This window comes from Imhoffiella purpurea (assembly GCF_000585215.1).
Lineage (GTDB): Bacteria > Pseudomonadota > Gammaproteobacteria > Chromatiales > Chromatiaceae > Imhoffiella > Imhoffiella purpurea.
In genome coordinates, this window is the sequence record NZ_AONC01000013.1 from 1 (window position 1) to 55,776 (window position 55,776).

Below are 55,776 nucleotides of genomic sequence, written 5' to 3' on the forward strand. Positions count from 1 at the left end.
GCTCGGCCGGCTCCAGCCGGTGGCGAAGCCCCAGGCTGGCGGCCATGAGCCCGAGCCTGGCGAGGTGGTAGCGGTTCGAGACGATGACCAGGGGTGTCTGGACAGCGCCGTCCCGGACGGCCAGTGCACGCAGGTTGCATAGGTTGGTGAGCGTGTTTCGGGACTGATCCTCGAGGATCAGGGGCAGTTTCCGGCTCAGCCGCCCCGCCTCCAGATACTCGGCCCCGGCCCTGGCCTCGCTGACCGCGGCATTCGCCGTGCGGCCGCCGAGGATGACCAGTCTCGCGGCGCATGGCGAGCGGGCGAGGGCGGCGGCGCGATCCAGACGCTCGCGGAATTCGGGGTCGGGACCCTCCCTTCCCAGACGCTTCCCCGGCACCACCAGCCAGCTGTGCTCCTCCAGCCGGGAATCGTTCGGCGCCCGGGCGCTTCCGATCACCCGCCTCAGCCAGTGGAGATAGGCGAGCCCGAGGGTGGCGAAGAGGACGACCAGGGCGAGCGCGATGGTGAGGAGTCCGTCCCAGTCGGGGGGGCGGGAACGGTGGATCACGGCCGCAGGCCCTCGCGTCCCTCGTCGAGCGGCTGGAGGTCGGCGTTGCCCTGTTCGGGCGGCGGCCGTCGCATGAGCGAGCGCCACAGGCCCAGCGGATAGAAATGGCGCTGCGCCAGCTTGGCGGCGACCATGCGCACGATGCTGGCCGTGTCCTCGTAGGCGCGATAGTGGCTGGGCCGGGCGTGCGGATGGTAGAGGGTCTCGATGGGGATGGCGAGCGTGAAATGGCCTTGCCAGGCCGCATCGATCAGGATCTCGCTCTCGAAGGCGAATCCGGCATCGGGCTTGGGGCGGGTATCGATCCGCTCGAAGAGCCTGCTCGGATAGATCCTGAATCCGGACTGGGTGTCGCGGATGGCCTGTCCGCAGGCCCAGGAGATCCAGAAGTCGGCGAAGGCGTTGGCGAAGCGGCGCAGCGGCGGGGCCTGCTCCCGGTTCAGCAGCCGGGCCGCGATCAGGATGCGGTCCGGGTGCTGCTGGATGCGCGCGGCGAGGCGCGGGATGTCCTCCGGCCGGTGCTGTCCGTCGGCGTCGAGGCTGACGATGTGGGTGGCCCCGGCCGCCAGGGCGTGCCGCATGCCGCGCAGCAGGCTCGCCCCCTTGCCCCGGTTGACGGGGTTGGTCAGGCAGGTGAGCGGGAGGTCGGCGATGGCGGCGGCGGTGCCGTCGGCCGAGCCGTCGTCGACCACGACCAGTCGTTCGATCGGCTGTTCGAGGACCCGGAGACAGATGTCGCGGATGCTCACGGCCTCGTTGTAGGCCGGTATCACCACCCAGAGTCGGTTCATGTCATGCCCCCGTCGAGACGGATGACCTGTCCGGAGAGATAGCCCGAGTCGCCGCAGACCAGATAGGCGACCAGGTCGGCGACCTCCTCGGGACGGCCGGCGCGGCGCATGGGCACCAGCCGCTCGATCGCGGCCTTGTCGAAGAGGGCGCGGGTCGATTCGCTGTCGATGATGCCGGGCGCGATGGCGTTGACCGTGACGCCGCGCTTGGCCAGCTCGCGGGCGAGCGACTTGGTGGCACCGTGCAGTCCGGCCTTGGCCGCGGCATAGTTGGTCTGGCCCTGGTTGCCGAGCACGCCCGAGATGGATGAGATGTTGACGATGCGTCCCCAGCGGGTGCCCATCATGGGCAGCAGCAGTGGCTGGGTGACGTTGAAGAAGCCGGTCAGCGAGACGTCGACGACCTCTTGCCATTGATTGAAATCCATCCCGGCCATGGGGGCGTCGCGATGGATGCCTGCGTTGTTGACCAGGACCTGGATGGGGCCCTCGCTCAGCAGGGCGTCGAGCGCCGTCTTGCAGTCGTCCGGGTCCCTGACGTCGAAACGCACGGCGGATGCCCGGCCCCCGGCGGCCGCGATCTCCTCGACCAGCGTCTCGGCCCGCTCCATCTGCCGATGGGTATGAACATGGACCCTGAGTCCCTCCGCGGCCAGCCGGCGCGCGATGCAGGATCCGATATCGCCGGTCGCCCCCGTGACCAGTGCCCGTTTCATTCCGTCTCCTGGCGTCGCGCCATGACGGTGAGCCGTCCGCCGGACAGTCGACGCCCGCCTTCGTGGATCTCGAAGAGATAGATGCCGTCCCGATCCGAACCATGAAGCCGGGTCACCCGGATCTCTAGTGCACCGCTCAGATCCGACAGGGGGGCGGACGGGATCTCGACCTGGGACGCGGCGACCAGCAGCGCGGGGATCGCTTCCGCCCCCCGCTCGCGAGCGAGCAGTCCGCCATGCAGCGCGCAGGTCTGGCCGGCGTATTCGAGGACATGGGTCGCGGCCAGCATGCCATGGGTCCGTAGCGGATTCGTCGGACGGGTATGGGAGCGGGTTCGGCCGATCAGGCCGTCGGCATCCCAGGACAAAACCTCGTCGATGAGACACATGTCTCCCGCGTGCGGGATGAGTGCGCGCAGGTCCTCGCTCAGCATGGTCCGTCACTCGGCATGGGGTTCGAATCCGAGATCGACGTTTAGCGTGCCGCCATCGAGATAGGGCAGTTCGACCGTGCCGGCATGCCCGCGCGCCATCGCTAGCAGCAGCGGCAGGACGCGCGCGGCCGGGTTTCCCGAGCGCATGGCCTCCAGTTCTGGGGGCAAGGCGTCCGCCGTCTTCTCTCCCGAGCCGGATGGCGCCGGATCTGTCGGCGGCGAGGCATTCAGCGCGATGCGTGCCAGTGCGTGCTGGCTTTGGTCTCGCGCAAGCAGAAGTGCGCAGGCGAATGGATGCGCGAAATGGCGATGCGCATCCAATGACGGCGGTCCGGGGAGGTCGTAGGCGACCAGCAGGATCCGCTCGCAGTCGGTCGCGAGCTGGGTGGCGCACTCGAGCAGACCGGCGGCGAAGGTGGCGTCGCCCGCAGCCAGGCTGGTCGAGGGTTCCATGCAGCCGCTGCCGATCGACCAGTAGCCGGCCACCGCATTGTGCACCGAGTTGTGGAAGAGCGTCGGCGAGAGCGCGACCGGATGCTGCGCGATCCCCAGACAGAGGCGGTCGATCAGGTCCAGGTCGCCGTCCGAGGAGGCGAAGACGCTGGGCAGCGTGCGGGGATCCGCGCCGGCCGCCTCGGTCGCCTGGCGCGCCGCCTCCATCGCCAGACGGGTCGGCGGGGTCGCGCGGCGGCGCTCGTTGGGTGGCAGCAACATGGGGGCGAGCCGCGGCAGACGTTCGGGCCGATAGCGGACCTCGCCGCGCAGGATGGCCGCGGTCGAGGGCCAGTCGGTCAGGCCGGGCGCGACGATGCCGACCGAGCGGACGAGGATGTCGAGCATCATCCTGGGTACCCCAGGACGAGCGAGGCGTTGGTGCCGCCGAAGCCGAAGGAGTTGGTCATGACGATCCTGGGCTCGAGATCGATTCCGGCTTCGAGGACGTCCAGCTTTAGATCGGGATCCCGCTCGCCGCGGTTGAGGTTTTCTGGCAGGAAGCCATGCTCGAGCGTCAGCAGACAGATGACTACCTCGGTCACCCCCGCCGCTCCCAGCGTGTGGCCGGTCCAGCCCTTGGTGCCGCTGGCGCGGGGAGGGCGGTCGAAGCAGTGGGCGATCCCCAGGTCCTCGGCGCGGTCGTTGGCCGGGGTGCCGGTCGCGTGCAGGTTGAGATAGTCGATCGATCCCGGGGCGAGCCCGGCGCGCTCCAGCGCCGCGCGCATGGCCAGGGCGGGGCCCAGACCCTCCGGATGGGGCGAGGAGATATGGTGCGCGTCGCTGCTCTCGCCGTAGCCGAGCAGGGCGGGCCGGTCCGGGTCGGGCGCGATGCGCTCGAGCAGCACGAATCCGGCCCCCTCGCCGAGCGCGATACCGCGCCGGTCGCGTCCCCAGGGCCGGCAGGGCTCGGGTGCGAGCAGCTCCAGGGAGGCGAATCCATGGAGCGTGGTGGCGCAGAGCGTATCGGCACCGCCGACGATGGCGGCATCGCAGAGACCCGAGGCCAGATGACGGCTGGCGGTCGCGAACACCTTGGCGCTCGACGAGCAGGCGGTCGAGACGACCTGGGTCGGTCCCCCGATCCCGAGCCTGGAGCGGCAGAAGGCGCCGAGCGAGAAATTGCTGTGGGTGTGGTCGAAGCGCAGGTCGTCGCCCAGATCCCGGGTGCCGGACCGGGCGCGACGGCGATAGGCGGCCTCCGTATGCTCCAGGCCCGAGGTGCTGGTACCGAGGAAGAGTCCGATGCGTTCGGGCCCGTATCGGGCGCGGACCCGTTCGACCTCGCGATCGAAACCGTCCTGCTGCAGCGTCAGGTTGGCGAGCCGGTTGTTGCGGCAGTCGAAGATCTCGAGTCCGGCGGGCAGGGGCGCCGACTCGAGGTCGGGGACGCGGCCGATCCAGGTGTCGAGCGCGATCTCGGGCAGATCGCAGTGCGTCAGGCCGGATCGTCCGTCGCGCAGGGCCTCGAGCGTGGCCGTGCATCCGAGTCCCAGTGCGTTGACGAGAGTGAAGGCGGTGACGCTGAGGGGCTCGATAGACATCTGACTCGGCACGAAAAGACAAACACGTTCGGCCCGGCATCATAGCAGTTTGTGGCCATGCCTCAACCGCCCGGACTCAGGTGTCGGGTCTCGCGATCAGGAGGGCGGCGGGCAGGGCCAGGGCGATTCCGAGCGCGGTCGTGAGTCCGATGGCATGCAGCACCGGGATGTTCGAGAGCGCGAGCAGCCCGAACATCAGCAGGCTGGAGAGTGCCGAGAGGGCGACGGCGAAGGCGGCCCGGGCCGATTCGGCCGGATTCGTGCATCGGCGGCTGATGAAGAGGCCGTAGTCGATGCTGAGTCCGAGCACCAGCAGCAGCGACACCAGATGGAAGAGATTGATCGCGCCCTCGATCGCCAGCAGGAGTCCGTAGTCGAGGACGATGGCGAGCGCGATGGGCAGCATGACCCGCAGCGTGCGTCCCTGGCGGCGGACGCCGAGCCAGATGAGTGCGCCGATGAGCGCCGCGGTGAGCGTCAGGCTGTCCAGGGCCTCCTGGATGAAGCGCGCGATCAGTCCGGCGCTGGTATCGCGCAGGTCGAGATACCGGAGCCCGCTGGCGGGGTCGAGTGCCTGGAGCTCGGCGATGGCCGCCGGATGATCGGCCCCGATCAGCGGGACGAGTCCCACCCAGGCGTCGCCGAAGGGCTGGAGCAGCGTACCGAGCCGCTCGCCGATCGGCGAGGCGCCCAGCCGGTCCGGGGTCAGGGGCGATTCTTTGCGGGCGAGATCCAGGTCGTGGAGGAAGGGGGCGAAGGCTCCGGTGCGAAATGGCAGTCCGGCGCTCGCGCGCGCGAGTGTCCGCTCCAGCCGCTCATGACTCGGCAGCTGGGATTGGCGTTCGTGCTGGGCCGCTCGGCTGGGCAGGATCCGGTTCGGGGTCTCGAATCCGGCGACGAGGCCGGATGCGACCAGGGCGTCGAGGGCCGGCGTCGCCGTCTCGAGCCGGCGCAGCACCTGTTCCGGATCCGCCCCGACGACGAAGAGGATCTGGGCCACCTCGGGGGCGCCCATTTCGTTCCTCAGATGCTGGTCCAGTGCGATCTCGGATGCGGGCACGGTGCTGAGCCGCGACAGGTCGCTGCTCCAGGGATCCGGATGGCTGGCGAGGAGTCCGGCGACGGCCAGGACCAGGCCGAGTGCCAGGATTCGGGCGCGATCCTTCAGGGTGGGGATGCGCGCCAGCAGCCGGGGCAGGGCGGCGGGTGTCCTCCAGGCGTAGTCCCGCGGCAGCAGGGGCGGCAGCAGGAAGCGCGAACAGAGGGCCGCGCTCGCCAGTCCGGCCCCGGCCAGAACGCCCAGCTGGGCCAGGCCCTCGAATTCGGCCAATGCCAGTGCGGCGTATCCGCAGACCGTGGTCGCGACCGCGAGCAGCAGGTTGGGGCCGATGCCTTCCAGCCCGGAGAGCCGGCCGGCCCGGCGCTCGGCATGGACGAAGATGTGCACCGGATAGTCCATGGCCACACCCATGAGGGTGACGCCGAGCGCCAGGGTGATGCCGTGGATCGCGCCGAACGCCAGCACGACGCAGCTGGTGCCGACCAGGATTCCCGTCGCCAGCGGCAGGGCGCCGATCAGGACCAGACGCGGCGAACGGAAGACCGCGAACAGCAGTGCCGCCACAGCCAGGGAGGCGGCCGCGCTGAGCCAGATCGTCTGGGTTCGGATGGTCTCCTGCGAGCCGACCGCGAAATAGCCGGGCCCGGTGATCGCGAGATGCAGTCGCGAGGCGTCGGCGAGCCGGGCGAATCCGGTGCGGACGGCGGCGACGGCCTCGGCCTGCGCATCCAGGTCCGATGCCTGGGCGCGCGTCTCGGCCAGCAGCAATGCCTCGCGTCCGTCCCTGGAGAACCAGACGCCTTCTTGCCGCTCCGGCGCGCCGGACGGCTCGAGTCCGAGCAACAGGGATCTGAAGCAGCCGGTCGGGTCGCGGGCGATGAGCGAGGTGTCGAGCGGCGGCATGGGGCCCGACAGCTCCTCGAGACGGCGTTCGAGCGCCTGGCGCAGGTCCTCCTCGTCGAGATCCCGCAGGCAGGCGTCCGCCGGGCCGATCAGATAGCGGTGATCGAGCACCGGGCCGAGCTCGCGCATGTCGGGCATGCCGGAGCCGTTGACGACATGGCGAAAGCGTCCGCTGGATTCGAGCGTTTCGGTCAGGGCGCGGCTGGCGTCCGCAATGCGCTCGGCCTCCAGGTCGCCACGAAGCGAGATCAGCAGGGTTCGCGCGGCGATCCCCTCGCGCAGCTGGTCAAGCAGAAGACGTTCCTCGAGGGTCGAGGTGCGCGGCAGGAACATGGAGAGATCGCGATGCAGGGTCGCATGGTCCAGGTTCCAGAGGGCCAGGCCCAGCAATAGCAGCAGCCAGGTGACGAGCAGGGTGCGGGCTCGGTCGAGACGCATGAGAGGGGGCTGGGGTGTCGTCAAGCCGATAGGGATGTCTTCACGGCGTCCCCCGGCAGCCGTTGCCCGGCCCGGGGCACACCAGCAGACGCTGATTCGTCAGACGCATGCGCCGCCTGTCGCCGTTTCCCTCCAGGATGTCCAGGCGGTCGATACGGTTGTCGACCCCTTCGATCCGAACGCTCTGGAAGAGATTGGCGATTCCGCGCTCCAACGGGACCAGTTCGAGCGTCCAGCCGTCCGGTCGAGACTGGTAGTCGAGCCGATAGAGGCGCCGCAGCCGGTCGAGATCGCCGGCGAAGGTCGCCCTCAGGGCCAGTACGATGCCTTCGAGCGCGGCGTGATCCGAGATCCTCAGCCGGGTCTTGCCGTCCCCTCGGATCAGTTCGATACGATCCCCATCGATCAGTACGGCATCGCCCTTGTCGCTGGTCTTGCTCAATCGATCCGGTGCCTGGTAGCTGAGGTGGCCGCTCGATTCCAGCGGCTGGTCGAGCAGCGACAGTTCGACCCTTTCGCGGTATTCGGCCTCGACCTGGGTGACCTGGGCGAGCGAGCGCATCCGCGTCTCCAGGTCGGGCGGCGCGGCGTAGAGGTCTGCCGCGCAACACAGCAAGGCGATGACCGCTGGATAGAGCGCGCTCGATAGGGATCGAGGGTGGCTGCCGGGTCGTCGCTCCCTTGTCCGGGCGGACGGGTCAGGTCGGGCCGATTCCGGTTTCATCCCAGAAGTCATAGAAGTTGAACCAGTTGTAGGGCGCATGGCGCGCATGGTGTTCGAGACGCTCGGCGTAGCGTCGGGTCCAATGTTCTACGGCCTGGGCGCGCTGTCTGCGCTCCGGCGCGATCCCCTCGGTGAGCGGCTCGAAGACGACGTCGTAACGGTTGCCCCCGCGGTAGAGCCCGAAGAAGAGGACGACGGGTGCCCGGGTCGCGGCGGCGAGCGTCATGGGGCCGGTCGGGAAGGGTGCCGGTTCGCCCATGAAGCGGCAGGCCAGTGTGTCCTCCTCGGGTCTGGAGCGATCCCCCAGGAGGCCCACCATGCAGCCCTGGTCCAGGCTTTCCTTGACGCGCAGCAGGCTTTCGGGGGTGCCGAGCGGGATCACCGTCTCGGCGGCCTGGGGGTTGAGGGCGTGCAGAATCTCGGTGATGACCTGGTTGTGTTCCGGGACCATGAGCACCTTGAGCGGCAGGCTGCGGCGTCCGATGGCCAGGGCGCGCACCGCCTCGAAGCTGCCGAGGTGCGAGCCGAGCAGCAGGAACCCCCGGCCCGAGTCGATGCGCTCCAGGACGCATTCCGGATTGTGCAGCCGGATGTCGAGCAGCCGATCGCGACCCGAGAGCAGGAAGACGCGGTCGAGGATGGTCGCCGCGAAGCAGTGGATGTGACGGGCGATGTCGAACAGGGTCGCCGGGCGGCCGAGCGCGCGGGTCAGATAGAGCCGCGAGGCGAGGCGCTGAGGTTTGGCCTTGATCAGGAAATAGAGTGTGATCGGGTAGAGGAAGGCGCGGGCCGCCGGGCGCCCGAGACGCAGCCCGATCCAGCGGATCAGCCTCAGGGACCCGCGCGATCCGCGCTCGCGCTGGGCGGTCCATTGCAGGCTCATGGCGCGAGGCTCAGGCGTCCGGCGCAGATGGGGCGCTCGTCCTGGAGACAGCGGAAGCTCAGGGCGCTTCCGTCTCCGGTCGGCTCGAACTCGACCTCGGCCTCGCGTCCCGGAATCAGCGGCCGCTGGAACTTGATGTGATCCAGACGGGCGCAGCCGGCCGGGCAGAGGGCGAGGATCTGCTCGAGGATCACCGAGCCGGGAACCATGGGGTTGCCCGGGAAATGACCGGCGAGCGCCGGATGCTCGGCCGGGACGCTGAATCTGGCCCTGGTCTTCATGGTCTCCGGATCTCCTCGGATCTCAGGAGTTCGAGCAGCCATTGGCGTGGCGTCTTGCCGACCTCGTTGCGCGGCAGGGCGTCGACGAAGAGGATGCGGCGCGGGATGAAGACCGGGTCGATGCGCTCGCGCAGCCGGGCGACCAGCTCGGCCCGATCGAGCCCGGGGGCGACCAGGATGGCCGCGAGCCGGCCGGGCGAGTCGTCCCGCTCGTCGGGGATGAGGACGATGCCCTCCCTGACGCCCGGGATGGCGTTCAGCGTGAGGTTGAGGTCCGCCAGGGATGCGCGCTTGCCGCCGATGTTGACCATGTCCCCGCCTCGGCCGAGGAGGCGGAAGTGGGTCTCGTCGATCAGGTCGATCCGGTCGTTGAGCGGGATGGTGCCGGGCAGGAAGTCGGCCTCGATCTGGGCGCGCTCCGGCTCCGGATCCGTGGCGCGCACGCCGTCGTACCACTGCCAGACGGGGCACTCGATGGTGCGGCGGCTGGCGATGGATCCGGCCTCGGTGCAGCCGTAGATCTCGTGGACCCGTGTCGCGAGGGCCGATTCGATCGCGCGTGCCAGGTCCTCGCCGAGCGGGGCGGTCGCCGAGATCGTCCGGTCGATCTCGGGCCATGCGAGACCGGCCTTGAGACAGGCATCGAGATGGACGGGCGTGGTGACCAGGATGCGTGGTGCGTCGGACTCGGCGAGCGCGCGGCGGATGTCCTCGGGAAAGAAGGGCCGCTCGGCATGGGTGGCGGCCCCGGTCGCGAGCGGGATGAAGACCGAGAGCTCCAGCCCGTACATATGCTGGGGCGGCACCGTGGCGACGATGCTGGTGTCCGGGCCGATGCCGAAGCGCTTGGCCGCGCGCAACGAACAGAGCATCTGGTCGGTCCAGCGCTTGGGGTGCGGCTGGGACCTGCCCGTGCTGCCCGAGGTGAAGGCGATGATGGCGTCGGGGCGGTCGGCGAGCACCGGGACCTGGAGCGCCGATCCTGGGGCTGGTGTCATGCGGCCTGGCTCCTCGATCCGGTGATGCGGCAGGCCGGCGACACGCTCGGCCTGGTCCGTGACTACCAGGCTGCCCGGATAGCGCCCGGCGATGTCCCGGACCGTGCTGGCCAGCCGGTTCGGGGGCAGCAGGGTCGGGATGTCTCTCACCAGCGCGGCGCAGAGCGAGAGCATGAACCGATAGCGGTCCTCGCACAGATTGATCAGATAGCCGGCCTCCGGGATCCCTTCGGCGACCTGAGCGACTTGATGGAGAAATGCGTCGTGCGACACGCAGCCGCCCGGTCGCCGAGCGATGGAGGCCCCCTGCCGATAACCGGGCATCAGCGTGTTCAAGGCGGCGTCCTTAGCGCGAGCGGTTGGCGGCGATGTGGGCGCTGAGATCGCGCAGCGAGGCGAAGATGGAGCGGATGTTCGGGTCCTGTGAGCTGATGGTGATGCCGTATTTCTGGGTGACGGCCAGAGACAGTTCCAGCGCGTCGATCGAGTCCAGTCCCAGTCCCTCGCCGAACAGCGGGGCGGTGGGGTCGATCTCCGAGACCTGCATGTCATCGAGATGCAGTGTCTCGATGATCAGCTGAGCGACTTCTTGTTCGAGAGGGGCGAGCGTTTCCAAATCGACTTCCTTAAAAGACAGGGTCCGAGTCAGAGCTCCGGCTTGACCGCTGTGTATTCGTTCATGATGGCATGGAGGACCCCGCGCTCGACCGAGGCGAATCCCGCGCCTTGCAAGGCGGATTCGATGATCCCGGGCGGGACGCACTGGTCCACCGTGTCCCAATAATATTGCATCAGACGCCGCGCATCCCGACGGCCTGTCACCAGGGCCGCCAGCGAGGGCACCAGGTGCTTGAGATAGAACCGCGTCAGGCGGTATCCGAGCGGGGAGCTCGGGGGCACCATCTCGAGCAGCAGGAGCCGGCCGCCGGGCTTGAGCACCCGGAAATATTCGCCGAAGGCGACCCGAAGGTCGCTGACGTGGCGCAGGGCATAGCCCATGGAGACGAAGTCCACCGTGGCGTCGCCCAGCGGCAGGGATTCGGCGACGCCGCAGGCGCGGTGCTCGACGCCCCGCTTGCCGGCTTCGTGGAGCATGGGCAGGCTGGGGTCGATGGCGAGGACCTGGCCTCGGGTGCCGACCAGCTCGATGGCATGGCGCGCCAGCACGCCGGTGCCGGCGGCGATGTCGAGGGCGCGGTCGCCGCTGCGGATGCCGGCGCGGCGCAGGGCCTCCAGACGGTAGCGCTCGCCGGTACCCAGGCTCATCCAGGTGTTGATGCGGTCGTAGCTCGGCGCGGTTTGGTCGAACAGCTGGCGGATATAGGGGACGCGCTGCTCGCGGTCGGCATAGTGCCCGTCCAGAACCGGGTGCGGCGGGATCGAGCCGGATGGCGGCTTGGTTGGAGTCATTGGAATGGCTCTCGGATTGGGCGGCGCGCGCCGAGTGTCGGATGGAGTTTCAGCTCGGCGCGGCGCATGGCTGGAGCACGCCTTCGATCTCGACCTCCAGGCCGCGTCTGCAGATGTCGCCGCGCAGATACTGGATCCGCGGCTCGGGACCGCACCAGTCGCGCAGCCGGGATTCGATCCCTTCGATCCCGTGCGGTGCGCGGACATAGACCCGAAGCAGGTCGGGGCGGCGCGTTCGGGTCTCGCCCGAGGTCTCGATCAGCGTCTCCAGATTGAGCAGGGTTTCGGTCAGCTGGGGCTCGAGACGCTCGGGGTGGCACGAGGCATGTCCGACGACGCTGGCCGTGCCCGAGATGAAGAGCGTTCCCGCAAGACCTCCGGTACCGCGCATGGCGCGCGCGAAATAGGGCGGTCTGACCCCGTAGCGCGGCGGATAGCGATAGGCCGGGATCTGTCTCGGATTCTCGACGGCCTCCCCGGGCGTGCGGGAGGCGAGGGCGTAGACGAGGAGCCCGCCAGCGCTGGTGCCGATCGCGCTCGCGGCCGGGATGCGTTTCCGCTCGAATCCGGCCCGATCGAAAGCCTCGACCCTGCCCGCGCTGAAGGCCCGATAGCGCTCCTGTCCGTCCGCCGGGTCGTGGATCCGCTCGATGAAGTTCCACATCCGCAGCGGGTGCGGATAGCCCCGTTGCGCGATCAGGGCGAGCAGTTCGCCGTAGAGCCGTTCCGTCGTCCGGGCGAGCCGGTCCGGCTCCTCCTCCTGGATCAGGCGGTGGACCAGCATCAGGCCGTCGCCTTCGACGAAGCCGGTGTCGCCGTCCCAGCCGAGATCCTCCAGACGCTCGGCGTGCCATTCTTCGACGGCGGCGCCCCGGCTCAGCGGAGGCAGGCCGATGACGAGGTCGCGCGGGTCCGAGGAACGGGCGTGCCGTTCGGCGAAGCGAATGCGCGCGAATGTGCTGGGGGCGATCGGGTCATCGCCGACGCTGTCCGAGAGCCGATATGTCAGTATCATCTGTTAGGGGGCGGGGGCCTTTCGGCTGGATCTGGTGTCGGCATGATCGCAGCTGGTCTGGAGAGACATGGGTCGTGCGTCCATGCGCCGAGCCGCTCGACAAGGTCGGCGAGAGTCTACGCATCTCGCTGATTTGCTTCAAGGCAGTCGGCGGCTGCCCGTCTGTTGCACACTCGTCTTCGGGGGGATGGATGGCGTGAGTCAGGATTCTGGGAATGCTTGCGGGAATGGGCGGCCGATCGCTGTCTCCGGGCTGGGCCGGCTCGATTGGATGCGATGGAGATGGCTGGCCGCCTGTCTCCTCGCGACCATGGCTGTTACGGCGCATGCCGATCGCGAGCCTCTGTGGGAGATCGCGCTGGGCGGCGGCGCGCTCACCCTGCCGGACTATCGGGGGTCGGGCCGCTCCAATACCTATGCCTATCCCTTCGTCCTGCCCTATTACCGAGGCGAGGTGCTCAAGTCGGACGAGAACGGGATCCGCGGACTCTTCTTCGAGTCGGACCGGATCAAGCTGGACGTGAGTCTGGACGGGACCGTGCCCGCCGCGAGCAGCGACGACCCGGCGCGGCACGGGATGGACGATCTGGACCCCACCTTCCAGATCGGTCCCATGTTCCGCTATCTGGTGTGGGGCCGGGGGAATCGGAACCGCTCGCTGAGCCTCGACCTGCCGGTCCGCGCCGCCTTCGCCGTCGGATCCTCGTTCAAGCACATCGGCTATACCGCCTATCCCCATCTCACCTATCGGCAGGATCTGGACCTGCTCGGGCGAGACTGGCGGATACGGCTTTCGGGCGGCCCCATGTTCGGGTCCGAGAGCCATCACGACTATTTCTACCGCGTCTCCGGACGCGACGCGAGGCCCGATCGCCCGGTCTACGATCCGGACGCCGGCTACGGTGGGGTGCGCCTGATCGGCACCCTCTACCATCGGCGCGGGGATTTCCTGGTCAACCTCTACGCCATGTACGACTCGGTCGAGGGCGCCGTCTTCCATGACAGCCCCCTGGTCCGGCGCGACAGCGGCGCAACCTTCGGTTTCCTGGTGAGCTGGTTCCTGTTCAAGTCGGACCGGACGGTCGAGACCCAGGGCCTGGACTGGTGAGCCCCGGCTGTACCGACGTCGCCCCGTCCGTGATCGTCCGTGCCAGTCCCTGACCGTCCCTTGTCGACCAGCCCCAATCAGAACCCGTCGGTCGAGGTGAACAGCCCCACACGCAAATCCTTGGTGGTATAGATGGTCCGTCCATCCACCATGACGACCCCGTCGGCAATACCGAGCACCAGCTTGCGGCTGATGACCCGCTTCATGTCGACATGATAGGTGACCTTGCTGGCGCTCGGCAGCACCTGCCCGGTGAACTTGACCTCGCCGACGCCGAGCGCTCGGCCGTGTCCCGGATTGCCGATCCAGCCGAGAAAGAAGCCGACCATCTGCCAGAGGGCGTCGAGCCCCAGGCAGCCCGGCATCACGGGGTCGCCGGGGAAGTGGCAGCCGAAGAACCAGAGGTCGGGGGTGACGTCGAGCTCGGCGAGGATCTCGCCCTTGCCGTTGGCGCCGCCGAAATTGGCGATGCGCACGATGCGGTCCATCATCAGCATGTTCGGGACCGGCAACTGGGCGTTGCCCGGACCGAACATCTCGCCGTGGCCGCAGGCCAGGAGCGCGTCGCGATCGAAGGAGGCTTCTTTGTTCATGTGATCCTTATCATCGATATTCCGCTGGATTCAGCGTGAGTGATGGGCGCCCGCCGCGTCCAGCCGTTCCCGCAGGAAGCCGACGATCTCGGCGATGGGGATCAGCTGCATCTCGGCGTCGGTGCGGCCCTTGTATTCGACCATGCCGTCGTCCAGGCCCTTGTCGCCGACGACGATCCGGTGTGGGATGCCGATGAGTTCCATGTCGGCGAACATGAAGCCGGGGCGGGCGTCGCGGTCGTCGAGCAGGACCTCTATTCCGGCCGCCTGCAGGTCGGCGTAGAGCTGCTCGGTCGCCTCGCGCACCCGGAAGGACTTGCCGAGCTTCATCGGCAGCAGGGCGACCTCGAAGGGGGCGATCGGCTCGGGCCAGCAGATGCCGCGGTCGTCGTGGTGCTGCTCGATGGCGGCGGCGACCACGCGCGAGACGCCGATGCCGTAGCAGCCCATGGTCAGGGTGACGGCCTTGCCGTCCTCGCCCAGCACCGTGGTCTTCATCGCCTCGCTGTATTTGCGCCCGAGCTGGAAGATGTGCCCCACCTCGATGCCGCGGGCGATGGTCAGGGTGCCCTTGCCGTCGGGGCTGGGATCGCCCTCGACGACATTGCGCAGGTCGGCGACGGCTGGCAATGGCAGATCGCGTCCCCAATTGAGGCCGAACCAGTGCTTGCCGTCCTGGTTGGCGCCGGCGCTGAAGTCGGCGGTGACGGCCACGGTGCGGTCGACGATGCAGGGGATGGGCAGGTCCTTGGGGCCGAGCGAGCCCGGGCCGGCGCCGATCGCGGCGCGGATCTCATCCTCGGTGGCCATGCGCAGCGGCACGGCGACCTGGGGCAGCTTCTCGGCCTTGACGGCGTTGAGCTCGTGGTCGCCGCGCACCAGGAGCGCGACCAGATCGGCCTCGGCCTCCTCGGAGGCCGCGACGACCAGGGTCTTGACCGTGCGCTCGATCGGCTGGCCGAACTGCTCGACCAGATCGGCGATGGTACGGGCGTTGGGGGTGTCGACCAGTCGCGCCTCCTCGGTCGCCGGGGGCAGGGTGTCGGCCAGCGCGACGGCCTCGGCCAGCTCGACGTTGGCGGCATAGTCGCTCCCGGTCGAGAAGGCGATGGCGTCCTCGCCGGATGCCGCGAGCACGTGGAACTCGTGCGAGGCGTTGCCGCCGATGCTGCCGGTGTCGGCCTGGACCGGGCGGAAATCGAGCCCGCAGCGGCCGAAGATGCGGCAGTAGGTTTCGTGCATCCGGTGGTAGGTCTCGGCCAGCGATGCCTCGTCGACGTGGAAGGAGTAGGCGTCCTTCATGAGGAATTCGCGCGCGCGCATGACGCCGAAGCGCGGACGGATCTCGTCGCGGAATTTGGTCTGGATCTGGTAGAAATTGACCGGAAGTTGCTTATAGCTTCTCAGTTCGCTGCGGGCAAGATCGGTGATGATCTCTTCGTGGGTCGGGCCGAAGCAGAAATCGCGCTGATGGCGGTCGCGCAGACGCAGCAGTTCGGGGCCATACTGATCCCAGCGGCCGGATTCCTGCCACAGCTCGGCGGGCTGCACCGCTGGCATCGCGACCTCGAGCGCGCCGGCGCGGTCCATCTCCTCGCGCACGATACGTTCCACCTTGCGCAGGACGCGCAGTCCGAGCGGGAGCCAGGTGTAGAGTCCGGCGGCGAGCTTGCGGATCATCCCGGCACGCAGCATCAATCTGTGGCTGGCGATCTCGGCGTCCGCCGGGGTTTCTTTGACGGTCTGTAGGGGGAACTGAGAGGTGCGCATGGAGACGAGTGTCGATCGGGTAAAGCGACGAAGTCTATTGTCCAATGCCTGAGCGCACAACTTTCGTTCGGTCGGTGCCGCGTTTTTCGCTCGGATTCCGGGCGGGTCGGGCGATGGATGCCAGTGACGTTCAGTGCCTGAATGTCGGTGCGTGGCGTCATCAGGGATTGCAGGCCGTGTCGTCTGATCGGACAACCCTTGCAGACTAGGGGTATCGCACCAATAGTCCGCCACCTGGAATGTTCCTGATACGGATGCCTGGACAAGTACAAGTATGAGATTCAATCCGATAGGCGTGTCGGCCCCGCCTCTGGCAAGGGTACGAGGAAGCAATGCCAGCGTATGGCCTCGCTATCGGGCAACAGGGTATTCGCACTATGAACCGCTCAGACTCTCAGTCGGAATCGGCCTCCTATGAGCCGGACCGCCGAACGCAGGCCCGTATCGATCTGCAGATTCCGGTCAAGGTCACGCTGCCAGGCGAGCATGATCCCGTCACCGCGCTGAATCAGGACATCTCCTGGGGGGGCGCGCTACTGAGCATTCCTGGCCCCTTGCCCAAGGCCAGCGGGACCATCCAGCTGGTCTACCCCTGGAGGTCGGGTGAGCGCATCATCATCGACGCGCGAATGCTGCGCGCCAAACCGATCGATAACGACCGCTATCAGGTGGCGGTCCGCTTCGTCAGCCTGTCTCCGCGCAGCCAGTCGAGACTGGTCAAGCTCCTCAGGATGCTGCGCGACGGTCATCGGTCGACCCAGCAAGCCAGCGGTACGAGCGACCTCGTGAGAGAGCTCGAGGTGGTCGTCAACGAACCCGATGAGCTGCGAGGTATGCTCGAACAGATCGCCACGGGTCATCATACCCTGACCGTGTTCGATGCCTACGAGCCGAATCAGAGCATCAGTCTCTCGATCGTCGGGGCTCGGGACCTTCCCGGTATCCGGCTTCGGGCGCGTGTCGTGCATGCGCAGAAATCGAACGCCAAGGGATTCGAGTGGGCCAACCTCTATACCCTGCTGCTGGATTTCGAACATCCCAAAAAATCGCTCAGGGCCTGTGCGAGACTTCTGCTCGACCAGATGCCGGACTCTCAGGAGAGCCTATTGTCCTCCGAGGATGCCCCGGACTGGCTGACGATCATGCCTTTTGCCCGGCCGACGGAGGCCGACCGGGTGCGTTTCCCGGTGCAGAGCAAGGAACTCAGCGTGCTCGAAACCCGATATCCCGAGGCGCTGAATCGGCTCATCGCCGGTTGGGGGGATGTCGAGGGTTTCGAGGCGATGTTTCGGGATCTGGTCATCGGCGATTACGGACAGCCGGGGGGCTGGCCGGCCGACGCCTGGGCCGAGCTGGAGATGCTCCAGGACGTGCATGACCTCAGCTACGGCAAGTCTTCCAGTCGCAGGAGCCTGTTGACGACCGGTCGGAGCGTTTGACCCGCTCCGGCATCCCCAGGCGTTCGCTCCGTTTCGCCGCTCGCCTCTCCGCCCTGTTTCGGCCGCTTGACCCGGGATCGTTATCCCGGTAACGTCAACCTCTTTTTCAACGTTTTTCCAAGCTCCTCCTCGACCGGGAAAGCGGACCCCTGATCGGTCGCCGCGAGCCCTTCGCAGATCTCCGTTGCAGATCTCCGGCAGGGCCGTGCGGCCAGGATGCTTCGCGAGGTTCGGACGATTCACGGAGAGTGGGCTGATCGGAGGTCGCGAAAGGTGGCACTGACTGGAGCTGAATCAGATGGGGCGAATGTGACGGCGGCTGGTGTCGAGTTGAGCGGAGCAGAGATCGTCGTCCAGGCGCTTCTGGACGAAGGTGTCGAGTACGCCTTCGGCTATCCGGGCGGTGCCGTCCTGCATATCTACGACGCGCTCTTCAAGAAGGGCGGCGTCAAGCATATCCTCGTCCGGCACGAACAGGCGGCGGCCCATGCGGCCGACGGCTACGCGCGCTCGACCGGCAAGTGCGGCGTCTGTCTCGTGACATCCGGTCCCGGCGCGACCAACGCCGTGACCGGGATCGCGACCGCCTACATGGATTCCATCCCCATGGTGGTGCTCACCGGCCAGGTGCCCACGCCCTTCATCGGCAGCGATGCCTTCCAGGAGGTGGACACGGTCGGCATCACGCGCCCCTGCGTGAAGCACAACTTCCTGGTCAAGGATGTGAAGGATCTCGCGGTCACCATCCGCAAGGCCTTCTACATCGCGACCACGGGCCGACCCGGCCCGGTGGTGGTCGACATCCCCAAGGACGTGACCGACCCCAACGTCAAGGTGCCCTACGTCTATCCCAGGGATATCCGGATGCGCTCCTACAATCCGGTGGAGCGCGGTCATCTCGGACAGATCCGCAGGGCCGTGGACCTGATGCTGGAGGCCAAGCGTCCGGTCTTCTATACCGGCGGCGGCGTGGTCCTCGGCGAGGGCTCGGCGCCCTTGACCGATCTGGTGCGGGCGACCGGCTTTCCCATCACCAGCACACTCATGGGGCTTGGCGCCTTCCCGGGGACCGACGATCAGTTTCTCGGCATGTTGGGGATGCACGGCACCTACGAGGCCAATATGGCGATGCACGAAACCGACGTGCTGATCGCCGTGGGTGCGCGCTTCGACGACCGGGTGACGGGTAAGATCGAGCATTTCTGCCCGCACGCCAAGATCGTCCATATCGACGTGGACCCCTCCTCGATCGCCAAGAACGTCAAGGTGGACGTGCCCATCGTGGGGCAGGTGGCGAGCGTGCTGTCGGACATGCTGCGGCTCTATCAGGAGCGCGCATCCGGCGCTCAGAAGACCCTGCTGGCCGACTGGTGGGCCAAGATCGCCGAGTGGCGGCGTGTCGACTGTCTGCGCTACGATCAGGGCGCGGAGGCGGCGATCAAGCCGCAGTTCGCGGTCGAAACGCTCTACAAGGCGACCCAGGGCGAGCTCTATCTGGCCTCGGACGTGGGGCAGCACCAGATGTTCGCGGCCCAGTTCCATCCCTTCGACAAGCCGCGCCGCTGGATCAACTCGGGCGGTCTCGGCACCATGGGCTACGGTCTGCCGGCGGCGATCGGTGCCCAGCTGGCTCATCCGGAGGCTCAGGTCGCCTGTATCTCGGGCGACGCCAGTATCCTCATGTGTATCCAGGAGCTGGCGACCTGCTCCCAGTACGCGCTGCCGATCAAGGTGATGCTGCTCAACAACGGCTACATGGGCATGGTGCGGCAGTGGCAGGAGCTCTTCTACGAGAGCCGTTACTCGCACTCCTACGTGGATGCGCTGCCCGACTTCGTCAAGCTCGCCGAGAGCTTTGGTCACGTCGGCATGCGGATCGAGCGCCCGGGCGATCTCGAGGACGCCGTGCGCGATGCCTTCGCCATGAAGGATCGCTTCGTCTTCATGGATGTCCTGGTCGATCCGACGGAGAACGTCTATCCCATGATCGCCGCGGGCAAGGGGCACCACGAGATGCAGCTGTCGCCGAGTCTGTCGGAGCGCGAGCTGGCCTGAGCGAGCGCTCTCGTCCATCGACCGAGATGCGATCCGAGCCAATACGAGATCTGAATCTAGCGAGATCTGAATCCATGAGACACATCATCGCCGTGTTGCTGGAGAACGAAGCCGGTGCGCTCTCGCGTGTCGCCGGTCTCTTCTCGGCCCGTGGCTACAACATCGAATCCCTGACCGTCGCGCCCACCGACGATCCCACCCTGTCGCGCATGACGCTGGTGACGCGGGGCAACGACGAGATCGTCGAGCAGATCAAGAAGCAGTTGAACAAGCTCATCGATACGGTGAAACTGCTGGATCTGTCCGAGGGACCTCACATCGAGCGCGAGATGATGATGGTCAAGGTGCGTGCCGAGCGCGAGGCGCGCGAGGAGCTCAAGCGGCTCGCCGACATCTTCCGCGCCCATATCATCGATGTGACGGATACCAGCTATGTCATCGAGCTGACCGGCGCCACCAATAAGCTCGATGCCTTCATCGACGCCTTGCCCGATGGCTCGATCATCGAGGTCGTACGCTCCGGTCCCACCGGCATCGCGCGCGGCGAGAAAGGTCTGAACCTTTAGTCACTATTTCGAACCAGCCTAATTGACACTAGGATCCAACGCATGACCATCAACGTGTATTACGACAAAGACGCCGATCTCTCTCTGATCCAAGGGAAGAAGGTGACCATCATCGGTTACGGTTCGCAGGGGCACGCCCACGCGAACAACCTCAAGGACTCCGGCGTCTCCGTTACGGTCGGCCTGCGTCCCGGTTCCGCGTCCGCGGTCAAGGCGAGCAACGCCGGTCTGACCGTCAAGTCGATCGAGGAAGCGGTCGCCGAGGCCGACGTGGTCATGATCCTGGCCCCCGACGAGCATCAGGCGGCCCTGTATCGCGACCAGGTGGCCCCGCACATCAAGCAGGGTGCCGCCCTGGCGTTCGCGCACGGCTTCAACATCCATTACGGTCAGATCGCTCCGCGCGAGGATCTGGACGTCATCATGATCGCCCCCAAGGGTCCCGGTCATCTGGTGCGCTCCACCTATACCCAGGGCGGCGGCGTGCCCAGCCTGATCGCCGTCTATCAGGACGCCAGCGGTCAGGCGCGCGACATCGCCATGGCCTATGCCTCCGCCAATGGCGGCGGCCGTGCCGGCATCATCGAGACCAGCTTCCGCGAGGAGTGCGAGACCGACCTCTTCGGCGAGCAGGTGGTGCTCTGCGGCGGTCTGACCTCCCTGATCCAGGCCGGTTTCGAGACCTTGGTCGAGGCCGGCTACGCGCCCGAGATGGCCTATTTCGAGTGCCTGCACGAGGTGAAGCTGATCGTCGACCTCATCTACGAGGGCGGCATCGCCAACATGCGCTACTCCATCTCCAATACCGCCGAGTACGGCGACCTGACCCGCGGTCCGCGCGTCATCACCGACGAGACCAAGGCCGAGATGAAGCGCATCCTGGGCGAGATCCAGAACGGTCAGTTCGCCAAGGAGTTCATCCTCGAGAACCAGGCCGGCGCCTCCTCCATGAAGGCCATGCGCCGTCTCGGCGCCGAGCATCAGATCGAGGAGGTGGGCGAGCGCCTGCGCGAGATGATGCCCTGGATCCGGGAGAAGAAGCTGGTCGACAAGACCCGCAACTGATTCGGTTCCCACCCGGAGGCCGGAGCGAGCCGGCTTCCGGGTCGAACGAGCGAAGGCCGCGCCTCGGGCGCGGCCTTCGCGTATATGGCGTCCCCCCAGTGGCTTGCCTGTCTCCTGAAAATCTCTTCGAGGGACTGTCGTCGGCGATTTCAGCCGACGCTCGAGAGCCGTCCCCTGCCCGGGGCCGCCGGGGTTTTGCGGATACGGGCCTCCATGGCGGTATCCAGCGAATGCTCCGCGCGATCGAGGATCTCGCTCGATTCGATGCCGTCTTCGGGATAGAGGGCGAAACCGATGTCGCTCGAGGCCTGGATGAGCGCGCCCTTGGTCATGATCGGCTTGCTCAGGCGCTGCCGGATGCGCTGCGCGACGCGGACCACGTTGGATTCGTCCAGGATGCCGTCGAGAATGACGGCGAACCGATCGTCGCCGATGCGTGCCACCGTGTCGGTGCTGCGTACCCCGGTGTGGAGCAGTTCGGCATATTTGGCGACGAGATGCTCCGCCGCAGCCTTGCCGTAGAGCGCGAGTGTGCCGTCCAGGTCGTCCAATCGCAGCATCAGCAGCGCGAACGACTCGCGGTGGCTGCGGTGGTATTTGACGGTTTCGTCCAGCCGGTCGAGAAATGCCCTGCGGTTGATCAGTCCGGTCGGGAGATCGTAATCGGCGGGCGTCAGTGGACGGCGCGAGCCTCCGCCGCCGGCTCGGCGCTCGCGCGCCGCCATGCCGGCGCGCTTGGAGGGCGTGCCATCGAGATCGAATGAATCGCGTGCGACCATCTTAGCCTCATTGTCGTAAGACGGCTTCTTGTCGTCGGTTCGTTGCCAGCCATGGTTCATCGGATATCGTGCGTCGGCGAGTATCCTCAAGTATATGAAAAAGCGGCTCCGATGTTGATGTCTTCTTTTCCCTACAGCACGCCCTTGACCGGTTCCCGATGGATCAGTTCTTGATGAACGACATGAACTCGGCCCGGGTGCGGGGATCCTCGTCGAAGGTGCCCCGCATGGCGCTCGACACCGTGGTGCTGCGTTGTTTCTGCACGCCCCGCATCATCATGCAGGTATGGCTGGCCTCCAGCACCACGGCGACGCCGTGCGCGCCCAGGTGCTCCATGAGCGCGTCCGCGATCTGATTGGTCAATCGCTCCTGTACCTGCAGCCGCCTGGCGAAGACATCGACCACGCGGGCCACCTTGCTCAGACCCACCACCTTGCCGTTGGGCAGGTAGCCGACATGGGCGTGCCCGAAGAAGGGCAGCATGTGGTGCTCGCACATGGAATAGAACTCGATGTCGCGCACCACCACCATCTCCTTGACGTCTTCGGCGAAGACGGCCCCCTTGATGATCTCCTCGGCCGAGAGGTCGTATCCGCTGGTCAGGAAGTCCAGTGCCTTGGCCACGCGCAGAGGCGTTCTGCGCAAGCCTTCGCGGTCGGGATCCTCTCCGATCTCCATAAGCATGCGTCGAACCAGATCCTCTTTGGCGGGGTCGTAGACCTCCTCGTCGGGCTCGGGCTCGAAACTGGTCGCATAATGGCTATGGGCCAGCATCTGAGATAACTTGGCTTTTTCAGACATGGAATGCCCCATTTTCCTTCGCGCCCGTCGGACTCCTTGGACGGTCATTCCGAGGGCGACGTCAGTCGTTCGGTTCTGACGTCAATGGTGGGGGCAATCGTGCGAAAAGGAATCCGGCGCGGCATCGCGAATCCGCATGGCTGGAGGAGCGCGGCTCGGCGAGGTCGTCGGCCGGTCTCTCGGGGGCGTTCAACCGCCGGAGACATTCATGTGGCGCGAGATGGGCGCATGGCCAGGGCGTCCGAAATCGTGGCCTCGGGGCTTGATCTCCATGGCCGCGATGATGGCCTGCTTGACCGGGGCGTCGTCGCAGGGGTTGGCCCTGAGCGCGCGTCTGAGATCGGCCGAGTCTTCATGCCCCAGGCACAGCAGCAGGCGTCCCTCGGCCGTGACCCGGACGCGGTTGCAGTGCTCGCAGAAGCTGTGGCTGTGCGGCGAGATGAATCCGACGCGGGTCTCGGTACCGGCGATGCGGTAATACTTGGACGGTCCGCCGGTCGTGACGGTCGAGGGCAGCAGATCGAATTCCCGCTGCAGGTCGTGTCGTATGGCATCGCTCGAATAGTAGGCCTCGGCGCGGTCGTGGTCGCCGATGAATCCGAGGGGCATTTCCTCGATGAAGCTCAGATCGATACCGCGATCGATGGCGAAGCGGGTCAGGTCGAGCACCTCGTCGTGGTTGCGGTGCTTGAGGATGACGCTGTTGAGCTTGATCCGCTCGAAGCCGCAGCGGACGGCCGCCTCGATGCCGGCCAGGGTCTTGCGGATGTCGCCGAGCCGGGTGATGCGCTTGAATCGCCCGGGATCGAGCGAGTCGAGGCTGATGTTGATGCGCGTGACGCCCGCGTCCTTGAGGGCCCTGGCATGCCGGCTCAGCTGGGTGCCGTTCGTGGTCAGGGCCAGATCCGAGATGGACGGGAGACCTCCGAGCTGCTCGAACAGCCAGATGGCGTTGCGTCTGACCAGGGGCTCGCCGCCGGTGATCCGGATTCGGCTGACGCCCAGTTCGCCGAAGCAGCGTCCGAGCCGAGCCATCTCCTCGAGCGTGAGCAGCTGATTGCGCGGCAGGAAGCTCATGTCGTCGGACATGCAGTAGAGGCAGCGCAGATCGCAGCGGTCGGTGATCGACAGCCGAACGTAATCGATCCTCCGCCCGAACCTGTCTATGAGGACGCTCTTGCCCTCGGTCGAATGGCGGGCAGCCTGGGTCATGTGCCTCTGGATCTCCTCGTCCCGTCGGCTGGAGCGGCCGATCGTTCTTATGTCTTCACCCCGATGATCGGGTACTCTGGCAGGACTTGATGCGGGCGGCAACCCGAGGAAAGAATGGTTTTCCCGGTTCTTCGTTCGCTTGGCGGTCACCGGACCTTCGTCTTGCTCATCTGGATATGTCCCCATGAAAGATACCTGGAAGGCCGTTGTGCGGGAAGCGGTTCGCCTGACGCGGGCCGGGCGGATCGGCGAGGCGACCGGTCTCGTCGCCGACACCCTGGCCGCGTCTTCGCCCGAGCCTCGTTCCGGGTCCGACAGCGGGCGTGCCGGTGTTCGGGGCGATGCGATCGAGGGGGAGTTCGAGGTGGTTCGGGATCCTGGGCATCCGGATCCATCGGCCTCGGACGAGGCCGGAGCGGCCGAATGGAGTTGGCAATCCTTCGAAAACGATTCGGGCGCGCGCGACTATCGGCTCTTCGTTCCGCCGTCGCGCTCCGGGGCGTCGTCGGGTCGTCCGCTGGTCACCATGCTTCATGGTTGCGGCCAGGATCCGGACGACTTCGCGACCTCGACCCGGATGAACGCCCTGGCCGCGCAGCTGGGGTGCTGCGTGCTCTACCCGGCCCAGTCGATCTCCGCCAACGCCAGTCGTTGCTGGGTCTGGTACGAGGAGTCGAACCAGCACGCCGGTCTCGGCGAGCCAAACATCATCGTCGGAATGGTGCGTCATGTCATCCGCGCCCATGCCATCGATCCGCGCCGCGTCTACGTCGCCGGGCTTTCGGCCGGCGGGGCGATGGCGGCGATCCTGGCCGCGCTCTACCCCGGGCTGTTTGCCGCTGTGGGGATTCATTCCGGCTTACCCCATGGTGCCGCGCACGACCTCATGTCGGCGCTGATCGCGATGCGTCAGGGCGCCTTGGCCGGTGATGCGAGCGGGGTCGGATCGGGCATCTCGATCCCGATGATCGTCTTTCATGGCGATGCGGATACCACGGTGAATCCGGTCAATGCGGCCCGCTTGATCGCGCAGGCCGGTTTCGATGTCGGTGGAGTCGGCGCGTCCGGGGTCGAATACGGTCGCGCGCCCGGTGGTTGCGGCTATCGCCGTTCCACGTTCGTCGATGGCGATGGCGTCTGTCGCGCCGAGCTCTGGTCCGTCGAGGACGTCGGGCATGGATGGTCGGGCGGGAGCGGTTCGACTCTTTTCAGCGAGCCCTGCGGTCCGGATGCGTCGCGCGAGATGCTGAGGTTCTTTCTCGAACATCCGAGGGTCTAGTCGCGGCTCGAAATAGTCTTTTGCGCATTGCCATGTAAGAATCGCGGTTTGCCAAGTATGACTTTTCCACGATTCGAAACGAGGTGATAGAGAGTGAATCAAGAGATGAAGGTCGAGCGTTACGGTCTGATCGCGCAGGGCTTCCACTGGCTGGTGGCGCTGCTCCTGCTCGGGTTGTTCGTCACCAACAGTCTGCGCGAGATGGCTCCGGAGGAATCCCAGCTGGGCTGGCTGCAGCTGCACATGTCGTTGGGTATCCTGGTGTTCCTGGTGACGATCGCGCGGATCGGCTGGCGCAAGATCGTGCCGCCGCCGGCCCTCGTGGACGCGCCCAAATGGAGCCAGTTCGCCGCCAATGCGGTTCACGTCCTGCTCAATCTCGCGACCCTGCTGGTTCCCGTCTTCGGCTACCTGCGCGTCGCCTCCAAGGGATTCGCCGCCGACTTCTTCGGCATGCAGATCCCCTCGATCACGGGCGAGATGCACGGCCTGCACGAGATCATGGAGGATTTCTTCCACGGCGAGCCCATGGAGATCGCCCTCTACGTGCTGATCGGCGTGCATGTCGTGGCCGCGCTCTGGCACCAGTACGTGCTCAAGGACAATGCGTTGCGGCGCATGCTGCCCTGGTGATGATCTGACTTCGGCGATGCCTTCGGGTCTCGCCGGCGTCTCGAATGTCTTATGAGCGCGGCGAGTCGGGACTGGGCTCTTCGGGGGCGCGATCCGATTCCTTGAGGGAATCGGATCGTCGTCTCCCCGATCGGGCTGGGCGGGGACTCCTTGGGCGCTGCGGAACGCGTCCTGGCGGACGGGTCACTCCGGCGCGGATCAGCTCGAGCCCTTGGTGCTGCGTCTGTAGATGCGCAGCGTATCGCCGGGGGCGATGCGTGCATCGGTGATCCGGTTCCAGCGCTGGATATCCGCCGTCGTCACGCCGTAGCGGCGGGCGATGGCCGAGATGGAGTCGCCCTTGCGCACGCGGTGGGTGACCACCTGGGGCGAGTGTCTCTTGGTCGGGATGCTCAGCGTCTGTCCGGGCAGCAATGGATCCCTGACCGACATGCCGTTCCATTCGGCCAGGGTCTCGAGGTCGAGGCCATGGCGCAATGCGACCGAGGCGAGCGTCTCGCCGTTGCGCACCAGATGATCCTGGCTGTCGAGCGATGCGTCCTCGAGGAGGCCGGGCTGGCGCTGATGCAGGCGAACGGCGACCCGCGAGGACGTGGAGGCGGATGCCGCGGGTATGACGTCGATCTTGGACGAGTTGGCGCTGATTCTGCGCGATTCGGCGACCAGCCTGGCCGCGGCGAGGATCTGGGGCACGTACTGCCGGGTCTCCGAGGGGAGGTCGAGCGACCAGAAATCCGTGGCTCTGCCGCTGCGCCGATTGGAGGCGATGGCCGATTCGACGCGGCCAGGCCCGCAATTGTAGGCGGCCATCGCCAGCTCCCAGTCGCCGTCGAAGCGGCGGTTGAGCTGCTGGAGATAGTCGAGCGCGGCGCGCGTCGATGCGATCGGATCGCGACGCTCGTCGCGTCCGCCGTCGAGCCTCAGTCCCATCTCCCGCGCCGTGTAGGGCATGAACTGCCACATGCCGGCGGCGGCCTTGGGCGAGGTGGCCGAGGGGTTGTAGCGGCTTTCCACATGGGGCAGAAAGGCCAGCTCCATGGGGAAGCCGCGGCGCTCGATCTCCCTGGCGATGTAGGGCAGATAGGGCGAGGCGCGCTGGGACAGCTTCTCCAGATAGCGGGGGTCGCGTCTGAAGCGTTCCAGCGTGCTGTCGATGCGGGTGTTGGCGTGGAGATCGAGCTGCATCCCGGCCCGGACCCGCGACCAGAGGTCGCCGCTGGAGCCGTTCTGGGCCAGTCTCCGGGCGCCGTTCACGGAGACGTCGCGGGCGGGCTTGACGAAGCCGTATTCCCGGGCCGAGATGGATCCGGCGTAACTTCCGTACGGCTCTGCGAAGGCCGTGACGTCGGCGCGCTGAGCGCAACCCGACATCAGCGGCAATGCTAGGACAGCCAGCGCACAGGCTGTTCGTCCAAGAAGGCTGGCTTCAGGCATGGGAACCCCGGCTTGAAATCATGTAACTGCCTGTTTGAGCGAAATATTATGATTTTACCCGCGCCATCATACGCAAAGGGGCGGTCTAATTCCAGGTCTCTCTCGGGGTCTCGGCGGGTCGGCTCGCGGGACAGCGCGGGCGATCCTGGGTACCATGTGCGTCCCCAAGAGGCTCGCGCATGATCGTTTCCATCCATCAGGAATCCCCGCTGGCACGTCTGCAGGACTGGTATCGCACCCCACTCGGTCAGGGGGTGGCGAGGCTGGAGTGCGCCTCGGTCCAGCGTCTGCTCAATACCACCTTCGGGTATTATCTGGTTCAGATCGGCGCGACCGAGGCCTTCCGCGACGTCCTGGCCGCCAGCCGGATCCGCCATCGCATCCTCATGCCGATCGAGCCGCCCGGCACGGCTGGCGCCCAGGTGCTGGGCGCGGCCGACCAGCTGCCCTTCGCGTCCGACAGCATCGATGCCGTGCTGCTGCCTCACACGCTGGATTTCGCCGCCGATCCGCGAGCCGTCGTGGCGGAGGTCGAACGGGTTCTGATTCCCGAGGGACGGGTCCTGGTGGTGGGGTTCAACGCGCTCAGTCCCTGGGGGCTGCGTCGTCTGCTGTGGCGCTCGAAGGGACGGATGCCCTGGTGCGGCCGTTTCCATCTGTCCACTCAGGTTCGCGATCTGCTGGCCGAGCACGGCTGCGATCTCGAATGCTGCGAGTACAGTCTCTTCTGTCCGCCGCTGGCCCGATTCCAGGGAGGGCGCTGCTCCGCGTTCGATGCCATCGGGCGACGCTTCTGGCCGGCGCTGGGCGCGGTCTACGTGATCCGTGCGGTCAAGCGGGTCGCGACCGTGACGCCCCTGCGGCCGCGTCTGACGAATCCATCCGCCTTGCTGTCCGGGCGCGCGGTACGCCCGACCACCCGAGGAACAGGTCATGTCTGATTGCGTTCGGGCCTTCACAGACGGTGCCTGCAAGGGCAATCCCGGCCCCGGTGGCTGGGGCGTGCTGCTGCGTTGGGGCGAGGTCGAGAAGGAACTCTTCGGCGGCGAGCGCGAGACGACCAACAACCGCATGGAGCTGATGGCCGTGATCGTCGCCCTGGAGTCGCTCACGCGACCGACCTGTATCGAGATCACCACCGACTCGCAATACGTCAAGCGTGGCGTCGGCGAATGGATGCCGCGCTGGAAGCGCAACGGCTGGATGACCGCCGAGCGCAAACCGGTCAAGAACCGCGACCTCTGGGAGCGGCTCGACCGTGCCCTGGGCGGGCATCGCGTGGGCTGGCATTGGGTGAAGGGCCATGCGGGTCACGAGGACAACGAACGCGCCGACCGCCTGGCCAACCGAGGCGTCGTCGCTCAGGAGGGCGTCCATGCGTCAAATCGTTCTTGATACCGAAACCACGGGACTGGATCCCCTCGAGGGGCACCGGATCATCGAGATCGGCTGCGTCGAGCTGATCGAACGCCGGCTGACCCGCAACAACTTCCATCAGTACATCCAGCCGGGGCGCGAGATCGACGCCGGGGCGATCGAGGTGCACGGCATCACCAACGAGTTCCTCGCCGACAAGCCGCGTTTCGCCGAGGTGGCCGAGGCATTCCTGCGATTCGTCGAGGGTGCCGAGCTCATCATCCACAATGCGCCCTTCGACGTCGGCTTCCTGGATCACGAACTGAGGCTCTGGCGCCCGAAGGGCGCGCCCTGCATCTCGGATCTGTGCGAGGTGACCGACACCCTGGCGATGGCGCGCAAGCGCCACCCCGGGCAGCGCAACGGACTGGATGCGCTCTGCAAGCGCTACGCGGTGGACAACTCGCATCGCGAACTCCACGGTGCCTTGCTCGACGCCGAGATCCTGGCGGACGTCTATCTCGCCATGACGGGGGGGCAGGTGGCGCTGCACCTGGGGAGCGATACTCGGGAGGAGGGTGGGCGTTCCAGGCGCTCGGGGCATCGCGGCAGCATCGATCCGGGGCGTCCGGCGCTCAGGGTGGTTCGTGCCGGAGAGGATGCCCTGGCGGCGCACGAGGCGCGTCTGGCGGCCATCCAGAAGGCCAGTTCGGATGGCTGTCTATGGCTCCGGGAAGGCTGAGACAGGAATAGCGCTGGGACTCAGGTCTGTTGCTGCTGCTGGCGGCGCCCCTGGCCGGAGCCGACGACCAGCGCCTCGAGTGCAGACAGGTCCAGGAGCTGGATGTGCTTGCGGTCGACCCGCATCAGGCCGTCCTCCTGGAAGCGGGTGAAGAGCCGGCTGACGGTCTCCACCGCGAGACCGAGATAGTTGCCGATCTCGTGGCGCGACATGCTGAGATAGAAGTCCGAGGGCGAGAGCCCGCGCTTGTGCAGACGCTGCGACAGGCTCAACAGGAAGGCGGCCAGACGCTCCTCGGCGTTCTTCTTGCCGAGCAGCAGGAGCATGTCCGTGTCCTGTCCGATCTCCTTGCTCAGGAGCCGGTACATCTGGTGCTGCAGGCTGGGGATGGTGCAGGTGAGCTCTTCGAGCCGGCTGAAGGGGATCTCGCAGATCGCCGAGGTTTCCAGTACCTTGGCCGAACAGGCATGGGCGTCCTTGTCGATGGCGTCCATGCCGATGATTTCGCCCGGCAGATGGAAGCCGAGCACCTGTTCGCCGCCCTCGGGGCTGGGGGCGAAGGTCTTGACCGATCCCGTCTTGACCACGTATAGGGATCGAAAGCGGTCCCCCTCGCGGAACAGGAAGTCGCCTCGGTGCAGGGGGCGTGCGCGCTTGACGATGTCGTCCAGACGCTCGACGTCCTCCGGCACCAAGCCCATGGGCAGGCACAGAGAGGACAGCGTACAGTTCTTGCATGCGACTCGGATGGTTTCTAGAGAGATCACTTTTCGCTGATTCAAGACACCGCCCCTTAGGCTGACATCGACGGTAGGGTTTTATGCTGCCGGTTGATCTGGATCAAATATAAGTATTTTGTAACCTGATCCACATCAGAATACAAGGGTGCTGTTCCGTGTACGGGTCAGGGTCCGGTCCGTTCCTACCTTTCGTCGCGCGACCCCTCGTCTCGGAGGTTCGGGGAGGCTGATTCGCACCGGCTTGATTGAGCGGATGCGGGGATTTTGGTACTTTGTCCCGGCATTCGGGCTTCCACCCTCGACCCTCCTCCTGTTTCCCTATGACTAAGTTCATTTTCATCACCGGCGGTGTCGTTTCATCGCTGGGCAAAGGTATTGCATCGGCTTCCCTCGGGGCATTGCTCGAAGCGCGCGGCCTCAAGGTCACCATGATCAAGCTGGATCCCTACATCAACGTGGATCCGGGCACCATGAGCCCCTTCCAGCACGGCGAGGTCTACGTCACCGACGACGGTGCCGAGACCGACCTCGACCTGGGGCACTACGAGCGTTTTCTGCGCACCCCCATGGGGCGCAACAACAATTTCACCACGGGCCAGATCTACGACTGCGTGCTGCGCAAGGAGCGCCGCGGCGACTATCTGGGCCGCACCGTGCAGGTGATCCCGCACATCACCGACGAGATCAAGCAGAGCATCCGTCTCGGCGCCGAGGGCAACGACGTCGCCATGGTCGAGATCGGCGGCACCGTGGGCGACATCGAATCGCTGCCCTTCCTGGAGGCGATCCGCCAGATGCGCGTCGAGGAGGGCCGCGAGAACGCGCTCTTCATGCATCTGACGCTGGTCCCCTATATCCGCACCGCCGGCGAGATCAAGACCAAGCCGACCCAGCACTCGGTCAAGGAACTGCGCTCCATCGGCATCCAGCCCGACATCCTGCTGTGTCGGGCCGAGAAGAATCTCCCCGACGACGAGCGGCGCAAGATCGCGCTTTTCACCAACGTGCCCGAGAACGCCGTCATCTCGGCCGTGGATGCGGACAACATCTACCGCATCCCGCGTCTGCTCCATGCCCAGCAGCTCGACGAGCTGGTGGTGCGCCAGTTCCACCTCGAGGTGCCCGAGGCGGATCTCGGCGAATGGGATCGGGTGATGGAGGGCTTCGATCATCCGACCCGCCGGGTCCGCATCGGCATGGTCGGCAAATACATGAACAACACCGAGGCCTACAAGTCGCTCTCCGAGGCGCTCGCCCATGCTGGGGTGCGGACGGGCACCAAGGTCGAAATCCTCTATGTCGACTCGGAAGAGATCGAGCAGGAGGGGACCGCCTGCCTGGACGGGCTCGATGCCATTCTGGTCCCGGGCGGCTTTGGCGAGCGCGGGATCGAGGGCAAGATCGCGAGCGCCCGCTACGCCCGCGAGAACCGGGTGCCCTATCTGGGCATCTGTCTCGGGATGCAGATCGCCGTGATCGAGTACGCCCGCCACGTCGCCCATCTCGAGGGCGCGCACAGCACCGAGTTCGACCGCCAGACCCCGCATCCCATCATCGCGCTCATCACCGAGTGGCGCGACGAGAAGGGCAAGGTCGAGACCCGCGGCGAGGGCGACGATCTCGGCGGATCCATGCGTCTCGGCGGCCAGAACTGCCGTCTGGAGCCGGGCAGTCTGGCCCGTGCCGTCTACGGCAAGCCGCAGGTCCGCGAACGTCATCGCCACCGCTACGAGTTCAACAACCGCTACATCAACGCCATGCAGGACGCCGGCATGCGCTTCTCTGGCTGGTCGCTGGACAGCCGTCTGGTCGAGATCGTCGAGATCCCGGATCATCCCTGGTTCATCGCCTGCCAGTTCCATCCCGAGTTCACCTCGACCCCGCGTGACGGACATCCGCTGTTCGAGGGCTTCGTCCACGCGGCCCTGGACCATCAGGAGAAGCGCGGAGGCGAGGCGGCATGATGCGGCTGGCCGGCTTCGAGGTCGGGCTCGACAGGCCTCTGTTCCTGATCGCCGGCCCCTGCGTCATCGAGAGCGAGACGCTGGCGCACGAGACCGCTGGCGCGCTGAAGGAGATGACCGAGGCGCTCGGCATCCCCTTCATCTACAAGTCCTCGTTCGACAAGGCCAACCGTTCCTCGGCCGGCAGTTTCCGCGGGCCCGGACTGGAGGAGGGGCTGCGCATCCTCGAGTCGGTCGGACAGCGTATCGGCGTGCCCGTGCTGACCGACGTGCACGAGGATACGCCGCTCGGCGAGGTCGCCGCCGTCGTCGACGTGCTGCAGACGCCGGCCTTCCTCTGCCGTCAGACCAACTTTATCCGCGCGGTCGCGAATCAGGGCAAGCCCGTCAACATCAAGAAGGGCCAGTTCCTGGCCCCTTGGGACATGCGCCATGTGGTCGAGAAGGCGCGCTCGACCGGAAACGACTCCATCATGGTCTGCGAGCGCGGCGTCTCCTTCGGCTACAACAACCTTGTCTCGGACATGCGCGCGCTCGCCGTGATGCGCGAGACCGGCTGTCCGGTCGTCTTCGACGCGACCCACTCGGTCCAGCTGCCGGGCGGTCAGGGCGACCGCTCGGGCGGGCAGCGCGAATTCGTGCCCGTGCTGGCGCGCGCCGCCGTCGCCGCCGGGGTCTCGGGTCTCTTCATGGAGACGCATCCGGACCCGGACCGGGCGCTGAGCGACGGACCTAACGCCTGGCCGCTCGGACGTCTGCGCGATCTGCTCGCGACCCTGGTCGAGCTCGACCGCTTGGTGAAGTCCGCTGGGTTCGACGAGCAGCGTCTCTGAGCTCGAGATCATCCATATCCGGCTCGCCCGACGCTCGGCGTCGGTCTCTCCATCACCGGCAGCCATTTCGATGCCGCTTTGAATCCGTGTTGCGGACATCGATCCGGATCGGTTCTAATTGCAACCGCTTAACAGACGCATCCAGCCGATTCAACTAGTATTGATCGGGCGTTCGGCCGTCCCTTCGAGCCATGTCCCTCGTCCGCAGCCATCGACCCTTTAGGCTGCCCATCGGTGGCTTCGGAGAGGCATCGCCAAGACCTGGATAGTCGAGCTCTCCACAATCATGCCGAGCCAACCGATTCAATCGACCCCCGGCGGGGCCGTCCCCTCGCCCGAGACGGTGCGAGGCGTTCACCGCGGCGGCGCGGACCATCGGGCGCTGAACGAGCGAATTCGCGCCGAAAGGATCTCTCTGGTCTTCGGCAACACGGGGCCGGCCCTGCTCGGCAACATCCTGGTCGCCTTGCTGGCCATGGTGGTGCTGTTGCCTCTGGTGCCGACCGCGACGGCGCTCGGCTGGCTCTTCGTTCTCTTGGCGATCGCGGCGGTTCGCTGGCGGCTGAAGCGGTCCTACGATCGATACGCGAGCGATCGTCATCCGCCGCCGGACGTCTGGATCCGGCGCGTCTTCGTGGTGCTGACGGTCAACGGGGTCTGGTGGGGCGTCTTCGGTATCCTCCTGCTGAGTTACGCCGATCGTTTTCAGGCCGGCTTCGCGCCCTTCATCATCGGCGGGATGATCGCCGCCGCGGTGGCGACCCTGGGGTCGCTGCGCTCGGCCTATCTCGGGTTCACCCTGCCCATGGCCGCTATTCTGGTGGGGACGCTGATCCGGCAGGGCGATCCGGATGCCTTGCTCATGGCCGGATTCTCGATCGCCTTCGAGATCACCATGATCGGGACCGTCTGGCAGGTGAGCGCGATCGTCAGCCGCAATATCGAGCTGAGGATCCAGAACGAGTCGCTCGTGGGTTCGCTGACCCTGACCAATTGCGAGCTGGCCGAGGTCAATCAGGATCTCGCCCGCGAGATCGAGGATCGCAAGCGCGCCGAGGCGCGCAGCGAGTTTCTGGCCTCTCACGACACCCTCACGGGCCTGCCCAACCGCCGGACCCAGAAGGATCGCTTCGCGCGAGCGGCCGCCCGGGCGGCCCGCGAGGGCGGAGCGGTTGCCGTACTCTTCCTGGATCTCGACAGCTTCAAACAGGTCAACGACACGCTGGGGCACAGTGCCGGAGACAGGCTGCTGTGCGTCGTGGCCGACCGGCTGCGCGACTGTCTCAGACGGATGGATTCGGTTTGCAGACACGGCGGCGACGAATTTCTGGTGCTGATTGGCGACGCCCAGGATCGGGAGAAGGTCGGTGTGGTCGCGGATCGCATCATCCAGTCGGTTCGCATGCCCGTCGACCTCGAGGGCGAGCGCGTCCAGGTCGGCTGCAGTATCGGCATCAGTCTCTATCCGGACGACGGCGACGACTTCGAGCTGTTGGTCGGCTGCGCCGACCAGGCCCTGTATCGCGCCAAACGCCGGGGCGGGATCGGCTATCGTTTTTTCCTGCCGGATCTGGATCTCTGCGATGCCTCGAACCTGCGCGTCAAGCGGGTCTCGTGAACGAGGTTGGTCGATAGCCTCGGGCTCTCGTCTCATCTCGGGTTCCAGGCTCGTGTGCTTGAAGCCCTCTCGCACCACCCAACAGTTTCTGAACCAGACTCAGGACATCCAGAGCGAGGCGAAGACCATGACCACCCAGATCCGCGCATTCCTGATCGACATGGACGGGGTCCTCTACGAGGGCGAACGCCCCATTCCGGGTGCGGCCGAGACGCTCGACTGGCTGAGGTCCCGGGGGATCCCCTTTCTCTTCCTGACCAACACCAGCTCGCGCCCCAGGTCGGCGCTGGTCGAAAAGCTGGCCGGATTCGGCATCGCGGCCGATCCGGACCGGATCCTGACCCCGCCGGTCGCCGCCGCCAGATGGCTGACCGCGCACGTCGAGGATCCCGTCGTGCTCTGCGTGCCGGATGCGACCCTGTCGGATTTCGCCGATCTGCCGCTCGCCGACCCCGAGTCCGGGGATCCGGTCGGCGCGGTGGTGCTCGGGGATCTCGGCGAGGGCTGGAGCTTCTCCAGGCTCAACCAGGCATTCCGCTGTCTCATGCGGCAGAACCGGCCCCATCTGGTCGCGCTCGGCATGACGCGCTACTGGAAGGCCGAGGACGGGCTACGGCTGGATACGGGGCCCTTCGTCGCGGCGCTCGAACAGGCCAGCGGGCGATCCGCCGTGGTGCTCGGCAAGCCGGAGGCACCCTTTTTCGAGACCGCGCTCGGGCTGCTCGGGGCCAGCGCGGATGAGACCTGCATGATCGGAGACGATCTGAGGGGCGATATCGGTGGTGCCCGGTCCGCCGGAATGCGGGCCCTCCTGGTTCGAACCGGGAAGTTTCAGCCGAGCGATCTGGATCAGGACATCCGGCCGACGGCCGTCATCGATTCCTTCGCGGATCTGCCGGCCTGGTTTTCCGCCCCGGGTTGAGGCTTCGTCACCCATGACCGAGAAGCCGAAGGGTGCTCGCCGATTCCCTCGGCAGGCACTCCGCTCTATTCTGGCCGCTCTTTATGGGTCGAAACAGCGCACGCCCTCTCCGGGCGGGTTAGAATCCACCCCTCGAATCTTCAGGAGTCATCCATCATGTCCGAAATCGTCGATGTCCGCGCCCGCGAGGTGCTGGATTCCCGTGGAAATCCGACCGTCGAGGCCGACGTCATCACCGCCGACGGCGCCATCGGGCGCGCCATCGTGCCTTCGGGCGCCTCGACCGGCTCGCGCGAGGCGCTCGAGCTTCGCGACGGCGACAAATCCAGATTTGGCGGCAAGGGCGTGCGGACGGCGGTCGCCAACATCCAGGGCGAGCTGCGGAGTGCCATCCTCGGCATGGATGTCGCCGATCAGAGGGCGCTGGACCAGCGCATGATCGAGCTCGACGGTACCGACAACAAGGCCAGGCTCGGGGCCAACGCGCTGCTCGGCATCTCGCTCGCGGCGGCCCATGCGGCGGCCCAGGAGAAGGCGCTGCCGCTGTTCCAGTCGCTGTCCGCCGGTCCCTACCGCCTGCCCGTGCCCATGATGAACATCATCAACGGCGGCGAGCATGCCGACAACAGCGTCGATTTCCAGGAGTTCATGATTCTGCCGGTGGGCGCCGGCAGCATTCGCGAGGCGGTCCGCTACGGCGCCGAGGTCTTCCACGCCCTCAAGTCGGTCCTGCACGGCCGCGGTCTGGCGACCTCGGTCGGCGACGAGGGCGGCTTCGCCCCCGATCTCGCCTCCAACGAGGCGGCGATCGAGGCCATCCTCGAGGCGATCGACAAGACCGGATTCAAGGTCGGCTCCGACATCTATCTGGGTCTGGACGTGGCCGCCTCCGAGTTCTACGAGGACGGCAAGTACGTGCTCAAGGGCGAGGGCCGCACCCTCGATTCCGACGGCATGATCGACCTGCTCGACGCCTGGGTCTCCAAGTATCCCATCCTCTCGATCGAGGACGGCCTGGCCGAGGGCGACTGGGACGGCTGGAAGCGCATGACCGATCGTCTGGGCGGCAAGGTGCAGATCGTCGGCGACGACCTCTTCGTCACCAACACCCGCATCCTCCAGGAAGGCATCGACAAGGGCGTCGCCAACTCCATCCTCATCAAGGTCAACCAGATCGGTACCCTGACCGAGACCCTGGAGGCCATCGCCATGGCGCACGGCGCCGGCTATACCGCCGTCGTCTCGCACCGCTCGGGCGAGACCGAGGACACCACCATCGCCGATCTGGTGGTCGCGACCAGCGCCGGTCAGATCAAGACGGGCTCGCTGTCGCGCTCCGACCGCGTCGCCAAGTACAACCAGCTGATGCGCATCGAGGATCAGCTGGCCGACGAGGCCCAGTATGCGGGCCCCGCCGCCTTCAGATGGCTGTGACACAACCTCGTGGGGGATCGGCGCTCGCCGGTCCCCATCCCTGATCGCCTCTAGGCCTGGATATGCGTTGGCTGATCGCTCTGCTGCTCCTTCTCTTGGTCGCTCTCCAGTACCGGCTTTGGGTCGGGGAGGGGAGTCTTGCCGATCTGCATGCGCTGAAGCAGGAGATCGCGCTCCTGCAGCAGGAGATCGGGCGGCTGATCGAGCGTAATCAGGAGCTCCAAGCCGAGGTCGAGGATCTCGGCGAGGGGCTGGACGCCATCGAGGAACGGGCACGCACCGAGCTCGGTATGATCAAATCCGGAGAGACCTTCATTCAGGTCATCGAACCCCAGGCGTCGGAGGCCCCCAAATGACGGAGGCCCCGGCACTCTGGGCGGTGCTGCCGGCCGCCGGCGTCGGACGCCGGATGGGCAGCGCCGTTCCCAAGCAATATCTGGATCTCGCCGGCCGCGCGGTGATCGAGCATACGCTGGATCTCTTCGTCGCAGATCCGCGGATTCGTGGCGTCGCGGTGGCGCTTGGGCGGGAAGACGCCTATTGGGGCGATACCGGCTACGCCGACCATCCCAAGGTGATGCGCGCCCCGGGCGGCGCGGAGCGCTGCCATTCGGTGCTCAACGCATTGGGCGTCCTCGAGGGGCGGGCCGGGGACGACGACTGGGTCCTGGTCCACGACGCGGCCCGGCCCTGTCTGCGCGTGGCCGATCTGGATCGGCTGATCGAGGCGCTGATGGACGACCCGGTCGGGGGGCTGCTCGGCATCCAGGTGCGCGACACCATGAAGCGCGCCGGGGAGGGCGAGCGGATCGAGACCACCGTCGACCGATCCAGCCTCTGGCATGCCTACACGCCGCAGATGTTCCGCCTCGGGCTGCTGCGCCATGCGCTCCATGACGCGCTGGAGGCGGGCGATCTGGTCACGGACGACGCCTCGGCCATGGAGCGTCTCGGCCGGGCCCCGCGCCTGATCGAGGGACACGCCGACAACATCAAGATCACCCGGGCCGAGGATCTTCCCCTGGCCCGTTTCTACCTGCAGCAGCAGGGACGTATCTGACAGAGCTTCCAGCTTTCAGCCTCCAGCTTCCAGCCTTTCCGACTCCTCCCTTGGCCTCCATTGCCGAATTTGGTGGCTGCCCGAGAGGAATGGACGAGTCTCCGATCACGGCTCGAGGTTGAAGCTGGAGGCTGGCAGCTGGCGGCTGGAGGCTGACACATGCTTATCGGACAGGGCTTCGATGCCCATCGTTTCGCCCCGGATCGCCCGCTCGTCCTGGGCGGTGTCGAGATTCCCCACGATCAGGGGATGCTGGCCCATTCGGACGGCGACGTCCTCATCCACGCACTCTGCGATGCCTTGCTCGGCGCGGCCGGGCTGGGCGACATCGGGCGTCATTTCCCGGACACGGACGACGCCTTCGCGGGCATCGACAGCCGCATTCTGCTGCGCCGCGTCATGGAGAGTCTCGCCGAGCGCGGTCTCTCGGTCCACAACGCCGATATGACCCTGATCGCCCAGAGACCCAAGTTGGCCCCCTACATCGATCCCATGCGTCGGGTGCTGGCCGGGGATCTGGGCTGCGACGTCCAGCGGGTCAACGTCAAGGCGACGACCATGGAGAAGATGGGCTTCACCGGACGCGGCGAAGGCATCGCGGCCTCGGCCTCGGTGCTCCTGAGCGAACCCGATGTCTGAGATATCCGCCGTGCGTTGGACGAGCTTCTCGGCGCTGCCCCGTGCCCACGGCGAGCCGCTGGGGCAGGGGCGTCTCAGGGTCGTGCCGGAGGACTTCCAGGTCGAGGAGCATCTGGGCTTCGAGCCGGACGGCGAGGGCGATCATCTGCTGCTCTGGGTCCGCAAGACCGGCGCCAATACCGAATGGGTCGCGCGCAAGCTGGCCGCCCTGGCCGGCGTCCAGGGATCCGCGGTCGGGTACGCCGGGCTCAAGGACCGTCATGCCGTCACCGCTCAATGGTTCTCGGTTCCGCGACCGCGCCAAGGGCTTCCGGATTGGTCCGAGCTGAACGCATTCGGGATCGAGGTTCGGGAGGTGCACGCCCATCGCCGCAAACTGCGACGCGGTGCATTGCAGGGAAACCGCTTTCGCATCCGCGTGCGCGATGTCGGACTCGATCCCGAGCGGCTTCGGGAGTGTGCAGCGGCCATCGCCGGATCCGGCGTCCCGAACTATTTCGGTGCGCAGCGCTTCGGTCGCGACGATGCCAATCTGATCCACGCCGGCGAGCTCTTCTCCGGCGCCGCACGCCGGGTTCCGCGACATCTGCGCGGTCTCTGGCTGTCCGCCGCGCGCTCGCAGATCTTCAATCAGGTGCTCGCCGCTCGCGTCGAGCGGGGCGATTGGGACCGGCCCCTGGACGGCGACTGTCTTCAGCTCGATGGCAGCCATTCCTTCTTCCTCGCCGAGCGTATCGACGAGACGCTCGAGGAACGCTCTCGGCGGATGGATCTGCATCCGACGGGACCCCTGTGGGGGCGGGGCGACCTCCCCACTCAGGGGGCCGTGCGGTCCGCCGAGGAGGCCGCCGCCATGCCGTTCGAGGGCTGGACGGCCGGACTGGCGGCGGCGGGGATGGATCAGGAGCGTCGTGCCCTGCGTCTGCCCGTGTCGGATCTCGAGGTGGAATCCGACACCCGGGATCTGCTGGTCGCCTTCTATCTGAGCGCCGGATCCTATGCCACGGCCGTTCTGCGGGAATTCGTCGACTGTTTCGAGGAGCGGGCCGCCGAGGCTTGATCCGTCCGGCTCGGGAGGCTGGACCTCCGATTCTCCATGCCGATCACCAGGGTTGTCCTGGCCTCTTCACCTCTGCGGTGGCTGGATTTTCCACTTTGTGTCCCAATTCAAGATTTCGTCCCCCTGGGACGACGAGGCGTCTACAAGACGGCTAGGATTCTGATTGGACTATTGTAAGCGAGAGGGAGCATGGCATGGCTAGGCTGTTGATCGTCGATGACGAGCCCATCAATCTCGAGATCATCGCGCACTGTCTCGGCGACGAGCACACATTGAGCTTCGCGCACGACGGTCTCGAGGCGTGGCAGATGCTCACATCGGAGCCGGATACGTTCGATGGGGTCATTCTAGATCGCATGATGCCCCGCATGGACGGTATCGACGTGCTCAAGCGTCTCAAGGCCGACACTCGCTTCAAGGACGTTCCGGTCATCATGCAGAGCGCGGCGGACAGCTCCGAGCAGGTCGCCGAGGGTCTGGCGGCCGGGGCCTGGTACTACCTGGCCAAGCCCTATTCGACCAAGGCGCTCACCAGCATCATCGCCGCCGCCCTGGACGATCGGCGCAGCCGGCGCGATCTGGCGCGTCTGGGCTCGGAGATGAAGGGCATGCTCGCCATGACCCGCGAGGCGGTCTATGCCTTCCGCCATCTCGACGAGGTCTCCATGCTCTCCTCCGTGCTGGCGCAGGCCTGCTCGAACGCCGAGGCGGTCTCCATGGGGCTCTCCGAGCTGATGCTCAACGCCGTCGAGCACGGCAATCTGGGGATCGATTACGCCGAGAAGGGCCGTCTCATCGAGGAGGGTACCTGGCGCGACGAGGTGGATAGCCGCTTGGCCGATCCGGCCCAGGCGGACCGCTACGCGACCATCCGCTTCAGTCGCGAGGCGGATCATCTGTCCTTCGTCATCACCGACCGGGGGAAGGGGTTCGAGTGGCGCAAATATCTCGACCTGGATCCGGCGCGCGCCTTCGACAGCCATGGCCGGGGGATCGCCATGGCGCGGCATCTGGCCTTCAGCTCGCTCGAATACCGTGGCTGCGGCAACCAGGTCGCGGTCAGGGTGCGGATTGGGGACGAGGAGGTCTGATCCCGGCCCGGCGGTTGACAATCGGCCCGCACCTGAGGACAGTCGTAGCGTCACTAGCTTTCATCGATACGGCCGTCCCATGGAATCATCCGACGATATTCGATTGTTCGACGAGATCCAGTTCCTCGACGAGATCGCGGACTCCTTTCGCGCGCATGCGCCCGCGTGCGATTACTGGAGCCTGCGCCTCGTCGCCGAGGAATCCGATCATCTCGAGGTGCGTCAGGGGGTGGTCGAGCCCAGTCTGATCGCCTCCTCGCTGGGGGCCATGGTCACCCTGGTGACGGCCGGCGGGGTCGGATACGGGGCGACCAGCGATCTGAGTCCGGCCGGCCTGCGCGCTGCCGCCGGGCGCGCGGCCGAGTGGGCGCGCCTGCATGCCTGTCTCGGGCTGTTCGATGCCGCTCTGTTTCCGCGCGCCTCGGGCGTGGCCGATTACCACTCTTGCGTCGACGAGACCTGGGATTCGATGTCCGTCGCGGACAAGATCGCGCTGTTGCAGCAGGCCAACGCGGCGCTCGACATCGACGCGCGGATCCTGGACTGGTCCGCCTGGCTGACCCGCAGCCGGGTGTCCCAGCTCTTGGTCAGCAGCGACGGCGGGCGTATCTCGCAGCGTTTCGAGTATCTCTTCCCCGGTCTTCTGGCCGTGGCCAACGCCGGCTCCCAGACGCAGCGCCGTCATGGGGGCGGTGCCGACCGGGTGCGTCAGGGCGGACTGGAGATCCTGGCCGAGGCCCGTCTGCTCGAGGCGGCGCCGTGCGTCGCCGAGGAGGCTATCGCCCTGCTGGAGGCCCCGGAGTGTCCCTCGGATACGCGCGATCTCATCCTGCTGCCCAACCAGATGGCGCTGCAGATCCACGAGAGCATCGGTCATCCGCTCGAGCTGGACCGGATTCTCGGCGACGAGCGCAACTACGCCGGGACCAGCTTCGTGACCCCCGGCATGTTCGGCCGCTACCGTTATGGCTCGGATCTGCTCGACGTCGCCTTCGATCCCTCGGTGCCGGGCGAGCTGGCGTCCATGGTCGCCGACGACGAGGGCAATGCGGCCGAGCGGCACTATCTGATCCGGGGCGGGATCCTGGAGCGCCCGCTGGGCGGTCCCCTGTCCCAGGCGCGCGCCGGTCTGCCCGGCGTCGCCTGCAGCCGTGCCTCCAGCTGGGATCGGCCGCCCATCGATCGCATGGGCAACATCAATCTGGAGCCGGGCGAGGGCGATCTGGACGATCTGATCGCCGGGGTCGAGCGGGGCGTGCTCATGGAGACCAACCGTTCCTGGTCGATCGACGACAGCCGCAACAAATTTCAGTTCGGCTGCGAGCTGGGAAGGCTGATCGAGGATGGCCGACTGACCGGTCTGGTCCGCAATCCCGGCTACCGAGGACTCTCGGCCGAGTTCTGGCGCAGCCTCGACGGGGTCGGCGGACCCGAGACCCGCGAGGTCTGCGGGGTCGCCAACTGCGGCAAGGGCGAGCCGAACCAGAGCCTCTTCGTCGGACATGCCTCGCCGCCCTGCAGGTTCCGCGATGTGTCCGTGTTCGGAGGCGGTGAATGAATCAGGAAGACTTCCAAGCCCTGTCGGATCGATTGTTCGCCAGGCTGTCCGGCGGCGAGGTTCTGTTCTGCTCCCTGGGCGGTGAGACATCGGATTTCGTGCGTCTGACACGCAATCGGATCCGGCAGGCCGGACACCTGCATTCGTTCTCCCTGGGGCTGACCCTGATCTCGGGGGCCCGGCAGGCCGAAGGGGTCTGCGATCTGACCGGTCAGCCGGGGCCGGATCTCGCGCGGGCGGCTCGTCTGCTGCAGTCCCTGCGCGAGCGCATCGGTCATGTGCCCGAGGATCCCTATCTCAACTACTCCGTCGAGCCGACCCAGGGCGCGCGCCGGGTCTCGGCCGAGATGCCTTCCGCCGAGGAGGCGCTCTCCGATCTGGTCGCTGCCGCGGAGGGGCTGGATCTGGTCGGGATCTGGGCGGGCGGCGAGATCCTGGAGGCCCTGTCGAGCTCCATCGGCCATCGGCATTGGCACCAGAGCACCAGCTTCAATCTGGATTGGAGCGGCTATCTGGAGGCCGACAAGGCGCTCAAATCCTGCTATGGCGGATTCAGCTGGGATCCGTCGGTCCTGCGCGGCCGGCTCGATGCCATGCGCGATGCCCTGAAGGTTATGGAGCGGCCGGCGATGACCATCGCGCCCGGACGCTATCGGGCCTATTTCGCGCCCGCCGCGGTCCAGGAGCTGATGGAGATGCTGGCTTGGGGCGGTTTCGATCTCAAGAGCCACCGGACCCAGCAGACACCCCTGCTCAAGCTGGTTCGGGGCGAGCGGCGGCTGGATCCGCGCATCGGCATCCGCGAGGAGTCGTCGCGGGGTCTCGCTGCGGGATTCACCGCGGAGGGATTTCTACAGCCGGACAGCGTGACCCTGATCGAGAAGGGCGCGCATGCCGATTGTCTGGTCGACGCCCGTAGCGCCAAGGAATACGGCGGGATCGTGAACGCGGGCGGAGAGACGCCCGAATCGCTCGCCCTGGACGCAGGCGATCTGCCGCTCGACGCGGTTCCCTCGCGTCTGGGTACCGGGCTCTATATCGGCAACCTCTGGTATTGCAACTGGTCGGATGCCAACGAATGCCGTATCACCGGGATGACCCGCTTCGGTACCTTCTGGGTCGAAAATGGCGAGATCCAGGCGCCGGTCAAGGCGATGCGCTTCGACGACAGCCTCTATCATCTGCTGGGCGACCGGCTCGAAGGGCTGACCCGGGAGCGCGAGCTCATCCTCTCGGCCGACACCTACGACGGGCGTTCGACCGGCAGCGCGCTCTTGCCGGGTCTGCTGGTGTCCGGGATCGATCTGGCGCTCTAGGCGGATCGGTCGGATCATAGGATCGAGGCGTCGGGACACTGGAGATGTCATGGCGTCCCTTGCGTCTTCGCGGTTCGAATCCCTTGGATAGAGGATCATGGAAAATTGCCGGCTCATTTATCGCAGCACCTGTCGCGACGGCTTCATCGACAATGCCGACCTGCGTGAACTGGTCAGCAAGAGCGCCGAGAACAATCGAGTCCAGGGCATCACAGGGATGCTGATTCTGAGCGGGGATCAGTTCCTCCAGGTCTTGGAGGGGCCTTCGGACGCGGTGAACCGCCTCTATGCGCGGATCATCGTCGATAGCCGTCACGAGGATCTGCGGCTGATTTCATACGAGCAGATCTCGGAGCGTCACTTCAAGGACTGGGACATGTCGCTGGTGGATCTCTACGATCTTCCCAAACCGGCGCGCGATCTGCTCGCGCGCAAATATCCATCGCGCAACGGCATCGTGCCCATCCCGGAGCGGGTCCACGAGGCCTACGCCCTGCTGCTCGACGCCAAGTTCCTCTGTCAGGGACGGCCCTGGGAGCGGGATTCGGCGTGACCCGGGGCGTCCTGGTGCTCGGGGCGCCGAATCCTCGTTCGTGCCGCTCTCCTACAGTTCCTGAGAGGCGAAGTCCGCCAGCCGCGAGCGCTCTCCGCGCATCAGGGTGATATGCCCGCTGTGCGGCCAGTTCTTGAACCGGTCCACCACATAGGTGAGTCCCGAGGTGGTCTCGGTGAGGTAGGGCGTGTCGATCTGGCTGATGTTGCCGAGACAGACGAATTTGGTGCCCGGTCCGGCGCGGGTGATGAGCGTCTTCATCTGCTTGGCGGTGAGGTTCTGGGCCTCGTCGAGGATGATGTACTTGTTGAGAAAGGTGCGTCCGCGCATGAAGTTGAGCGAGGAGATGCGGATGCGGTTGCGGATGAGGTCGTTGGTCGCGGCCCGGCCCCACTCGCCGCCTTCCGGCTGGGTGAGCACCTCCAGGTTGTCCATCAGGGCGCCCATCCAGGGCGTCATCTTCTCCTCCTCGGTTCCGGGCAGGAAGCCGATGTCCTCGCCGACCGGGACGGTGACGCGGGTCATGATGATCTCGCGGTAGAGTCCGCGGTCGAGCACCTGAGCCAGTCCGGCGGCCAGCGCGAGCAGCGTTTTTCCGGTGCCCGCCGCGCCCAGCAGGGTGACGAAATCGACCTCGGGGTCCATCAGCATGTTGAGGGCGAAGTTCTGCTCGCGGTTGCGTGCCGTGATGCCCCAGACGTTGTGACGCTGCAGCCGGTAGTCGTCGACCAGCTCGATCACGGCCTCGGTGTCGGAGCGCTTCTCGCGCACGATCGCCTCGAAGCTGCCGTTGTCTCCCAGGCTGAGGCATTGCGCCGGGTACCAGTCGGCGACGTCCGGTCCGGTGATGCGGTAGAAGCTGCGTCCCTCTTCCTTCCAGGCGTCGAGGTCCTTCTGGTGGCGTTCCCAGAAATCATCCGGCAGGATGTCCAGCCCGGTGTAGAGCAGGGTGGCGTCGTCGAGTACCTGGTCGTTGGAATAGTCCTCGGCCGGGATGCCGAGCACCGCCGCCTTGATCCGCAGGTTGATGTCCTTGGAGACGATGATCACCTGGCGGTCGTCGCGCAGCTCGCGCAGCGCCTGGGCCGTGCCAAGGATGTTGTTGTCCGGCGTGCTGCCGGGAAGCGCGGTGGGCAGCTTGAGATCGAGCGGCTCGGTCTGGAAGAAGAGGCGGCCGGTCGCCGGGAAGACGATGCCGCCGCCGTTGGCGCCGGGCGAGAGGATCTGAAGGCCGGCGTCGATCTCCTCCTTGTCCGCGTTGAGCATCAGCTGGTCGAGGAAGCGGCTCACCTGGCGGACGTTGCGTGCCACCTCCGACATGCCCTTCTTGCCCCGATCGAGCTCCTCCAGGACCATCATCGGCAGGAAGATGTCGTGCTCCTGGAAGCGGAACAGCGCGGTCGGGTCGTGCATCAGCACGTTGGTGTCCAGGATGAACAGGCAGGGCTTGTCGTTTTCGCGTTTGATCATGGGCGTCGGGAGACCGGTTGGCCGTCCGGAAGGACCGGCATTGGACTGGCCATCGAGCCGGCCCGGGGCCGGCCGAGTGGATTGGAGGCTGAATCTAGACCCCGGCGAGTTCCTGGGCGGCGGCCAGGACCTCCTCGACGTGGCCCTTGACCTTCACCTGGCGCCATTCGCGCCGCAGCACGCCCTCGGCGTCGATCAGGAAGGTGCTGCGCTCGATCCCCAGGCTCTCCTTGCCGTACATCTTCTTGAGCTTGATGACGTCGAACGCCTTGCAGAGGGCCTCCTCCTTGTCCGAGATCAGGTCGAATCCGAAGGACTGCTTGGTCTTGAAATTCTCCTGGGCCTTGATGCCGTCGCGCGAGGCACCGAGGATCGCCGTGTCGGCGGCGGCGAAGGCGTCCGCCGCGTCGCGGAAGTCCTGGCCCTCCTGGGTGCAGCCCGGCGTGCTGGCCTTGGGGTAGAAATAGAGGACGAGCTGCCGGCCTCGATAGTCCGAGAGCTTGAGGGTCTTGCCCCCGGTGGCGGGCAGTTCGATGTCAGGAATGGTTTCGCCGATCGCTGGAGACATGATGCGGTGCTCCGTATTGGGCTGGTCGTCGAGTCGGGGTGATGCGGTCGCTGGTCCCTGCGGTGCTGTCCTTCCGCCCCGGCGGATATCAGCCCTTGAGCGGTTCGAGTACCGCGTCGAGGTTGAGTCCGTCGCAATAGTCCATGAATTCCTCGCGCAGCGCCGCGATGTGGATGTCCGCCGGGATGCCGACCGTCATGTGTACCGAGAACATGGGGGTTCCGGTATGGGCGGCGGCATAGGTGCTGGTGGCCATGTCCTCGATGTTGATGTCGCGCTCGGAGAAGAAGCCGGCCAGGTTGTTGACGATTCCAGGATGGTCCATGGAGACCACGTCCACCGCGTAGGGCAGCAGATTGCGCCCTGCCGCACGCTCGCCGGTGCGCTTGGAGATGATGGTCATGCCCAGCTGGCGTTCCAGCTCGGGAAGGGTGTTCTCGATCTTGGCCAGTGTGTTCCACTTGCCTTCCACCAGCAGCATCGCCGCGAACTCCCCGCCGAGGACCGTCATGCGGCTGTCCTCGATGTTGCAGCCGTGATCGAGCACGGCCCTGGAGAGTTGGTTGACGATACCTGGATGGTCTTCGCCGAGTGCCGAGATCACGAGGAAGGTCTTCTGCCTGGTCATGTAGGTGCCGGGAGTCTGGGTGTGTGAAAGGCTCTGGGTATAGAGGCCGAGTCGCTCGGGCCAGTTTAGCATGCTGCACCGGGCAACCACATGGATGGGTGAGGCCGGGCCTTGCCCTAGAGATCGCTCCACATGCGCACCAGATTGGCATAGGAGCGATCCACGTAGGCGGTCGCCTCCTGGCCGGGCGCGTCGGCGAGCAGCCTCTCGCGTGCCAGGTTCAGCTCATAGAGGAGCTCGCGCTGGGCCGGGTCGCGCACATAGCTCTGGATCCAGGTGAGCGCCACCAGGCGCTCGCCGCTCCGGACCTCGGCGACCCGGTGCAGACTCGACGAGGGATAGATGACGGCGTCGCCGGCCGGGAGCTTGATCCGGTGCTCGCCGAAGGCCGTGCGGACGACCAGCTCCCCCCCCTCGTAGGACTCGGGCGGATTGAGGAAGAGGGTCATGGAGACGTCGCTGCGGAAGCGGGGTCCGCTGGATCCCATGATGGGATCGTCGACATGATCCCCATAGGCCATGCCTGGTGTGTAGCGGGCGAAGATGAGCTCGGCGACCTTGCAGGGGAGGGCGCCGAAGCGAAAGGTCGGATGCTGTCCCAGGCTGGCCATGACGATCCGGGTCAGGAGCCGCTGGCGTTCCGGGTCGGGTCCGAGCTCCTGGTTGTGCTTGACCCGCGCGGCGGCGAGACCGGCGGTCAGCTTGCCGTCGACGAAACTGGAGCCGGCGAGGATGTCCTGGATCTTGGAGAGCTGTGCCGGGTTCAGCAGCTCGGTGATCGTCAGTAGCATGGTCGGGTCTCTCGGTTGTCCGGGCCCGGCCGCCAAGGTGTCCGGCTGCCGACGGCCGGGTATGATCGCCGCGACGGGCGCTGGCGCCCAGGGGCGCCGGAATCGCTCTGCACCGAATCACATCGACGAAGACGAGGAGGCGCATGATGAATCTGAACGCCATCATCGACGATGATGTCTACGAGCTCAATGTACCCGATGGCCTGCTGGTCCAGGCGGGCGACTTCTTCGACAAGCTCGATCGCGATATGGACGGGGGCTGGCAGATGGGGCGCGAGTGGGTCGAGCGGCCGGATCGGATGCAGCGCTGCCAGATCGTGGCGGACAAGCTGCTCACGACGCTCGAGGCCGAGAATGCGCGGCTCGGGGTCATGATGGCGGGCTATCTGCTCGCGCGTCTTCCCGGGCTGAAATCGGTCCGGCTCGACGTCCAGGGCGAGATGCAGAACAACAGCTTCGAGATCGAGGAGACTCCGGCGGCGAGTGCCGAGCCGGTCGTCGAGACGCCCGGAGCGCCGAGCAAGCTGGAGGCGATGGAGCAGGCCGGAAAGACGGTCACCAAGGTGTTCAAGGTGGGTCGCGGCTACCGCTTCTCGGTCTTCGATCGGGCCTCCGATTCCTGGCGTGACTCGCCCTTGATCGCGACCGAGGAGGAGGCGGCGCGGTTGCGACAGGCCGCCTTTCGCGAGCGCTACGAGTCTCTGCTGAAAGGAGATGCCTGACCAGGCTGACGCTCTCATCCCCATGGACGGCGCGCGGCCCCGTGGGTGCCGTGCGCCGTCCTGACGGAAGAGCGGGCCGATCAGCCTTCCTTCTTCTCGGTGGTGTCCATCTTCAGCAGGGTGTAGGCCGGGCAGAATCCGAGCGCGCCGGTGGCGAGCACGATGAGGCCCAGGATGTCCAGGATCACGGAGGAGGTGACGAGTCCGAGCAGGATGAGCACGCCAGCGGCGGCCAGACGGATGTTGCGATCGAGTGTGCCGATGTTCTTGGGTAGATTCATGATCGAAGCTCCTGACGTTGTTTGAATATGGATCTTGGCTTGCGGGTGGTCTTGCTGTGGATCCCGATGGTCGACCGATTGCGTGCGTCGGTCATGGGCGCGTCGGGCGGTCTCTATGCGCCGCGGACTGACGCGCGAGTTATGGGTTCCGGTGACGAAAATCCGTGCTTCGAGCTGCGTTCGCCTGTGGCAGGCCGGCGAAACGGGCCTAGTATACTCGGGCCATTTGGCTTTCGTGATTGCGATATGTGGTCCAGCCGCCGGTCTTCGGTGCGGCTGCGAACGCTCCGTATACGGAGAGGTATTCGATGATCAAGCGGTTCGATCGGCGCAGGCGCTGCGTTCTCGGCGCGGTCTCCGTGACGTTACTGACCGCGATGAGCGGCTGTTCCAATTCCGGCGAGGACGTCCGGGTGGTGCTGTGCAAAGATGTCGTCCAGGCGCTTCTGTCATCCGACTCGGGTCCGGTCGCGTGGAGTTCCGCCGATATCCGGATGCGTCGCGGCGAGGATCTGAGGGTCGATCTGGGATTTTCGGCTCCCGGCGGGGGCGGGTCCGCCCGCGCCATGCGTGCGGTCTGCATCTATCCCTACGATGCGGTCGAGGACACGGCCCTGACCCTTGCCGATCCCATGTCTGCCTATTCGACCTCGCCCCGGCGCGTCATTCTGAACGGCCGCTCCGTCTCTAACCCGCAGTTGGCCGAGGCGGTCAAGCGGGCGATGCTGGCTCAGGGATGGGATCTGCTGGAGCGCGCGCGACTGGGTGTCGAGAGCGCGGCGCAGCACATCGGGCAGGGTCTGAACGACATTCAGGGGCGTTAGCGGTCGCGTGCGATCTCCTGGCCGATCGGCGCTTTCAATAGAGGGCGTGCGAGCGGCTGACGTATTTCGTCAGCTCGACATGCTGGGCGTTCATGCGTCTCAGGATGTCCTGGCTGACCTTGACGATGTTCTGCATCACCCGATAGACCAGCCAGGGATGGCCGCTCAGGAGCGATTCGAAGGCATCCCGCTCGAAGCTGCAGACCTGGGTGCGTCCGAGCGAACGCAGTGTCGCGGTATGGGGCTGTCCGCTGATGAAGCCCATCTCGCCCGCCAGATCGCCGGTGCGCAGCACATGGATGGTGGTGTATTCCCCCTTGCCGATGTCGCGCGTCACGGCGATAGCGCCTTCCGTGATGATGTGCAGGCTGTTGTCCAGCTTGCCCTCCTCGATCAGGACCTCTTGATCTTCGAGTCGTCTGCAGTAGGCGATCTCGGCCAATGCCGCGACCTGATCGTCGTCGAGACTGGCGCTCAGGCTGGACCGGCGAAGCGAAACGATGTCGTTTTCGATGCTCATTCTGGAGTCCTCCAATATTCTGATTTACTGATACGTTATCAGTTTGATGCAGGGTTGAATTTAGAGCAAGCGGGTCGAGTTCGTCGGAGCTGCGTCCTGGGGTTTTATCTGCCTGGGATTTTCAGATACAATGCGCGATTCCCCTAGTTAAAGGGGACTCCTTGCCTCACCGAAATGCCTCGGGAGGCTGTCCAATCCGAAGGGAGCAGCAATGCGACATTACGAAGTGGTTTTTCTGGTCCATCCGAGCCAGAGCGAGCAAGTGCCCGGCATGATCGAGCGCTACCAGGGCAATCTGGAGAAACACGGCGGCGTCATCCATCGTCTCGAGGACTGGGGGCGTCGTCCGCTGGCCTACCCGATCAACAAGGTCCACAAGGCCCACTATGTGCTGATGAACGTCGAGTGCGGTCAAGAGGCCATCGACGAGCTCGAGAGCGCCTTCCGTTTCAACGACGCCGTGCTGCGCAACCTGATCGTCAGCCGCAAGACGGCCGTCACCGAGCCTTCCCCGCTCGCGAAGACCGGCGAGGAACGCGAGCGTTCCGAGTCCGATTCTTCGGACGGCGATTCGCGCAGCGACGACTCCAACAGCGACGATTGATCGGACGCCGATCCAGTCCGTCCATCCGGCCTCAACTCGCTCCTCATTTCCAAGACTACGGAGAAGACCATGTCCCGTTTCTTTCGCCGTAAGCGCTATTGCCGCTTCACCGCCGAAGGCATCACCGAGATCGATTACAAGGATCTGAACCTGCTCAAGGCGTACATCAGCGAATCCGGCAAGATCGTGCCGAGCCGCATCACCGGCACCTCGGCCAAGTATCAGCGTCAGCTGGCCCAGGCCATCAAGCGCGCCCGCTATCTGGCGCTGCTCCCCTACACCGACGGTCACTGATCGAGGGCTACCGAGGGACGGCGGCGATCCGCCGCGGCGTCCTCCCGGCGCGCTCGAGACCATTCCCGGTTCAGGATCCTCGCCTTGAAGGGGCTCGCTCATTTCGTCATGCGGGGCTATTCGCAGGCCGCGCTGGTGGCGTCGGTCTCGGCCCTGCTGTCGATTCTGATGCCCTTGCTGGGCCTGATCAGCTCGGCGACGGTCGGGCTGGTGACGCTGCGCAAGGGCGCGCGCCCCGGCGTGCTGCTGATGCTCTCGTCGACCTTGGCCGCCGGGCTGTTCGCCTTTCTCGGGCTCGGCTCTCCCTGGCCCGCGCTGGGGATGCTGCTGATCTTCTGGCTGCCCGTCTGGCTGTTGTCGGTGGTACTGAGGTTCGGGCGCTCGCTCGATTTCACCGTTCAGCTCGCCGGTATCGGTGGCCTGATGCTGGTGCTCGGGATGCATCTCCTGGTCGGGGATCCGACCGCCTACTGGCAGACGCTGCTCGAGCCGGTTCGTCAGTCGCTGGTGAAAGACGGCCTGATCGAGGCCGGTTCCAGCCAGACGCTGTTCGCCGAGATGGGGCGCTGGATGACCGGCGCCTTCGCGGCCGGACTGGTGCTGCAGACGCTCGTGGGGCTCTTCCTGGCGCGCTGGTGGCAGGCGGTGCTCTTCAATCCGGGCGGGTTCGGTATCGAGTTTCGGGCGCTCGGCGTCGGCCGGGTCGCGGGCGCCGCCTTCCTGGCGCTGCTCGCCTGGGTCCTGATCGGGCACGGCTCCGGCATCGCCGCCGGGCTGCTGCCGGTGCTCGGCGCGCTCCTGCTGCTGCAGGGGCTGGCCGTGGCGCATGGCGTGCGTCAGCTCTATGGCGCCCCGCGGGGATGGTTGGTCGGTTTGTATGTGCTGATGGTGCTGTTCATGCCGCAGATGGGGCTCCTGGTGGCCTGTCTCGGCCTGGTGGATGTGGGACTGGACATTCGCGGGCGAGTGGCTCGTCGCGCCTCCAAGTCCGGCTGACACCATTCGGATTGCGGCATCCAAACGAATTTTGAGAGGAATACACACGTGGAAGTCATTCTGCTGAAGAACGTGAGCAACCTGGGTGTGCTCGGCGACAAGGTGAAGGTTCGTGCCGGCTACGGCCGCAACTATCTGCTTCCGGGCGGGTTCGCGGTGGCCGCGACGCCAGAGAATCTGGAGGCGTTCGAGGCGCGTCGCGCCGAGCTGGAGCGTGCGGCCGCCGATCTGCTGGCCGCCGCCGAGTCGCGCCGCTCGCGCTTCGAGGGCATCCGCCTGACCGTCGCCCGCAAGGCCGGCGACGAGGGTCGTCTGTTCGGTTCGGTCGGAACTCCCGATATCGCCCAGGCGGCGGCCGAGGCCGGCTTCGATCTGGACAAGTCCGAGGTGCGTCTGCCGCACGGCGCCTTCCGCGCGGTCGGCGAGTACGACGTCATCCTGCATCTGCATCCGGACGTCAACGTCGAGGTCAAGGTCGACGTGGTTCCCGAAGACTGAGACCTACGCCCGCCCCGGTCCGTCGGGGCGGTCTGCGGTCGTCCGGTACCTGCTCCATCGGGATTTCGTTTCGCGATGTCCCGGATGGGGTGGCGCGCCGTCGTCACAGCCGACCTTTCCGTCCGCTCCTCGCGTCGGTCGATTTCTGCTTCCTCTGCATCCTCTCTCCCGCGCTTGTCTCGCTCACTTCGGCGCGACAGAATGACCCCCCTGCGCCGGATCCTTCGCACACGCTCGAGCGCGTCTTGAGCGAGAAGCGCGTTCCGTCGGTGTGTCTTCTGGCGCACCTGCATTGAAATGACGCATGCCATCTCCTGGATGGGTTTATACGCGAGGATCGCACCCTTCTCCGGGCCTGGCGATCCATGGCTCGGTCGGTTGCTCAGTCTCTTCGAGGTCCCATGTACGATTCAGATGGCGACGAGATAGCCAAGCTTGCGGCCGAGGCCGGGGTCGACGACCTCCGGGTGCCGCCGCACAATATCCATGCCGAACAATCCCTGCTCGGCGGTCTCATGCTCGACAACAGCGCCTGGGACCGGGTGGCCGACATGGTGTCCGAAAAGGACCTCTACCGGCGCGAGCATCGGCTCATCTTCGGCGCCATCGTCAAGCTCGCCGAGGACGACCAGCCGTTCGACGTGGTGACCCTGGCCGAGACCCTGGAGCGCACCGAGAACCTGGCCGACGCGGGCGGTCTGCCCTATCTGGGCATGCTGGTCGGCGACACGCCGAGCGCGGCCAACATCAAGGCCTACGCGCGGATCGTGCGTCAGACCTCGGTGCTGAGACAGATGATCGCCGCCGGAACGGCCATCGCCGACAGCGGCTACAACCCCCAGGGCCGCGATGCCGCCGACCTGCTCGACGAGGCCGAGCAGCGCGTCTTCGCCATCGCCGAGCAGGAGGCGCGCGGCGGGGGCGGGTTCCAGCCGATCAAGGACCTCCTGACCAAGGCGGTGGAGCGGATCGATCTGCTCTACCAGCGCGACGAGCCCATCACGGGATTGGGTACGGGATTCTCCGACTTCGACCAGATGACCTCGGGTCTGCAGCCGGCGGACCTGATCATCGTTGCCGGGCGCCCCTCGATGGGCAAGACCACTTTCGCGATGAACATCGCCGAGAACGTCGCCATCCAGTCGCAGCGTCCGGTGGCCGTCTTCAGCATGGAGATGCCGGGCGACTCGCTCGCCATGCGCATGATGTCCTCGCTGGGCCGCATCGATCAGCACCGGGTGCGCACCGGCAAGCTGGAGGACGACGAGTGGCCGCGTCTGACCTCGGCGGTCAACATCCTCGCCGGTGCTCCCATGTTCATCGACGACACTCCCGCGATGTCCCCGACCGAGGTGCGCGCCCGGGCCCGGCGTCTGAAGCGCGAGCAGAACGACCTGGGCCTGATCGTGCTCGACTATCTGCAGCTCATGCAGGCCCCGGGCGCGGGCGAGAACCGGGCGACCGAGATCTCGGCCATCTCGCGCTCGCTCAAGGGACTGGCCAAGGAGCTCAACGTCCCGGTCATCGCGCTCTCCCAGCTCAACCGCAGCCTGGAACAGCGTCCGAACAAGCGTCCGGTGATGTCGGATCTTCGCGAGTGCGTGCCCGGGGAAACCCTGGTGGTCCTGGCCGACGGTCGCCGCGTTCCGATCCGGGATCTCGTCGGCACCTGTCCGGATCTGGTGTCGGTCGATGCCGCCGGCCGCCTGATCGAGGCCAAGGCCGATCGTGTCTGGAGCGTCGGGCGGCGTCCGGTCTCTCTGGTTCGGCTCGCGAGCGGCCGCCAGATCCGGGCGACAGCCGAGCATCGTCTGCTGGCGGCCGATAGCTGGCGAACCGTCGGCGATCTGGTCCCTGGTGCGCGTCTGGCGATCTCGCGCAAACTGCCCGAGCCGGTCGAGACGCTGCGCTGGCCGGAACATGAGCTGATCCTGCTGGCGCATTTGATCGGCGATGGCAGCTATCTGAGCGGTCAGCCTCTGCGCTATACGACGGCCTCGGAGGACAACAGTCGCGTCGTGACCGAGAGCGCGGCCCGGTTCGGCGTCCGTATCAATCGCCACGCCGGTGTAGGGGCCTGGCATCAGCTGGTGTTCAGCGGCAACGGCAATCGCTGGCATCCGGCCGGCGTGAACCTTTGGCTGCGCGAACTGGGGATCTTCGGCCAGCGCTCTCACGAGAAGCGCGTACCCGTCGATCTGTTCAGGCTGGGCAACGATCAGATCGCCCTGTTCCTGCGTCATCTTTGGGCGACCGACGGCACCATCTCATTGCGAAAGCCGGGGCAGAAGGGTAGCCATGGCGTGCATCTGAGCACCAACAGCTATGGTCTTGCGCAAGACGTGGCGGCCCTGCTGATGCGTCTGGGAATCGTCGCCCGTATCCAGTCCGTCGTTCAGGCCGGCTATCGCACGACCTATATGGTCTGGGTGCGAGGGGCTGAAAACCAGAAGATCTTCCTGGCTCGCGTCGGTGCCTTCGGTCCTCGGGTCTCCCAAGCCGCCGCATTGGAGGCGGTGCTGGCCGACGTCAAATCCAATACGAACGTCGATACGCTGCCGAGAGAGGTGTTCGCTCGGGTCAAATCCGCGATGCAAGGGAAAGGGATCTCGCAGCGAGCGATGGCGGCAATGCGCGGAACCGCCTATGGCGGCACCTCGCATTTCCGCTTCGCGCCCTCGAGAGCCTTGTTGGCGGATTATGCCAATCAGCTACAAGATCCCGAGTTGGAGGCGGCCGCCACCAGCGATCTATTCTGGGATACCGTCGTTGCCGTCGAGCCGGATGGCGAAGAGGAGGTCTTCGATCTGACCGTTCCGGGGCCATCCTGCTGGCTGGCGGACGGTATCGTCAGTCATAACTCGGGAGCCATCGAACAGGATGCAGACCTCATCGTCTTCATCTATCGCGACGAGGTCTATCACGAGGACAGCAACGACAAGGGTATCGCCGAGATCATCATCGCCAAGCAACGTAACGGCCCGATCGGAACCGTGCGCTTGACCTTCCTCGGCAAGTACACCAAGTTCGAGAACTTCATCGGCAACTATTACGGCGAGGGCGGCTGAGCGTCCGCGATCGAGCCGATGGCTATCACCTTCCTGTCTGCGGTGGCGTCTATATTCCGCTCGGAATTCCGGTTCTTGTCGTCCGGTTCTCCTTGCCAACGGCGTCGTCGCATCGTTTCGACTGTCTGATGTCTCGATGCGCGCCGAGCGCAGATCTTTCCGGTGTCGCAACAGGCGACCACCCACATCCATTCGTCTCAGGGGATCATCCCATGCAGCAGCTTACGGCCGAAGGTCAGCGAATCGTTTCCGAGGTCGCCGCCCGCCATGGCTTCAGCACCGATGCCGTCACCCACATGCTGTTCGCGGTGCTCAACGGCAACGGCAGCATGGCGCAGTTCAATCATCCGGAATTCGCCGGCTCGGGTCAGTGGATGCAGGGCGGCATGCTGATGCTGGGCGACATGTTCAATCATTTGCTGAAAGGGCGCGTGGATGCCTTGTGTCAGGATCTTTCCGCGATCCTCGCCAGTCAGCCCGGACTGTTGAGTTCCGGCAGCTTCCAATCCCAGAGCCAGAGCGGCGGTGGGCAGCAAAGCCAGCACGCGGGCGCCCCGATGGGCGCCTCCAGCCTCTTCGTACCGGACCCGGTCTCCAACTGGTGGCCGGCGGATCTCGGCGCGCCAAGCGCGACCGGAAGCCAGAACAACGT

58 protein-coding genes (1 of these 58 only partly in view) are annotated in these 55,776 nt (G+C 66.1%); 31 read left to right on the top strand and 27 right to left on the bottom strand.

Features of this window, described 5'->3' with window-relative positions; genetic code table 11:
* From D779_RS22585 to D779_RS04675, 14 genes are all read right to left on the bottom strand, one after another.
* Positions 1 to 550 (bottom strand): YdcF family protein (locus D779_RS22585; protein ID WP_052347830.1); only part of this gene is annotated, 550 nt, incomplete at its 3' end.
* Complete coding sequence (locus tag D779_RS04615; RefSeq protein WP_052347831.1) at positions 547 to 1,341, bottom strand: glycosyltransferase family 2 protein; 795 nt, start codon at positions 1,339 to 1,341, stop codon at positions 547 to 549. The genes D779_RS04615 and D779_RS22585, both read right to left, overlap by 4 nt.
* Entirely contained in the window at positions 1,338 to 2,057 is a 720-nt protein-coding gene (gene fabG / locus D779_RS04620) for a 3-oxoacyl-ACP reductase FabG (RefSeq protein WP_043750179.1), read from the bottom strand. Before fabG ends, D779_RS04615 begins: the two co-directional genes overlap by 4 nt.
* The gene (locus D779_RS04625; protein ID WP_043750182.1) at positions 2,054 to 2,491 is read right to left on the bottom strand and encodes a hypothetical protein; all 438 of its coding nucleotides are present in this window, start codon (positions 2,489 to 2,491) and stop codon (positions 2,054 to 2,056) included. The genes fabG and D779_RS04625 overlap by 4 nt, the downstream gene beginning before the upstream one ends.
* A gap of 6 nt (positions 2,492 to 2,497) precedes the next feature.
* A complete protein-coding gene (locus D779_RS04630; protein WP_043750188.1) occupies positions 2,498 to 3,334 on the bottom strand; it encodes a beta-ketoacyl synthase chain length factor in 837 nt (278 codons plus the stop codon).
* On the bottom strand, positions 3,331 to 4,521 hold the full coding sequence (locus tag D779_RS04635; protein ID WP_043750367.1) for a beta-ketoacyl-[acyl-carrier-protein] synthase family protein: 1,191 nt from the start codon (positions 4,519 to 4,521) through the stop codon (positions 3,331 to 3,333). The genes D779_RS04630 and D779_RS04635 overlap by 4 nt, the downstream gene beginning before the upstream one ends.
* An 82-nt stretch (positions 4,522 to 4,603) precedes the next feature.
* The gene (locus tag D779_RS04640; RefSeq protein ID WP_052347832.1) at positions 4,604 to 6,928 is read right to left on the bottom strand and encodes an MMPL family transporter; all 2,325 of its coding nucleotides are present in this window, start codon (positions 6,926 to 6,928) and stop codon (positions 4,604 to 4,606) included.
* Positions 6,929 to 6,968: 40 nt separating this feature from the next.
* A complete protein-coding gene (locus D779_RS04645; RefSeq protein WP_157726315.1) occupies positions 6,969 to 7,490 on the bottom strand; it encodes an outer membrane lipoprotein carrier protein LolA in 522 nt (173 codons plus the stop codon).
* 136 nt (positions 7,491 to 7,626) lie between these two features.
* Positions 7,627 to 8,535 (bottom strand): LpxL/LpxP family acyltransferase, encoded by a 909-nt coding sequence (locus tag D779_RS04650; RefSeq protein WP_043750194.1) that lies wholly within the window; start codon positions 8,533 to 8,535, stop codon positions 7,627 to 7,629.
* Positions 8,532 to 8,816, bottom strand: coding sequence for a hypothetical protein (locus tag D779_RS04655; RefSeq protein ID WP_043750196.1), 285 nt, complete (start codon positions 8,814 to 8,816; stop codon positions 8,532 to 8,534). The genes D779_RS04650 and D779_RS04655 overlap by 4 nt, the downstream gene beginning before the upstream one ends.
* Positions 8,813 to 10,150, bottom strand: a complete 1,338-nt coding sequence (locus D779_RS04660) for an AMP-binding protein (RefSeq protein WP_043750197.1) — start codon at positions 10,148 to 10,150, stop codon at positions 8,813 to 8,815. The genes D779_RS04655 and D779_RS04660 overlap by 4 nt, the downstream gene beginning before the upstream one ends.
* A 10-nt stretch (positions 10,151 to 10,160) precedes the next feature.
* Positions 10,161 to 10,430: a phosphopantetheine-binding protein gene (locus tag D779_RS04665; RefSeq protein WP_043750199.1), complete on the bottom strand. Its 270-nt coding sequence runs from the start codon at positions 10,428 to 10,430 to the stop codon at positions 10,161 to 10,163.
* A gap of 29 nt (positions 10,431 to 10,459) precedes the next feature.
* Positions 10,460 to 11,224: a class I SAM-dependent methyltransferase gene (locus D779_RS04670; protein WP_043750201.1), complete on the bottom strand. Its 765-nt coding sequence runs from the start codon at positions 11,222 to 11,224 to the stop codon at positions 10,460 to 10,462.
* A gap of 49 nt (positions 11,225 to 11,273) precedes the next feature.
* Positions 11,274 to 12,239: a chorismate transformation enzyme, FkbO/Hyg5 family gene (locus D779_RS04675; protein WP_052347833.1), complete on the bottom strand. Its 966-nt coding sequence runs from the start codon at positions 12,237 to 12,239 to the stop codon at positions 11,274 to 11,276.
* Positions 12,240 to 12,510: 271 nt separating this feature from the next.
* Between D779_RS04675 and D779_RS04680 the strand changes: the two genes are divergently transcribed.
* A complete protein-coding gene (locus D779_RS04680; RefSeq protein WP_043750204.1) occupies positions 12,511 to 13,347 on the top strand; it encodes a MipA/OmpV family protein in 837 nt (278 codons plus the stop codon).
* 77 nt (positions 13,348 to 13,424) lie between these two features.
* Here the strand turns inward: D779_RS04680 and fabA are convergent, their stop codons facing one another.
* Both fabA and D779_RS04690 read right to left on the bottom strand, forming a co-directional pair.
* Positions 13,425 to 13,940, bottom strand: coding sequence for a 3-hydroxyacyl-[acyl-carrier-protein] dehydratase FabA (gene fabA, locus D779_RS04685; RefSeq protein WP_043750206.1), 516 nt, complete (start codon positions 13,938 to 13,940; stop codon positions 13,425 to 13,427).
* 30 nt (positions 13,941 to 13,970) lie between these two features.
* Complete coding sequence (locus D779_RS04690; protein WP_043750208.1) at positions 13,971 to 15,710, bottom strand: proline--tRNA ligase; 1,740 nt, start codon at positions 15,708 to 15,710, stop codon at positions 13,971 to 13,973.
* Positions 15,711 to 16,087: 377 nt separating this feature from the next.
* Between D779_RS04690 and D779_RS04695 the strand changes: the two genes are divergently transcribed.
* The 4 genes from D779_RS04695 (at position 16,088) to ilvC (ending at position 20,835) form a co-directional block, all read left to right on the top strand.
* On the top strand, positions 16,088 to 17,149 hold the full coding sequence (locus D779_RS04695) for a PilZ domain-containing protein (protein ID WP_052347834.1): 1,062 nt from the start codon (positions 16,088 to 16,090) through the stop codon (positions 17,147 to 17,149).
* A 273-nt stretch (positions 17,150 to 17,422) separates the two neighbouring features.
* Positions 17,423 to 19,204, top strand: a complete 1,782-nt coding sequence (ilvB, locus tag D779_RS04700; protein WP_081763327.1) for a biosynthetic-type acetolactate synthase large subunit — start codon at positions 17,423 to 17,425, stop codon at positions 19,202 to 19,204.
* 74 nt (positions 19,205 to 19,278) lie between these two features.
* Complete coding sequence (gene ilvN / locus D779_RS04705) at positions 19,279 to 19,770, top strand: acetolactate synthase small subunit (RefSeq protein ID WP_043750214.1); 492 nt, start codon at positions 19,279 to 19,281, stop codon at positions 19,768 to 19,770.
* Positions 19,771 to 19,818: 48 nt separating this feature from the next.
* Complete coding sequence (gene ilvC, locus D779_RS04710; RefSeq protein WP_198295665.1) at positions 19,819 to 20,835, top strand: ketol-acid reductoisomerase; 1,017 nt, start codon at positions 19,819 to 19,821, stop codon at positions 20,833 to 20,835.
* 149 nt (positions 20,836 to 20,984) lie between these two features.
* On the opposite strand, the gene D779_RS04715 is transcribed toward ilvC, so the two are convergent.
* The 3 genes from D779_RS04715 to moaA all read right to left on the bottom strand — a co-directional run bounded on the left by D779_RS04715 (position 20,985) and on the right by moaA (position 23,628).
* The gene (locus D779_RS04715) at positions 20,985 to 21,614 is read right to left on the bottom strand and encodes a GGDEF domain-containing protein (protein WP_157726316.1); all 630 of its coding nucleotides are present in this window, start codon (positions 21,612 to 21,614) and stop codon (positions 20,985 to 20,987) included.
* Positions 21,615 to 21,777: 163 nt separating this feature from the next.
* Positions 21,778 to 22,416 carry a GTP cyclohydrolase I FolE gene (gene folE / locus D779_RS04720; protein WP_043750377.1) on the bottom strand — a complete coding sequence of 213 codons (639 nt, stop codon included), beginning with the start codon at positions 22,414 to 22,416 and terminating at the stop codon, positions 21,778 to 21,780.
* Between the two features lie 189 nt (positions 22,417 to 22,605).
* Positions 22,606 to 23,628 carry a GTP 3',8-cyclase MoaA gene (moaA, locus tag D779_RS04725; protein WP_043750220.1) on the bottom strand — a complete coding sequence of 341 codons (1,023 nt, stop codon included), beginning with the start codon at positions 23,626 to 23,628 and terminating at the stop codon, positions 22,606 to 22,608.
* Positions 23,629 to 23,812: 184 nt separating this feature from the next.
* On the opposite strand from moaA, the gene D779_RS04730 reads away from it, so the two are divergent.
* Positions 23,813 to 24,907 carry an extracellular catalytic domain type 1 short-chain-length polyhydroxyalkanoate depolymerase gene (locus D779_RS04730; protein WP_043750223.1) on the top strand — a complete coding sequence of 365 codons (1,095 nt, stop codon included), beginning with the start codon at positions 23,813 to 23,815 and terminating at the stop codon, positions 24,905 to 24,907.
* A 93-nt stretch (positions 24,908 to 25,000) separates the two neighbouring features.
* Positions 25,001 to 25,540 (top strand): cytochrome b, encoded by a 540-nt coding sequence (locus tag D779_RS04735; RefSeq protein ID WP_043750226.1) that lies wholly within the window; start codon positions 25,001 to 25,003, stop codon positions 25,538 to 25,540.
* Positions 25,541 to 25,738: 198 nt separating this feature from the next.
* Here the strand turns inward: D779_RS04735 and D779_RS04740 are convergent, their stop codons facing one another.
* Positions 25,739 to 26,911: a transglycosylase SLT domain-containing protein gene (locus D779_RS04740; protein ID WP_232424065.1), complete on the bottom strand. Its 1,173-nt coding sequence runs from the start codon at positions 26,909 to 26,911 to the stop codon at positions 25,739 to 25,741.
* Between the two features lie 242 nt (positions 26,912 to 27,153).
* Here D779_RS04740 and D779_RS04745 point away from each other — a divergent pair, with 242 nt between their 5' ends.
* From D779_RS04745 to dnaQ, 3 genes are read left to right on the top strand one after another with little or no spacing between them, the layout of a single operon-like run.
* Positions 27,154 to 27,915, top strand: a complete 762-nt coding sequence (locus tag D779_RS04745; RefSeq protein ID WP_043750231.1) for a class I SAM-dependent methyltransferase — start codon at positions 27,154 to 27,156, stop codon at positions 27,913 to 27,915.
* On the top strand, positions 27,908 to 28,369 hold the full coding sequence (gene rnhA, locus D779_RS04750; RefSeq protein WP_043750234.1) for a ribonuclease HI: 462 nt from the start codon (positions 27,908 to 27,910) through the stop codon (positions 28,367 to 28,369). The genes D779_RS04745 and rnhA overlap by 8 nt, the downstream gene beginning before the upstream one ends.
* A complete protein-coding gene (gene dnaQ / locus D779_RS04755; protein WP_043750238.1) occupies positions 28,350 to 29,072 on the top strand; it encodes a DNA polymerase III subunit epsilon in 723 nt (240 codons plus the stop codon). Before rnhA ends, dnaQ begins: the two co-directional genes overlap by 20 nt.
* Before the next feature lie 20 nt (positions 29,073 to 29,092).
* Here dnaQ and fnr read toward each other — a convergent pair whose 3' ends face one another.
* The gene (fnr, locus tag D779_RS04760) at positions 29,093 to 29,854 is read right to left on the bottom strand and encodes a fumarate/nitrate reduction transcriptional regulator Fnr (RefSeq protein WP_043750241.1); all 762 of its coding nucleotides are present in this window, start codon (positions 29,852 to 29,854) and stop codon (positions 29,093 to 29,095) included.
* Between the two features lie 278 nt (positions 29,855 to 30,132).
* Here fnr and D779_RS04765 point away from each other — a divergent pair, with 278 nt between their 5' ends.
* From D779_RS04765 to D779_RS04825, 13 genes are all read left to right on the top strand, one after another.
* Positions 30,133 to 31,776 carry a CTP synthase gene (locus tag D779_RS04765; RefSeq protein ID WP_198295662.1) on the top strand — a complete coding sequence of 548 codons (1,644 nt, stop codon included), beginning with the start codon at positions 30,133 to 30,135 and terminating at the stop codon, positions 31,774 to 31,776.
* Complete coding sequence (gene kdsA / locus D779_RS04770) at positions 31,773 to 32,609, top strand: 3-deoxy-8-phosphooctulonate synthase (protein WP_198295663.1); 837 nt, start codon at positions 31,773 to 31,775, stop codon at positions 32,607 to 32,609. The genes D779_RS04765 and kdsA overlap by 4 nt, the downstream gene beginning before the upstream one ends.
* A 286-nt stretch (positions 32,610 to 32,895) precedes the next feature.
* On the top strand, positions 32,896 to 34,227 hold the full coding sequence (locus D779_RS20915) for a GGDEF domain-containing protein (protein WP_052347835.1): 1,332 nt from the start codon (positions 32,896 to 32,898) through the stop codon (positions 34,225 to 34,227).
* Positions 34,228 to 34,354: 127 nt separating this feature from the next.
* Positions 34,355 to 35,149 (top strand): TIGR01458 family HAD-type hydrolase, encoded by a 795-nt coding sequence (locus tag D779_RS04780; RefSeq protein ID WP_043750390.1) that lies wholly within the window; start codon positions 34,355 to 34,357, stop codon positions 35,147 to 35,149.
* A gap of 156 nt (positions 35,150 to 35,305) precedes the next feature.
* A complete protein-coding gene (gene eno, locus D779_RS04785) occupies positions 35,306 to 36,583 on the top strand; it encodes a phosphopyruvate hydratase (RefSeq protein ID WP_043750244.1) in 1,278 nt (425 codons plus the stop codon).
* A 62-nt stretch (positions 36,584 to 36,645) separates the two neighbouring features.
* Complete coding sequence (gene ftsB, locus D779_RS04790) at positions 36,646 to 36,939, top strand: cell division protein FtsB (RefSeq protein WP_043750247.1); 294 nt, start codon at positions 36,646 to 36,648, stop codon at positions 36,937 to 36,939.
* Positions 36,936 to 37,643 (top strand): 2-C-methyl-D-erythritol 4-phosphate cytidylyltransferase, encoded by a 708-nt coding sequence (gene ispD, locus D779_RS04795; RefSeq protein ID WP_043750249.1) that lies wholly within the window; start codon positions 36,936 to 36,938, stop codon positions 37,641 to 37,643. The genes ftsB and ispD overlap by 4 nt, the downstream gene beginning before the upstream one ends.
* A 159-nt stretch (positions 37,644 to 37,802) precedes the next feature.
* A complete protein-coding gene (gene ispF, locus D779_RS04800) occupies positions 37,803 to 38,282 on the top strand; it encodes a 2-C-methyl-D-erythritol 2,4-cyclodiphosphate synthase (protein ID WP_043750250.1) in 480 nt (159 codons plus the stop codon).
* Positions 38,275 to 39,342, top strand: a complete 1,068-nt coding sequence (truD, locus tag D779_RS04805; protein ID WP_043750253.1) for a tRNA pseudouridine(13) synthase TruD — start codon at positions 38,275 to 38,277, stop codon at positions 39,340 to 39,342. Before ispF ends, truD begins: the two co-directional genes overlap by 8 nt.
* 194 nt (positions 39,343 to 39,536) lie before the next feature.
* Entirely contained in the window at positions 39,537 to 40,433 is an 897-nt protein-coding gene (locus D779_RS04810) for an ATP-binding response regulator (protein WP_043750257.1), read from the top strand.
* 79 nt (positions 40,434 to 40,512) lie between these two features.
* Positions 40,513 to 41,991, top strand: coding sequence for a TldD/PmbA family protein (locus tag D779_RS04815; protein ID WP_052347836.1), 1,479 nt, complete (start codon positions 40,513 to 40,515; stop codon positions 41,989 to 41,991).
* Positions 41,988 to 43,307 carry a TldD/PmbA family protein gene (locus tag D779_RS04820; protein ID WP_043750260.1) on the top strand — a complete coding sequence of 440 codons (1,320 nt, stop codon included), beginning with the start codon at positions 41,988 to 41,990 and terminating at the stop codon, positions 43,305 to 43,307. Before D779_RS04815 ends, D779_RS04820 begins: the two co-directional genes overlap by 4 nt.
* A 97-nt stretch (positions 43,308 to 43,404) precedes the next feature.
* Positions 43,405 to 43,860, top strand: a complete 456-nt coding sequence (locus D779_RS04825; RefSeq protein ID WP_043750263.1) for a BLUF domain-containing protein — start codon at positions 43,405 to 43,407, stop codon at positions 43,858 to 43,860.
* A gap of 51 nt (positions 43,861 to 43,911) precedes the next feature.
* Here D779_RS04825 and D779_RS04830 read toward each other — a convergent pair whose 3' ends face one another.
* The 4 genes from D779_RS04830 to D779_RS04845 all read right to left on the bottom strand — a co-directional run bounded on the left by D779_RS04830 (position 43,912) and on the right by D779_RS04845 (position 47,317).
* On the bottom strand, positions 43,912 to 45,330 hold the full coding sequence (locus D779_RS04830; protein ID WP_043750266.1) for a PhoH family protein: 1,419 nt from the start codon (positions 45,328 to 45,330) through the stop codon (positions 43,912 to 43,914).
* Between the two features lie 94 nt (positions 45,331 to 45,424).
* Positions 45,425 to 45,898: a peroxiredoxin gene (locus tag D779_RS04835; protein WP_043750271.1), complete on the bottom strand. Its 474-nt coding sequence runs from the start codon at positions 45,896 to 45,898 to the stop codon at positions 45,425 to 45,427.
* Between the two features lie 88 nt (positions 45,899 to 45,986).
* A complete protein-coding gene (locus tag D779_RS04840) occupies positions 45,987 to 46,526 on the bottom strand; it encodes a glycine cleavage system protein R (protein ID WP_043750396.1) in 540 nt (179 codons plus the stop codon).
* A gap of 116 nt (positions 46,527 to 46,642) precedes the next feature.
* On the bottom strand, positions 46,643 to 47,317 hold the full coding sequence (locus D779_RS04845) for a Fe2+-dependent dioxygenase (protein WP_043750274.1): 675 nt from the start codon (positions 47,315 to 47,317) through the stop codon (positions 46,643 to 46,645).
* Between the two features lie 146 nt (positions 47,318 to 47,463).
* Between D779_RS04845 and D779_RS04850 the strand changes: the two genes are divergently transcribed.
* The gene (locus D779_RS04850) at positions 47,464 to 48,039 is read left to right on the top strand and encodes a hypothetical protein (RefSeq protein ID WP_043750399.1); all 576 of its coding nucleotides are present in this window, start codon (positions 47,464 to 47,466) and stop codon (positions 48,037 to 48,039) included.
* Positions 48,040 to 48,119: 80 nt separating this feature from the next.
* Here the strand turns inward: D779_RS04850 and D779_RS04855 are convergent, their stop codons facing one another.
* Complete coding sequence (locus tag D779_RS04855; RefSeq protein ID WP_043750276.1) at positions 48,120 to 48,320, bottom strand: YgaP family membrane protein; 201 nt, start codon at positions 48,318 to 48,320, stop codon at positions 48,120 to 48,122.
* Positions 48,321 to 48,628: 308 nt separating this feature from the next.
* Between D779_RS04855 and D779_RS04860 the strand changes: the two genes are divergently transcribed.
* Entirely contained in the window at positions 48,629 to 49,144 is a 516-nt protein-coding gene (locus D779_RS04860) for a hypothetical protein (protein ID WP_052347837.1), read from the top strand.
* A gap of 34 nt (positions 49,145 to 49,178) precedes the next feature.
* Here the strand turns inward: D779_RS04860 and D779_RS04865 are convergent, their stop codons facing one another.
* Positions 49,179 to 49,664, bottom strand: coding sequence for a cyclic nucleotide-binding domain-containing protein (locus D779_RS04865; RefSeq protein WP_043750278.1), 486 nt, complete (start codon positions 49,662 to 49,664; stop codon positions 49,179 to 49,181).
* A gap of 211 nt (positions 49,665 to 49,875) precedes the next feature.
* Between D779_RS04865 and rpsF the strand changes: the two genes are divergently transcribed.
* The 6 genes from rpsF to D779_RS04895 form a co-directional block, all read left to right on the top strand.
* Positions 49,876 to 50,268, top strand: a complete 393-nt coding sequence (gene rpsF, locus D779_RS04870; protein WP_043750283.1) for a 30S ribosomal protein S6 — start codon at positions 49,876 to 49,878, stop codon at positions 50,266 to 50,268.
* Between the two features lie 69 nt (positions 50,269 to 50,337).
* Entirely contained in the window at positions 50,338 to 50,562 is a 225-nt protein-coding gene (gene rpsR / locus D779_RS04875; protein WP_012971196.1) for a 30S ribosomal protein S18, read from the top strand.
* Positions 50,563 to 50,646: 84 nt separating this feature from the next.
* Positions 50,647 to 51,558 (top strand): hypothetical protein, encoded by a 912-nt coding sequence (locus D779_RS04880; protein ID WP_043750293.1) that lies wholly within the window; start codon positions 50,647 to 50,649, stop codon positions 51,556 to 51,558.
* Positions 51,559 to 51,606: 48 nt separating this feature from the next.
* Positions 51,607 to 52,056, top strand: coding sequence for a 50S ribosomal protein L9 (gene rplI, locus D779_RS04885; RefSeq protein WP_043750297.1), 450 nt, complete (start codon positions 51,607 to 51,609; stop codon positions 52,054 to 52,056).
* Positions 52,057 to 52,457: 401 nt separating this feature from the next.
* Positions 52,458 to 55,124: a replicative DNA helicase gene (locus tag D779_RS04890; protein WP_052347838.1), complete on the top strand. Its 2,667-nt coding sequence runs from the start codon at positions 52,458 to 52,460 to the stop codon at positions 55,122 to 55,124.
* A gap of 212 nt (positions 55,125 to 55,336) precedes the next feature.
* Positions 55,337 to 55,776, top strand: the 5' portion of a protein-coding gene (locus D779_RS04895; RefSeq protein ID WP_043750299.1) for an SHOCT domain-containing protein. 394 nt of this gene lie beyond the right edge of the window; the window shows 440 of its 834 coding nt (coding positions 1-440); it begins with the start codon at positions 55,337 to 55,339; the stop codon falls past the right edge of the window.

Coding starts and splice junctions, on each gene's coding strand:
- D779_RS20915 (WP_052347835.1), top strand. CDS start 32,896: ATGCCGAGCCAACCGATTCAATCGACCCCCGGCGGGGCCGTCCCCTCG.
- ispD (WP_043750249.1), top strand. CDS start 36,936: ATGACGGAGGCCCCGGCACTCTGGGCGGTGCTGCCGGCCGCCGGCGTC.
- ftsB (WP_043750247.1), top strand. CDS start 36,646: ATGCGTTGGCTGATCGCTCTGCTGCTCCTTCTCTTGGTCGCTCTCCAG.
- D779_RS04625 (WP_043750182.1), bottom strand. CDS start 2,491: ATGCTGAGCGAGGACCTGCGCGCACTCATCCCGCACGCGGGAGACATG.
- ilvN (WP_043750214.1), top strand. CDS start 19,279: ATGAGACACATCATCGCCGTGTTGCTGGAGAACGAAGCCGGTGCGCTC.
- D779_RS04645 (WP_157726315.1), bottom strand. CDS start 7,490: ATGCGCTCGCTCGCCCAGGTCACCCAGGTCGAGGCCGAATACCGCGAA.
- D779_RS04730 (WP_043750223.1), top strand. CDS start 23,813: ATGAAAGATACCTGGAAGGCCGTTGTGCGGGAAGCGGTTCGCCTGACG.
- ispF (WP_043750250.1), top strand. CDS start 37,803: ATGCTTATCGGACAGGGCTTCGATGCCCATCGTTTCGCCCCGGATCGC.
- D779_RS04740 (WP_232424065.1), bottom strand. CDS start 26,911: ATGTCGGGTTGCGCTCAGCGCGCCGACGTCACGGCCTTCGCAGAGCCG.
- D779_RS04825 (WP_043750263.1), top strand. CDS start 43,405: ATGGAAAATTGCCGGCTCATTTATCGCAGCACCTGTCGCGACGGCTTC.
- D779_RS04640 (WP_052347832.1), bottom strand. CDS start 6,928: ATGCGTCTCGACCGAGCCCGCACCCTGCTCGTCACCTGGCTGCTGCTA.
- D779_RS04715 (WP_157726316.1), bottom strand. CDS start 21,614: ATGGTCGCACGCGATTCATTCGATCTCGATGGCACGCCCTCCAAGCGC.
- rnhA (WP_043750234.1), top strand. CDS start 27,908: ATGTCTGATTGCGTTCGGGCCTTCACAGACGGTGCCTGCAAGGGCAAT.
- D779_RS04670 (WP_043750201.1), bottom strand. CDS start 11,224: ATGACTCCAACCAAGCCGCCATCCGGCTCGATCCCGCCGCACCCGGTT.
- dnaQ (WP_043750238.1), top strand. CDS start 28,350: ATGCGTCAAATCGTTCTTGATACCGAAACCACGGGACTGGATCCCCTC.
- truD (WP_043750253.1), top strand. CDS start 38,275: ATGTCTGAGATATCCGCCGTGCGTTGGACGAGCTTCTCGGCGCTGCCC.
- fabG (WP_043750179.1), bottom strand. CDS start 2,057: ATGAAACGGGCACTGGTCACGGGGGCGACCGGCGATATCGGATCCTGC.
- D779_RS04855 (WP_043750276.1), bottom strand. CDS start 48,320: ATGAATCTACCCAAGAACATCGGCACACTCGATCGCAACATCCGTCTG.
- moaA (WP_043750220.1), bottom strand. CDS start 23,628: ATGACCCAGGCTGCCCGCCATTCGACCGAGGGCAAGAGCGTCCTCATA.
- D779_RS04695 (WP_052347834.1), top strand. CDS start 16,088: ATGAACCGCTCAGACTCTCAGTCGGAATCGGCCTCCTATGAGCCGGAC.
- D779_RS04780 (WP_043750390.1), top strand. CDS start 34,355: ATGACCACCCAGATCCGCGCATTCCTGATCGACATGGACGGGGTCCTC.
- D779_RS04890 (WP_052347838.1), top strand. CDS start 52,458: ATGTACGATTCAGATGGCGACGAGATAGCCAAGCTTGCGGCCGAGGCC.
- rpsF (WP_043750283.1), top strand. CDS start 49,876: ATGCGACATTACGAAGTGGTTTTTCTGGTCCATCCGAGCCAGAGCGAG.
- D779_RS04675 (WP_052347833.1), bottom strand. CDS start 12,239: ATGATACTGACATATCGGCTCTCGGACAGCGTCGGCGATGACCCGATC.
- D779_RS04745 (WP_043750231.1), top strand. CDS start 27,154: ATGATCGTTTCCATCCATCAGGAATCCCCGCTGGCACGTCTGCAGGAC.
- D779_RS04820 (WP_043750260.1), top strand. CDS start 41,988: ATGAATCAGGAAGACTTCCAAGCCCTGTCGGATCGATTGTTCGCCAGG.
- eno (WP_043750244.1), top strand. CDS start 35,306: ATGTCCGAAATCGTCGATGTCCGCGCCCGCGAGGTGCTGGATTCCCGT.
- D779_RS04850 (WP_043750399.1), top strand. CDS start 47,464: ATGAATCTGAACGCCATCATCGACGATGATGTCTACGAGCTCAATGTA.
- D779_RS04655 (WP_043750196.1), bottom strand. CDS start 8,816: ATGAAGACCAGGGCCAGATTCAGCGTCCCGGCCGAGCATCCGGCGCTC.
- D779_RS04860 (WP_052347837.1), top strand. CDS start 48,629: ATGATCAAGCGGTTCGATCGGCGCAGGCGCTGCGTTCTCGGCGCGGTC.
- D779_RS04690 (WP_043750208.1), bottom strand. CDS start 15,710: ATGCGCACCTCTCAGTTCCCCCTACAGACCGTCAAAGAAACCCCGGCG.
- D779_RS04680 (WP_043750204.1), top strand. CDS start 12,511: ATGCGATGGAGATGGCTGGCCGCCTGTCTCCTCGCGACCATGGCTGTT.
- D779_RS04765 (WP_198295662.1), top strand. CDS start 30,133: ATGACTAAGTTCATTTTCATCACCGGCGGTGTCGTTTCATCGCTGGGC.
- D779_RS04815 (WP_052347836.1), top strand. CDS start 40,513: ATGGAATCATCCGACGATATTCGATTGTTCGACGAGATCCAGTTCCTC.
- fabA (WP_043750206.1), bottom strand. CDS start 13,940: ATGAACAAAGAAGCCTCCTTCGATCGCGACGCGCTCCTGGCCTGCGGC.
- D779_RS04810 (WP_043750257.1), top strand. CDS start 39,537: ATGGCTAGGCTGTTGATCGTCGATGACGAGCCCATCAATCTCGAGATC.
- D779_RS04615 (WP_052347831.1), bottom strand. CDS start 1,341: ATGAACCGACTCTGGGTGGTGATACCGGCCTACAACGAGGCCGTGAGC.
- D779_RS04630 (WP_043750188.1), bottom strand. CDS start 3,334: ATGATGCTCGACATCCTCGTCCGCTCGGTCGGCATCGTCGCGCCCGGC.
- D779_RS04840 (WP_043750396.1), bottom strand. CDS start 46,526: ATGACCAGGCAGAAGACCTTCCTCGTGATCTCGGCACTCGGCGAAGAC.
- folE (WP_043750377.1), bottom strand. CDS start 22,416: ATGTCTGAAAAAGCCAAGTTATCTCAGATGCTGGCCCATAGCCATTAT.
- D779_RS04835 (WP_043750271.1), bottom strand. CDS start 45,898: ATGTCTCCAGCGATCGGCGAAACCATTCCTGACATCGAACTGCCCGCC.
- D779_RS04865 (WP_043750278.1), bottom strand. CDS start 49,664: ATGAGCATCGAAAACGACATCGTTTCGCTTCGCCGGTCCAGCCTGAGC.
- D779_RS04650 (WP_043750194.1), bottom strand. CDS start 8,535: ATGAGCCTGCAATGGACCGCCCAGCGCGAGCGCGGATCGCGCGGGTCC.
- kdsA (WP_198295663.1), top strand. CDS start 31,773: ATGATGCGGCTGGCCGGCTTCGAGGTCGGGCTCGACAGGCCTCTGTTC.
- rpsR (WP_012971196.1), top strand. CDS start 50,338: ATGTCCCGTTTCTTTCGCCGTAAGCGCTATTGCCGCTTCACCGCCGAA.
- D779_RS04845 (WP_043750274.1), bottom strand. CDS start 47,317: ATGCTACTGACGATCACCGAGCTGCTGAACCCGGCACAGCTCTCCAAG.
- D779_RS04830 (WP_043750266.1), bottom strand. CDS start 45,330: ATGATCAAACGCGAAAACGACAAGCCCTGCCTGTTCATCCTGGACACC.